This window comes from Blastococcus sp. KM273129 (assembly GCF_021698995.1).
In the GTDB taxonomy this organism is placed as follows: domain Bacteria; phylum Actinomycetota; class Actinomycetes; order Mycobacteriales; family Geodermatophilaceae; genus Blastococcus.
On sequence record NZ_SSXB01000026.1, the window covers coordinates 1 to 47037 of the forward strand.

A 47037-nucleotide genomic window follows, 5' to 3' on the forward strand; every position below is an offset into this window, starting at 1 on the left:
GCGGGGAGCGATCCGCGACGCCTGGGCCGGGCAGGGCTGGGAGAACGGCCGGCTGGGCTACCCCACCAGCGATCCCCAACCGGTGACCGGCGGCACCCGCCAGACCTTCCAGGGCGGGTACGTGCAGGTGCTCGACGGGGCGCGTGTGGCGACAGTGCACTACACGTGAGACCTGCGTGACCGCGGAGCCCCGCAACCCGGTTCGGGGTGCGGGGCTCCGTCCGCACGCAGGTAGCGTGGACGCCATGACCGCGACCGCCCCCGAGGTGAGGAGCTGGCGCCGGGCGGCCGAGGACCTGCGCGTCGGGTGGCAGCAACGCCAGCTGTGGGGCCACCTCGCCTGGCAGGACATCCGCCAGCGCTACCGCCGTTCGGTCCTGGGGCCGATCTGGATCAGCATCAGCATGGCGGTCACCGCCGTGGCCCTGGGCGTCCTCTACGCCGGGCTGTTCGGCAACGAGCTGTCGGTGCAGCTGCCCTACATCCTGGTGGGCTTCATCGTCTGGGCCTTCATCAGCGGCTGCATCACCGAGGGCGCCGACGTCTTCATCTCCAACGAGGGCCTCATCAAGCAGCTGCCCGCCCCGCTGTCGGTGCACGTCTACCGGCTGGTCTGGCGGCAGACGCTGTTCTTCTTCCACAACCTCGCGGTCTACGTGGTCATGCTGCTGGTGTTCCCGCAGCCGCTGACCTGGCGCAGCCTGACGGCCTTCGCCGCGTTCGCGCTGCTCGCCGTAAACGGGGCGTGGGTGGCCCTGCTCTTCGGCATCGTCACCACCCGGTTCCGCGACCTGACGCCGATCACCCAGAGCATCGTCCAGCTGATGTTCTTCCTCACCCCGATCGTCTGGATCTACGGCGACCTGGTGAACAGCCCCAACCCCGCCATCGCCGAGCGCGCCCGGCTGGTGGAGTTCAACCCCTTCCTCCACTACATCGAGATCATCCGGCAGCCCATGCTCGGCCAGGACCAGGTGCTCCGGCACTGGATCGTCGTCCTGGTCCTGACCGTCGTCGGCTGGGCGCTCACGCTCATCGCGCTGCGCCGGTACCGGGCACGGATCTCGTACTGGGTGTGAGCGTGTCGGAGGACAGACCCCTGGTCAGCATCACCACGAAGAACGCCTGCGTCGACTTCCCGATCTTCGACGCCAAGAGCCGGTCGCTGAAGAAGACCGTGATGGGCCTCGTCGGCGGCAACATCACCACCGAGACCAAGGTCCCGATCATCGAGGCGCTGCGCGACATCACGGTGTCGCTGGAGCACGGGGCCCGCGTCGGGCTGGTGGGCCACAACGGCGCCGGGAAGTCCACGCTCCTGCGCCTGTTCGCCGGCATCTACGAGCCGACCCGCGGCTCCGCCGAGGTCCGCGGCCGGGTGGCGCCCGTCTTCGACCTGGGCGTCGGCATGGACCCGGAGATCTCGGGCCTGGAGAACATCATCGTCCGCGGCCTCTTCCTCGGCGCCACGCGCAAGGAGATGGAGGACCGGATCGACGACATCGCCGACTTCACCGAGCTCGGCGACTTCCTCCGCATGCCGCTGCGCACCTACTCCACCGGCATGCGCATCCGGCTGGCCCTCGGCGTCGTCACCAGCATCGACCCGGAGATCCTCGTGCTCGACGAGGGCATCGGTGCGGTCGACGCGGCCTTCCTCGAGAAGTCCAAGAAGCGGCTGTCCGAGCTCGTCGACCGCGCCGGCCTGCTGGTCTTCGCCTCGCACTCCGACGAGTTCCTCCGCGAGCTGTGCGACACCGCCATCTGGATGGAGCACGGGCGCATCCGCCAGCACGGCGAGCTGGAAGAGGTCCTGCGCGCCTACAAGGGCAACCACTGATGGGCCCGGGGAGCGCCGCGCCCGCCGAGACGGTGGTCGCGGTGATCGTGACCCGCGACCGGGTGGAGCAGCTCGGCGAGAGCCTCGCGGCCGTCGCGGCGCAGCACCGCCGTCCCGACCACGTGGTCGTCGTCGACAACGGCCCCGATCCGCGCGTCGGCGAGGTGGTGGCCGGCTGCGGCCTGCCGGCCACCTACCTGCCCAGCCGCCGGAACCTCGGCGGCGCCGGCGGGTTCGCGCTGGGGATGCTGCACGCCCTCGCACTCGGCGCGGACTGGGTGTGGTGCGCCGACGACGACGGCCGCCCGGCCGACGGGACGGTGCTGGGCACCCTCCTGGAGACCGCCTGCAGGCACGGGCTGGCGCAGGTGTCGCCGATGGTCGCCGACCTCTCCGACCCCGACCGGCTGGCCTTCCCCCTCCGGCGCGGGCTGACCTGGCGGCGCCGGCGCAGCGACTTCGCGGGCCTCGAGGTGCTGCCCCGCTACGCCTCGCTGTTCAACGGCGCGCTGTTCCGCGCCGACGCCCTGGACGTGGTCGGGGTGCCCGACTACCGGCTGTTCTTCCGCGGCGACGAGACCGAGATCCACCGGCGGCTGCTCCGCGCCGGGCTGCCGTTCGGCACCGCCGTCGGAGCGGCCTACCTGCACCCCGAGGGGACCTCGGAGTTCGAGCCGATCCTCGGCGGCCGGCTGTCGGCGCAGTACCCGGGCAACGAGGTCAAGCGCTATTTCACCTACCGCAACCGCGGCTACCTGATGTCCCAGCCCGGGATGCGCTGGCTGTGGCCGCTGGAGCTGGTCCGGTTCAGCTGGTTCTTCCTGGTCTCGCGCCGCGACCCCGCCGGCTGGCGGGAGTGGCTCCGGCTGGTGCGCGCCGGCCGAGGGGAACGCTTCACCCGGCCCTGAGCGCTTCAGCACGGTGGCGCCCTGGTGACAGCGAGCACCACGCTGCAGACACTGCGGGGCCGGCTGCCGCGCGGGAAGGCGACCCGCACGGCAGCAGGGGCCGGCTCACGGAACGACCGTCGGCCGGCTTCCCGCCGGAAGGTCACCCGGCTGCCGAACGGATCCGGCCCAGAGCGCGGACGACGAGGGGCCCGGACGGTGATCGCACCGTCCGGGCCCCTCGGGGTCAGGCTTCAGACCCGCTCGTAACCCCAGGACTCGAAGGCCTCGGTCCAGCGGTCCACCGAGGTCAGCTCCCCGGCCGCCTCGCGGTAGCGCCGCTGGAGCTCGGGGAACTCCCGCGACATCTGCCGCAGCATGCGGGCGGACTGGGTGAACAGGCGGCGGAAGGTCTTCGGGTCCCGCTGGCGGAAGGTGACACCACGGCCGTCGGCGGTCCCGACGGTCGCGCTGTCGAGGCGGGAGAGCAGGAACCACTGCGCGTCCTGGAAGGACAGGTTCAGCTGCGGCACCTCGCGGTGGGCCGGGTCGACCGGCGTCGCGTTGTGCGCGATCGCCTTGAGCAGCGTGGTGCCGATCGACAGCGGGTTCACCGGGATCTTGCGGAACCGGTTGGCCTCGGCGGCGCTCATCGAGGGCAGCGGGAGGTCGCCGGAGGACTTCAGCACCTTGCCGTCCGAGTGCGTCGTCCGCTTCTCCCGCGCCCGCACGATCGACTGCGGCATGCCCTCGAAGAGGTGCTCGGGCCCGGCGAGGAAGTCGCGGTAGGCCATCTGGTGCAGCTCCACGGTGGAGTACTGCAGCGTCATGAGGAACCGCAGGTCGGCCTTGAGCATCTCGCGGAACATCGTCCCGCCGTGCTTGTGCGGGGAGTGCAGCGCCGCGGCGATCAGCCGGTTGCGGATGTGGAAGTACGCCTGCCAGTCGCTGGCGTCGTCCTTGTCGCCCCAGGACAGGTGCCAGATGGCGGCACCCGGCAGCGACACCGTGGGGAAGCCCGCCGCGAAGGCGCGCAGGCCGTACTCCGCGTCGTCCCACTTGATGAAGACCGGCAGGGGCATGCCCACGGCCTCGAAGACCCGGCGGGGGATCAGGCACATCCACCAGCCGTTGTAGTCACCGTCGATGCGCCGGTGCAGGTCGGGCGACTCGCGCAGCGGCCGCTCGCCGAAGTCGTGGAAGTACTCGGTGTTCGGTGCGTTGCGCCAGAAGAACGGCGCCCGGTCGACGATCTCGCCCATCGTGTGCAGGACCGAGCGGTCCTGCAGGGCCAGCATCTGGCCGCCGACCAGCACCGGGTCCTTGGCGTAGGCGGCGAACGCCCGGGCGCGCAGCAGGCTGTCGGGCTCGAGCTGGATGTCGTCGTCGAGCAGGACGATGTGCGTGGCGTCGCTGTTGGTGAACGACTCGTGAATGGTGCGCGCGAACCCACCGCTGCCGCCCAGGTTGGGCTGCTCGACGATCCGCAGGCGCTCGCCCAGCGCCTCGGCCACCACCGGGTACCGGTCGGCGTCCCGCACGTGCTGGTTGCCCTGGTCGGCGACGACGGCGAGGTGCACCTGCTCGCGGACGACCTCGTCCTCGACCAGGGCCTCGAGGGCGGCGACCGCGTCCACCGGCCGGTTGTAGGTGCAGATGCCGACGGCCAGGCGGGGCTGCTCGGCGGGCGCCTGCGGCGCGTACCAGCCGGCGTCGCGGACGGTGGTGCGCTCGTCGGTCGTGACGTCGAACCAGTACCACCCGCCGTCGATGAACGGGCCGAGGTCGAGCTCGAACTCCAGCGTCCGCTCGCCGCCCTCGTGGACGGCACCGGTCACGTGCATCGACTCGCCGTCTGCCTTGGACCGGTAGACGTCGATGCGGCACGTGCCCGACACCGTCACCCGGAGGACGATCGACTCCAGGACGCTCCACCGGCGCCAGTAGCTGGCCGGGAAGGCGTTGAAGTAGGTGGCGAAGGAGACCTCCCACCCGGGGTCGAGCTCCGCGGTGAAGCGGTCCTTGGCCCGCACCCGGCCCGAGTTGACCTCGTCGAGGTAGAGGCTGCGCACCTTGAGCTGGTCGGCCGGGCGCGGCATGAGCACCCGCTGGAGCAGCTGGACGGCTTTGCCCGGCGTCAGCTCCTCCTCCCTCGGCTCGGTCACGACTTCCTGGGAGACCGGCGCATCGGCGTCGAGCGTGCTGTCCGTCGTCATGAGGTGGTTCAGTCCTCCAGGCGGCCGTCGATGGGGCCGCCCTCGTCGAAGAAGGGGCGGATGCGGTTCTCGAACATGGTCAGCGCCGATCCGATGGCCATGTGCATGTCGAGGTACTTGTAGGTGCCCAGCCGCCCGCCGAAGAGAACGCGCCTCTCGGCGGCCTCCTTGGCCGCGAGCTCCCGGTACCGCTCCAGCTTGGCGCGGTCCTCAGGGGTGTTGATCGGGTAGTAGGGCTCGTCGCCGGTCTGCGCGAACCGGGAGAACTCCCGCACCACCACGGTCTTGTCCGTGGGGTAGTCCCGCTCCGGGTGGAAGTGCCGGAATTCGTGGATGCGGGTCCAGGGCACGTCCTCGTCGGCGTAGTTCATGACCGAGGTGCCCTGGAAGTCACCGATGGGCAGCACCTCGGTCTCGAAGTCCAGCGTCCGCCAGCCGAGCTCGCCGGCCTCGTAGCCGAAGTACTTGTCGATCGGGCCGGTGAAGACCGTCGGGACGTCGGCCGGCAGCTCGTCACGCACGTCGAAGTAGTCGGTGTCCAGCCGGACCTCGATGTTCGGGTGGTCGGCCATCCGCTGCAGCCAGGCGGTGTAGCCGTCCTTCGGCAGACCCTCGTAGGTGTCGTTGAAGTACCGGTTGTCGAACGTGTAGCGCACCGGGAGCCGGGCGATGACGGCGGCGGGCAGCTCGGTCGGGTCGGTCTGCCACTGCTTCTTCGTGTAGCCGCGGATGAACGCCTCGTAGAGCGGGCGGCCGATCAGCGAGATCGCCTTCTCCTCGAGGTTCGCCGCCTCCGCGGTGTCGATCTCGCCGGCCTGCTCGGCCACCAGCGCCCGCGCCTCCTCGGGGGAGAAGCTCTTGCCGAAGTACTGGCAGATGGTGGCCAGGTTCATCGGCAGGGAGTAGGTCTGCCCCTGGTAGATCGAGTAGACCTTGTGCTGGTAGCCCGTGAACTCGGTGAACTGGTTGACGTACTCCCAGACCCGCTCGTTCGACGTGTGGAACAGGTGCGCGCCGTAGACGTGCACCTCGATGCCGGTCTCGGGCTCGGGCGCCGAGTAGGCGTTGCCGCCGATGTGGTCGCGGCGGTCGATGACCAGCACCCGCTTGTCGAGCTGGCTGGCCACCCGCTCGGCGACGGTGAGCCCGAAGAATCCGGAGCCGACGACGACGAGGTCAGGTCCTGTGGTGGTCACGGGTCTCGACGGTACCTGTCGGCCAGGGGGCGCACGACCACGGAGCGGCGGCGCCGCGCGGCGTAGCGACCCGTTCCGTCACATCCATCCCACCCACCCCGCCGAGCCGTGCCGCCGGGCGCCGGGGCCGCCCGAGTGCCTAGGGTTGCCCTCCGTGTCGTCTCCCTCCGGTCCGCCGCCGCTGCGCGTCGTCGCCGTCACCTACTCGCCGGGCGCGGCGCTCGAGCAGTTCGTCGACTCGCTGGCCGGCGCCACCACCCGGCCGGTGGAGGTGGTCCTCGCCGACAACGGCTCGACCGACGGCGCGCCGGAGCGGGCCGCGGAGCGCCACGCGCACGTCCGGATCCTGCGCACCGGCGGGAACATCGGCTACGGCGCGGCCGCGAACGCCGGGCTCGCCGACGTCCGCACCGGCCGCGCCCTCATCGCCAACCCCGACCTGCGCTTCGCGCCCGGTTCCGTCGACGAGCTCCTGGCCGCCGCCGACCGGTGGCCGAGGGCGGCCACCCTCGGGCCGGCGATCATGACCCCCGACGGCGAGCTGTACCCGTCCGCGCGGGACCTGCCGCGGCTGTCCACCGGCGCAGGGCACGCGCTGCTCGGCTGGGCCTGGCCCGGCAACCCCTGGACCGCACGCTACCGCCGCGAGCGGGAGGCCCCGCGGGAGCGCCCCGCGGGCTGGCTGAGCGGCTCCTGCCTGCTGGTCGACCTGGAGGCCTACTGGTCGGTCGGCGGCTTCGACCCGGGCTACTTCATGTACTTCGAGGACGTCGACCTCGCCGAGCGGCTGACCCGGGCGGGCTGGCTGCACGTCTACGTGCCCAGCGCCGTCGTCGAGCACGAGGGCGGGCACGCCACCCAGCGGGAACCGCACCGCATGCAGCGCGTGCACCACACCAGCGCGCTGCGGTACCTCTCCGGGCAGTACCCCCGCCGGCGGCACGCGCCGCTGCGCACCGCGTTCCGCGCCGGGCTCGGGGGCCGGATGCTGATCTCCTACGTCAGCGGGCGGGTCGCCGCCGGCGCCCCGTTCCAGCGCCGCGCCCGGGAGCTGGCGGCCGTGCCGGAGCCGCGCCCCGGGTCGGGGGAGAGCTGACGTGCGGCACGCGGTGATCATGGCGGGCGGCTCGGGCACCCGGCTGTGGCCGCTCTCGCGCGGCGGCCGCCCCAAGCAGCTGCTCGACGTCGTCGCCGGCCCCGGCGGGGTGCCGCGCAGCCTGCTGGCCGAGGCGTGGGAGCGGCTGCGCACGGTGCTGCCCGCCGAGAACGTCTGGGTCTGCACGGCGGCCAGGTACGCCGACCAGGTGCGGGTGGCGCTGCCGGAGCTGCTCGCCGACCGGCTCGTGCTCGAGCCGGTCGCCCGCGACACCGCGAACGCCGTCGGGCTGGCCGCCGCCCTGGTCGCCGACGTGGACCCGGAGGCAGAGCTCGCCGTCGTCAGCGCCGACCACGTCATCCGGCCGGTGGAGCGGTTCGCCGACTCGCTGCGCACCGCGTTCGACGCGCTCGCGGACCGCCCCCGGGCGCTGGTCACGCTCGGCATCCGGCCGACCGCGCCGGCCACCGGCTTCGGTTACGTCCAGCGCGGCGCGCCCACCGGGCAGCCGGGCGTGGCCGAGGCGGCGTCGTTCCGGGAGAAGCCCGACCGCGCCACCGCCGAGCAGTACCTGGCGTCGGGCGGCTACCTGTGGAACTCGGGCATGTTCGTCTGGCGGGCCCGCACGGTGCTCGACGCCCTGGCCGACCACCTCCCGGCGTCGGCCGAGGGGCTGGCCCGGATCGTCGCCGCCCCCGCCGGCCCGGCGCGGGACGCGGTCCTGGCCGAGGTCTTCCCGAGGCTGCCGAGGATCAGCGTCGACTACGCCGTCCTCGAGCCGGCCGCGACCGAGCCCGGGCGGGTGCTGGTCGTCGACCTCGACGTCGACTGGCTGGACGTCGGCTCCTGGCCCGCGCTGGCGCACACCCTCGACGACGACGGCGCGGGCAACGCCGTGCAGGGGCTCGCCGTCGTCCTGGACGGTGCGGGGAACATCGTCCTCAGCGACGACCCGGGGCACCTGGTCGCGCTCGTCGGCGTCCGGGACAGCGTCGTCGTGCACACGGCCGACGTGACCATGGTCTGCCCGGTCGCCGACGCCGAGCGGGTGAAGCAGCTGCTCGGCGCCGTGCAGGAGCGGTACGGCGACCGCTTCTCCTGAAGGAGTCCCTGCCCCCACCGCTCGCGGGCTCGCGCCGGGACCCTGCAGGCAGGCCGTTCCCTCGGGTTACGTTCCGGGTCATGAAGAACTTCGACGTCGCAGCCGTGGTCAGCGGGGGAGCCTCCGGTCTCGGGGAGGCGACCGCCCGGGCGCTCGCCGCCCGGGGGGCCGCGGTCACGATCATGGACCTGAACGAGGAGCGCGGGCGGGCGCTCGCCGCCGAGCTGGGCGGGCACACCACCTTCGTCCGCACGGACGTCACCGACGATGCCTCGGTGGAGGCCGCCGTCGCCGAGGCGACCGGCAAGGACCGCCCCCTGCGCATCGCGGTCAGCTGCGCGGGCATCGGGCTGGCCCAGCGGACCGTCGGCCGCGACGGCGCGCCGCACGAGCTGGCGGGGTTCACCCGGGTGCTGGGCGTCAACCTGGTCGGCACGTTCAACGTCCTGCGGCTGGCCGCCGCCGCGATGGCGCGGACCGAGCCCGGTGAGGAGGGGGAGCGCGGCGTCGTCGTCAACACCGCCTCCATCGCCGCCTACGACGGCCAGATCGGCCAGCTGGCGTACTCGGCGTCCAAGGGCGGCGTCGTCGGCATGACCCTGCCCGCGGCCCGCGACCTCTCCAGCGTCGGTGTGCGCGTCTGCACCATCGCCCCCGGGCTGGTGGACACCCCGCTCCTGGGCTCGCTGCCGGAGGAGGCGCGGGCCGCGCTCTCGGCGGGCATACCCTTCCCCAAGCGGCTCGGCCGTCCGTCGGACTTCGCCGAGCTGGCGCTCGCGATCGTCGAGAACGGCTACCTCAACGGCGAGGTGGTCCGGATGGACGGCGCGCTGCGCATGGCCCCCCGCTGACCTCTTCCCGGAGCACCCGCTGAGCACGAGCACCACCCCGGGCACCCAGGCCGCCGAGCACTCCGCGGCCTGGGTGCCGGACCGGCCGCTGGACCTCCTCCGGACGCTGTCCCCGCACCGGCGCGGGGCGGCCGACCCGACGATGCAGGTCGCCGCGGGCGGCCTCTGGCGGACGACCAGCACCCCGGAGGGCCCGGCGACGGTGCGCCTCTCCCGCGTGGCCGCGGAGGTGCGGATCGAGGCGTGGGGGCCGGGGGCCCGCTGGGCCGCTGCAGCGGTGCCCGGGTGGCTCGGGGCCGACGACCGGCCCGAGGACTTCCGCCCGGGCGACGCCCACCCGCTCGTGACCGAGCTGCACCGCGCGCACCCGCACCTGCGGCTGGGGCGCACCGGCCGGACGTGGGACGCGCTGCTGCCCGCGGTGCTCGAGCAGAAGGTCACCACCGCCGAGGCCTACCGGGTGTTCCGCGAGCTCTGCCGGCTGGCCGGTGAGGCCGCGCCGGGGCCCGCGCCCGAGGGCATGCGCGTCGTCCCCTCGGCCCGCCGGCTGCTGGAGGTGACCGACTGGGAGTGGCACCGCTGCGGCCTGGACGGTGCCCGCCGCCGCGCCCTGCGGGCGGTCGCCGGGGTGGCGCACCGGATGGAGCCGGAGGCGGGCTGCGACGACTCCGCCGAGCTGCAGCGCCGGTTGCGGGCGGTGCCCGGCATCGGCGTCTGGACGGCGGCGGAGGTGGTGCAGCGCGCGCTCGGCTGCCCGGACACCGTCAGCGTCGGCGACTACCACCTGAAGAACCAGGTGGGCTTCGCGCTGACCGGGCGCCGGGACACCGACGACGCGGAGATGCTCGCCCTGCTGGAGCCGTGGCGCGGGCAGCGGCAGCGGGTGGTGCGGCTGCTGCTGGCGGGCGGGCCCCGGCGTCCCCGGCGCGGCCCCCGCTTCGCCCCCGTGGACAACCGGCGGCGCTAGCGCTCCTGGAGCAGGCCCAGCAGGTAGGCGCCGTAGCCGCTCTTGCCCAGCGGTTCGGCGATCCCGCGCAGCCCCTCGTCGTCCAGCCAGCCGTTGCGCCAGGCGACCTCCTCGATGCAGCCGATCTTCAGGCCCTGGCGCTCCTCGACGACGGAGACGAACTCGGTGGCCTGGCGCAACGAGGTGAAGGTGCCGGTGTCCAGCCAGGCCGTGCCCCGGTCGAGCGCGGTCACGGTGAGCCGGCCCTCGCGCAGGTAGTGCTCGTTGACCGCGGTGATCTCCAGCTCGCCGCGCGCGCTCGGGGTGATCCCGCGCGCGACATCGACGACGTCACCGGCGTAGAAGTACAGGCCGGGGACGGCGTAGGAGCTCTTGGGGCGGACCGGCTTCTCCTCGATCGACAGCACCCGGCCGGCGTCGTCGAACTCCACGACGCCGTAGTCGCGGGGGTTGGCCACGTGGTAGGCGAAGACGTGCCCGCCGGCCGGCTCGGGCAGGCGCGAGAGCGCCGTCCCCAGGCCCGCGCCGTAGAAGATGTTGTCCCCGAGCACCAGGGCCGCGGGCTCGCCGCCCAGGAACTCCGCCCCGATGAGGAACGCCTGCGCCAGACCCTCCGGCCGCGGCTGGGCGGCGTACTCGATGCGCATGCCCAGGCGGGTGCCGTCGCCCAGCAGCGCGCGGAAGGCGGCCTGGTCGTCCGGGGTGGTGATGACCAGCACCTCGCGGATCCCCGCCATCATCAGGGTGGAGAGCGGGTAGTAGATCATCGGCTTGTCGTAGACCGGCATGAGCTGCTTGCTCACCGCCTGCGTGATGGGGAACAGACGGCTCCCCGTGCCACCGGCCAGGATGATCCCGCGCATGATCGACGACCCTACTGAGGGGCGCGGCTCACGGCGCCGGACTGCCCAGCCACAGCCTCCCGACGAGTGAGGTGCCGCCGGCGGTGGCCGCGGGCTCCCAGCGGGTCGCCCACCCCTCCGCGTGCAGCTGCACGATCGCGGCGCCGACCAGCGCCCCGGCGTTGAGGGCGCTCGTCGTCGTCACGGCGTCGGGCAGGTGGACGTCGACGACGCCGTCGCCCTCGCCGCCGTGCCGCAGCACCACCGGGAACTCCGGCAGCGCGGCGCTGGCCACCCGGAAGGCGGCGGCCGCCGCCTCGCGGTCACCGGGGCGGGGCGCCAGGTCGGCCGCGGGCGACCGCGAGCCGACGAGGTCGCGCGAGCCGTAGGGGAACAGGTCGTCGGCGGGCAGCCGCACCAGCGGCCGGGTGCCCTCGTCGGCGTCGTCGGCGGGCTGGGCCACGGGCAGCCCCCGCACCACGGCGACCGGGACGCCGGCCAGCTTGCCCTTCACCAGGTCCGCGGCCGACGCCAGCTCGTCCACCACGGCGACCCGGGTGGTCTCCAGCCGGTTGCCGTGGGCGTCGACGGCGCCGCGGTGGTCGTCCAGGGCGGTGATCCCGGCCGAGCCGACCGCGACGTCGGTCAGCCCCTCCCGCCAGGTGCGGCCGAAGGTGTCGCTGACGACGACGGCGACGTCGACCCCGGCGAGCTCGCGCAACCGGGCCCGCAGCCGCCGCGCCGAGGCGTCCGCGTCCTCGGGCAGCAGCACCAGGGTGTCGGAGGCGACGTTGGACGCGTCGATGCCGGCCGCGGCGACGACCCAGCCCTGGCGGGTCTGCACGATCTTGAGGGGCCCGCGGCGGGCGAGCACCCGCACGGTCTCGGCGTCGATCGCCCGCTGCCGGACGGCCTCCCGGTCGGCCCCGGGCTCGACCCGGACGAGCCGTCCCTCCACCTTGGAGACCACCTTGGAGGTGACGACGACGACGTCGCCGTCGGCCAGCCAGGGCGCGGTGGCGGCCAGCGCCGCGGCGAGGTCGTCTCCCGGGCCGAACTCGGGCAGCCCCGCGACGGGCAGCACCGACACACCCGCTGGAACGGCGCCGTCCAGAGGCTCGCCGCGAGCCTGCGAGCCGTGAGGCGGGCGGGGTCCTTCCATCACCGCGCGCAGGCGTCGAGCGCGGCCCGGGCCAGCGCCGTCGTCGCCCCGGGGGAGGACATGAGCAGCGGCACCCGGCGGACGTCGACGCCCGGGACGTCCGCGGGGTCGTCCTCGGCGACCAGCCAGGCGTCGAGCAGGCCGCCGTCGGCGCGGGCCCCGTAGTGCCGGCCGACGCCCTCGGCGCTCACCTCGATGCCCAGCGCCGGCAGGCAGCGGTCGGCCATCCCGCGGACGACGGCGCCACCGACGATCGGGGAGACGCCCGCGATGCGCGCCGGGGAGGCCAGCAGGGCGTCGCGGAGGCCCGGGACGCCGAGGACGGTGCCGATGGACACGACCGGGTTCGACGGCGCGAGCAGGACGGCGTCGGCGGCGGCCAGCGCCTCGACGACGCCCGGGGCCGGCCGCGCCGCCTCCACCCCGATCTGCACGAAGGCGGCGGGGTCGAGGGCCGCACGGTGGCGCACCCACCACTCCTGGAAGTGGATCGCCCGCTGCCGGCCGTCCTCGGGATCGGTGACCACGACGTGGGTCTCGACCCGCTGGTCGCTCATGGGCAACACCGTGACGCCGGGCTGCCAGCGGTCGGCCAGCGCCGCGGTCACCGCCGAGAGCGGGTACCCCGCGTCGAGCATCCGGGTGCGGATCAGGTGGGTGGCCAGGTCGCGGTCGCCGAGGCCGAACCAGTCCGGGTCGGCGCCGTAGGCGGCCAGTTCCTCCTTGACCGTCCACGACTCGCCGGCCCGCCCCCAGCCGCGCTCCTCGTCGATGCCCCCGCCGAGCGTGTAGACGACGGTGTCGAGGTCCGGGCAGATCCTCAGGCCGTGCAACGTGACGTCGTCCCCGGTGTTGACCACGGCGGTGATCTCCGCCGTGGGGGCCGCCGCGCGCACCCCACGCAGGAAACGAGCCCCTCCGGTACCACCGGCCAGCACGACGATCTGCACGAAACGCATCGTGCCCGATGAGCACTTGTCGACTGTTCGCCGGGCGTGTCGGGGGGTGGCACGAGATGTGACGAACACCCTGGTGCTGGAGGGGCTGGTGTGGCGTGTCGCTTACACCGGGCGAAGTTGACGGCCGGGCAACGACACGCGTGTAATTCCGGCGGTGTCGACGAGTGCTGAACGGCCCGGGGACGTCCTGCCGGCCGCGCACCGTGACGAGAGCGAGAGGGGACGCACCGTCATGGCAGAGGTGTCGTGGTTGAGCGACTACGTGAACGGCTCGGAGCGGTCGACGGACCGGCTGGTGGGCGCCGGGCACGGCACGGGCCAGCACCCGGGCCAGGGGACGGGGCAGCCGTTCGTCGGCTTCCTCGGGTTCGGCCTGGAGCCCGACACCCAGTCGTGGCAGGAGCGCGCGCTGTGCGCGGAGACCGACCCGGAGGCGTTCTTCCCCGAGAAGGGCGGCTCGACGCGGGAGGCGAAGAAGATCTGCACCGGTTGCGAGGTCAAGGCCGAGTGCCTGGAGTACGCGCTCGCCAACGACGAGCGGTTCGGCATCTGGGGCGGCCTCTCCGAGCGGGAGCGGCGCCGGCTGCGCCGCCGCGCCGTGTAAATACCCCCTGCCCCCCGCAGCTCGCGAGCTCGCAGCGGGCCCCTGCAGGGGGCGGCCGTTCCAGACCGTCACCACAGCCGCCGGCGCCCCTCGCCGGCGGCTGTGGTTGTGTTCGGGACGTGGTCGCCCGGGTCGCCGTCGGTCGAGCCCCCGTCCTCCGCGAGGTCCGGGCCGCCGAACCGCTCGCCGCGGCGCTGTCGGCGCCGCTGACCGCCCGCGCGCCGTGGCTGACCGCCGTGCTGAACGACGGCGCCGCCCGCCCGCTGCAGGGCCGCCCCGCCGCCGTCGTCGTGGACGGGGCTCCCGGCGCGCCGCCGCGCGCGGCGGGCTTCCTCCACCTCCGGCGGCGCGGCCCGGTCACCGCGGTCACCCTGCTCGGGCAGGGTGGGGCGCCCCTGCCCGGTGGTCGCCCCCCGGCCCGGTTGCCGGCGCGGGACGCCGAGGCCGCGGGCCTGCTCGCCGACGGGGTGCTCCTCCTGCTCGACTCGCTGCACGGCCCGTGGTCCCTGCGGCTCTCCGGGCTCCCGCTGGGTGACCCCACCGCCCGGGCGCTGGCTGCCCGGCTGCCCACCGCCGTCCTGGCCAACGAGCGCAGCACCCGCCTGCTCGACGCGCTCGACCGGGTGGGGCCCGTCGAGCGGAGCCGGGGCGGCCACCTGCTGGAGCGCTGGCTCCCGGCGCTGCTCGCCGCCGCGCCGGACCGCCGGGCGCGGGGGCTGCTGCGCGCCACCGCCCGGCTGCACGCGGCCACCGGCCACCTGGAGGTCGCCGTGGCCGCCGACGGCGACCGGCTGCGGGCCGGGCTGCTCACCCTGCTGGACGGCGACGACCGCTGGCCCTGGTGGGGCATCGCCCACGACGGCGGGCTGGGCAGCGAGATGGGCGCGCCGGTGAGCACGTTGTCGGTGCCGTTGCGCCGCTGGCCGCGCTGACCCTCAGCCGGCGGTGCGGACCCGGCTGCGCTCGGCCAGCACCGGCGCGCTCCCCGTGCCGAGCCGCAGCTCACCGCGGGCGGCCCGGGTGCCGTCGGCGGTGGGCGGCCCCTCGGGCGTCACGGTGAGCTCCAGCGGGTACACGCGACCGGTCGCCTCGGGCGGCGAGCCGCCGGGGTGCAGCACCGTCGCGGCCGACCCGCGCAGGACCCAGCCCGCCCCGTCACGGGTGATGCGGACGTCGTCGCCCTCGAGGACGGCGTGCTCGACCGGCGTGGCGGTGCACCCCGCTGCGACCGGGTCGGCGGGGGCCTCGGCGGTCAGGCAGTTGTAGGTGGGCAGCCGCAGCTCCAGCCGCGGCGCGCCGTCGTCGGTGCCCAGCCGCAGCTCGGGGTAGGCCGCGGTGACGCCCACCGCCCGCGGTTCCAGCACCAGCCCGCCCACCACCAGGTCGGCGACGGTTCCGGCGGCCGGCGCGGGTGACGGCGCGGTGCTGCGCGCGGCCGGCGACGGGTCTGCCGTGGCGGCGGCGGCGACGGCGGCGGCCGTGCCGGCGAGCGCCAGGGCGGCGACGCAGAGCGCCGCCGGCACCGGCCAGGGGTGCTGCCGGTCGCCGGCCGGCGGGCCGGGCTCCGGCGGGGCCAGCGCCGCCCAGCCGGAGGGCCCCGGCGCCTGCGGCCGGGTGCCGGGCGGGTGCTCGAGGAAGTCGGCGAGGTCGTCGACCGGCTCGGGCGGGCGCCCGCGTGCCGGGTAGGTGCGGCGGCGGGAGAGGACGACGGCCGAGACCAGCGCCGCCGCCGCCAGGGCGCCCAGCACCACGCCCACGACGAGCCAGGCGGTGGTGGCAGCGGCGTCCATCGCTCCCAGCATGTCAGCCGCCCGCCCGCACGCGGGGCCGGCTCAGGTGGGGTCGATCTCCTCCGGGTCGCGGCCCAGGAGGGTGGCCACCTGGTCGACGACGACGTCGCGCACCAGGTCGGCGAGGTCCTCGCGGTCGTGCGCGCGCAGTTCCAGCGGGCGCCGGTAGACCACGATCCGCGGCGGCACCTCCTCGCCCTGCTCGCGGCGGGCCGGGAGCAGGCGGGACAGCGGGACGCCGGCGTCGTCGAGCACGTCGGAGTCCAGCAGCGCCTCGTCGGGATCGGTCTGCTCCACCCACGGGACGTCCTCGACGGCGAACTCGACGCCGGCCAGTTCCCGCTCCCAGCGGCGCTCGAGGTCCTCGACGGCGTCCAGCACCAGGTCGTCGAACTGCTCCGCCCGGCTGCGCGACAGGGGCACCTGGGCCGGCACCAGGCGTCCCCGGAGGCCACGACCGTGGCGGTCGCGGCGGGAGCGGTGGCGGCGGCGCGGGGGATGGCTCATGACTGCACGCAGGGTACGGCGGCCCCCGCCACGCCGGGGCCCGGGACGGTCCGCCGGGACCCCGTGCACGTCGGCGCCTGCGGAGCCGCGTCGCGCGCCCGACCGGTGCCGGTGCCCACGGGGTCATCGTGCAGGATGGTGCGCCCGGGCCGCTTTCCCGGTGCGCCTGCTGTCGCGCACCACCGTGCGGGTTTACTGTGCTGTGCGTGAGGAACCGGTGGTGAGGCAGTCACGGCGCTGCTCGCGCAGCGGCTGCGCGCAACCGGCAGCGGCGACCCTGACCTACGTCTACGCGGAGTCGACCGCTGTCGTGGGCCCGTTGGCGACGTACTCGGAGCCGCACAGCTACGACCTGTGCGAGTTCCACGCCGAGCGGCTGACCGTGCCGCGCGGCTGGGACGTCGTGCGGCACGAGATCGACCTCGAGGACGCCGGCATCACCGGGGACGACCTGCTGGCCCTCGCCGACGCCGTCCGCGAGGCCGCCCGCCCCGAGCCGCCGCGCAACCCCGCCGACGACGGCAGCGGCATCCGCCGCGGCCACCTGCGGGTCCTGCCCGACCTGCCCTGAACCAGGGCCGCCTCCCGTCGTCGAGCGCGGTGGCCCCGTTGCAGGAGCGCGCCCCGGGCTCGCGAGGGGTGGGGGGCGACGGGGTCCTTGTAGGGTCACCGCGTGCGTGATCTCTCGGCCCTCATCAAGGCCTACGACGTCCGCGGGGTCGTCCCCGACCAGTGGGACGAGGACGTCGCCCGCGCGATCGGTGGGGCCTTCGCCGAGTTCGTCCTCGCCGAGAGCGGCGCCACGGCCGTGGTCACCGCGTACGACATGCGGGATTCCTCCGTCCCGCTCTCCCGCGCCTTCGCCGAGGGCGTCATCGCCCGTGGGCTCGACGTCGTCGAGGCGGGGCTGGGCTCGACGGACCTGCTCTACTTCGCCGCCGGCTCGCTCGACCTGCCCGGGGCGATGTTCACCGCCAGCCACAACCCGGCGGAGTACAACGGCATCAAGCTGTGCCGCGCCGGTGCGGCGCCCATCGGGCAGGACTCCGGGCTGGTCACCATCCGGGAGTGGGCCGAGCGCGACACCTACGAGCGCGTCCCCGACCGGGTCGGCACGGTGTCGGCGCGCGACGTCCTCGGCGAGTACGCCGCGCACCTGCGCTCCCTGGTCGACCTGTCGGCCATCCGGCCGCTCAAGGTCGTCGTCGACGCGGGCAACGGCATGGGCGGGCACACCGTGCCGGTGGTCCTCGCCGACCTGCCGCTGGAGGTCGTCCCGCTCTACTTCGAGCTCGACGGCTCCTTCCCCAACCACGAGGCCAACCCGCTGGACCCGGCGAACCTGGTCGACCTGCAGCGCGCCGTCGTGGAGCACGGTGCCGACATCGGCCTGGCCTTCGACGGCGACGCCGACCGGGTGTTCGTCGTCGACGAGCAGGGAGAGCCGGTGAGCCCCTCGGCGATCACCGCGCTGGTCGCGGTGCGGGAGCTGGCCAAGGGCCGCGGGACGACGATCATCCACAACCTGATCACGTCCCGTGCCGTGCCCGAGATCGTGCGCGAGCACGGTGGGCAGCCGGTGCGCACCCGGGTGGGGCACTCCTTCATCAAGGCCGAGATGGCCCGCACCGACGCGGTCTTCGGGGGTGAGCACTCCGCGCACTACTACTTCCGCGACTTCTGGCGGGCCGACACGGGCATGCTGGCCGCCATGCACGTGCTGGCCGCGCTGGGCGAGCAGGCCCGGCCGCTGTCGGAGCTGACCGAGAGCTACGCCCGCTACGCCGCCTCGGGCGAGATCAACTCCACCGTGTCCGACGCCCCCGGGCGGGTCGCCGAGGTGCGCAAGGTGTTCGAGGACGAGGGAGCCACCTTCGACGAGCTCGACGGGCTGACCGTGGAGCTGCCCGACGGAGCCTGGTTCAACCTGCGGGCCAGCAACACCGAGCCGCTGCTGCGGCTGAACGTCGAGGCGCCGGACGTGGCGCGGATGACCGAGCTGCGCGACCGGGTGCTCCGCACCGTGCGCGCGGAGGAGGAGCAGAAGTGACCGGTCCCCGGAGCAGCCCCGCCGCCGGCCCGCTGGGCCTGGACCCCGAGCTGCTGGCGATCCTCGCCTGTCCCGACGTCCACCACACGCCGCTGACCGTCGACGAGGCGGCATCCGAGCTGGTCTGCGGCACCTGCGACCGCGGCTTCCCCGTCCGCGACGGCATCCCGGTGCTGCTGCTGGACGAGGCGCGGCAGCGCGGCTGAGGACGGGCGCACCGTGAGCTCGCCGGAGCTGGCCGAGGAGGTGCTCGACGACCTCGACCTGCTGCGGGCCCGCGACCCCCGCGGCCTGCTGCCGGCCGTCGCCGGCTCGGGCGCGCAGGTGCGGGAGACGACCCGGCTGACCGAGGAGGCCGGCCTGGACCGGGTCACGAGCGGTGGCCGGCCCCGCGGGCTGGTCGTCGTCGCCCGGCGGGAGGGTGCCGTCGCCGCCTCGGTCCTGCGGGCCCTCCTCGGGCCGTCGAGCCCGGTCACCGTCGACGTCGTGCCGGGCCCCGCGTTGCCGGTGTGGACCGGCCCGAGCGACATCGCGGTCGTGGCCACCCGCACCGGCGCGGGTGCCTACGCGGTCGGGCCGGCCTACGAGGCCGCCCGCCGGGGGGTCTCCCTGGTCGGCATCGGCGCCGACGACGCACCGCTGCGCGGCGTCTGCGCCTCCGCCCGGGCGCCCTACGTCGCACTGCCGCGCACCCGTGTCCGGCACACCACCCTGTGGTCGCTGCTCACCCCGATGCTCCGCCTGGCCACCGACCTGGGGCTGCTGGCGCCCGGCGTCGCCGACCCGGAGGCGGTCGCGGCCGCGCTCGACGAGGTGGCCGCGGAGTGCGGCCCGGCGCGGGAGACGTTCGTCAACCCGGCCAAGAGCCTGGCGCTGGAGCTGCTGGACGCACTCCCGGTGATCGCCTCGGAGGGGCCGCTGGCGGGCGCCGCGGCGACCCGCTTCGCCGACCAACTCGCCACGCTCGCGGGACTGCCCGCGACCGACTTCCGGCTGCCCGACCAGCGGGTGGCGGCGTGCGCCGTCCTCGGCGGGCCGCTGTCGCCGCAGGACGGCGCCGACGACTTCTTCCGGGACCGCGCCGACGACACCGGCCGGCGGCTGCGATTGCTGACCGTCCGCGATCCCGACGTCGGCGGGCACGACGGCGCGGAGGAGCGGGAGCCGCGGTCGGCGGCGGAGGCGATGCAGCAGGTCCTGGGCACCGCCGCCGCGCACAGCGTGCCGGTCAGCGGCCTGGCCGAGCACGGGGACCCCGACCGGTTCGGCCGGCTGCCCCGCGTGGCCCGGCAGCTCGCCGTCGCCGACTTCAGCGCCGTCTACCTGGCGCTGGCGCTCGACCTGGAGCGCGCGCCGCGCCCCTGAAGGCGCGCGCGGCCCGCGGACGGTCCACCATCATCTGCGACAGCACACCGGTGCTGACCGACCGGAAGGAACTCCCTTGGCGGGTGGACTGGTAGCCCTGCTCGACGACGTGGCGGTGCTGGCGCGCGCGGCCGCCGCCTCCATCGACGACATCGGCGCAGCCGCCGGACGGGCCAGCATGAAGGCCGCCGGCGTCGTGGTCGACGACACCGCCGTCACGCCCCAGTACGTGCACGGCCTGAACGCCGAGCGCGAGCTGCCGATCATCCGGAAGATCGCGCTGGGCTCGCTGCGCAACAAGCTGCTGATCATCCTCCCGGCGATCCTGCTGCTCAGCCAGTTCCTGCCGTGGCTGCTGACCCCGATCCTGATGATCGGCGGCGCCTACCTCTGCTACGAGGGGGCGGAGAAGATCTGGCACCGGGTCAGCGGGCACGCCGAGGCGCACGCCACGGTGGAGGACGCGCTCCCGGACGAGAAGACCATCGTGAGCGGTGCGGTGCGCACCGACTTCATCCTGTCGGCCGAGATCATGGTCATCTCGCTGAACGAGGTGGCCGGCGAGGCGTTCTGGTCGCGGGCGATCATCCTCGTCGTCGTCGCCGTGGGGATCACCGTCCTCGTCTACGGCGTCGTGGGCCTCATCGTGAAGATGGACGACGTCGGGCTGAGCCTGTCCCAGCGGGCCGGGAAGCGGGTGGCCGCGTTCGGTCGCGGGCTGGTGAAGGCGATGCCGAAGCTGCTCTCGGCGCTGACCGTCGTCGGGACCGCGGCCATGCTGTGGGTCGGGGGGCACATCATCCTGGTGGGCACCGAGGAGCTCGGCTGGCACGGTCTCTACGACGTCGTCCACCACCTGGAGGAGGCCGCGCACGACGCGACCGGCGCGCTCGGCGGGGTCGTGGGCTGGCTGGTCAACACGCTCGCCAGCGCGCTGCTCGGCCTGGTCGTCGGGGCGCTCGTCGTGCTGGTCATGAACCTGACGGTGCACCGCGACAAGTCGGGCGCCGGCGCCCACTGAACAAGTCCACCCCCTGCCCCCACCGCTCGCCCGCTCCCGGCGGGCCCCTGCAGGGGGCCGGGGTGGCTGCCGCTGCGCGAGCCCCGGGACGGGGCGGGGGGAGACTGACCGCATGCACGTGGTGGGGATCGATCGCACGCTGCTGTCGCCGGAGCGCCGCCGGGCCGACCGCGCCCGGCTGGCCGAGGAGGTGGTCGACGTCCTGGTGATCGGGGGCGGCGTCACCGGCGCCGGGGCCGCCCTGGACGCGGCCAGCCGGGGGCTGTCGGTCGGGCTGCTCGAGGCCCGGGACTGGGCCGCGGGCACCTCCAGCCGGTCGAGCAAGCTCATCCACGGCGGCCTGCGCTACCTGGAGCAGCTGGCCTTCCCGCTGGTCCGCGAGGCGCTCAAGGAGCGGGCCCGGCTGATCCGCACCATCGCCCCGCACCTGGTGCGCCCCCTGCCGTTCCTGCTGCCGCTGACCGCGCCGGTGTGGCAACGCGCCTACTACGGCGCCGGGGTGGCGCTGTACGACCTGCTCGGGGCGGCGTTCGTCCGCGACCGCGACATCCCGCGCCACCGGCACCTGTCGCGGCGGGCCGCGCTGGCGGCGTTCCCGGCGCTGCGCCGCGACGTCGTCCGCGGCGCGATCCGGTACTGGGACGCCCAGGTCGACGACGCCCGGCACACCCTGGCCGTCGTGCGCACCGCCGCCGGGTACGGCGCCGCCGCGCTGTCCAGCGCCCGGGTCGTCGGCCTGCTCCGGGACGGGGACGCGCCGGACGCCGCCGTCGTCGGGGTGCGGGTGGCCGACCTGGCCGACGGGTCGACCTTCACCGTCCGGGCCCGCAGCGTCATCGCGGCCACCGGGGTGTGGAGCGACGACGTCGGCCGGATGCTGGGCGCGTCGGCGCCGAGCCTGCGGGTGCGGGCGTCCAAGGGCGTGCACCTGGTGGTGCCGCGGGCGGCGATCGAGGGCGGGGACCTCGACCCCGACGGGCTGATCCTGCGCACGCCCACCAGCGTGCTGTTCGTGATCCCCTGGCGGGAGCACTGGATCGTCGGCACCACCGACACCCCGTGGCGGCTGGACCGCGACCACCCCGCCGCCAGCAGCGCCGACATCGACTACCTGCTCGACCAGGTCAACCGGGTGCTGGCCCGCCCGCTCACCACCGAGGACGTGGTCGGGGTGTACGCGGGGCTGCGGCCGCTGCTGGCGGGGGAGTCCGACGACACCAGCCGGCTCTCCCGGGAGCACGCCGTCGTCACCCCCGTGCCCGGGCTGGTGCTGGTCGCCGGCGGGAAGTACACGACCTACCGGGTGATGGCGGCCGACGCCGTCGACGCCGCCGCCCGGTGGCTGCCCGGCGCCCCGGGGTCGCGCACCGCCGAGCTGCCGCTGGTCGGCGCGCGCGGCTGGGCGGCGGTGCGGGGGCGCGCGGCCGAGCTGGCGGCCGTGCACGGGCTGGCCGAGGAGGTCGTCGCCCGGCTGCTCGAGCGCCACGGCGACCAGGTGGAGGCCGTCCTCGGCCTGGTGCGCGCGGACCCGGCGCTGGGCCGGCCGCTGGCCGGCGCGCCCCGGCACCTGGCGGCGGAGGTCGTGCACGCGGTCACCGCCGAGGGCGCCCTGCACCTCGACGACGTGCTCACCCGGCGCATGCGCGTCTCGATCGAGACGCCGCACCGCGGGGTGGATTCGGCCGCCGAGGTCGCCGCCCTCATGGCGCCGGTGCTCGGCTGGGACCAGGAGCAGACCGCCCGGGAGGTCGCCCACTACGCAGCGCGGGTGGAGGCCGAGCGCGAGTCCCAGCGGATGCCCGACGACCGGACCGCGGATGCTGCCCGGCTGGGCGCCCCGGACGTGCGTGCCGCCGTCTGAGGTCGGTCCCAAGGGGTGAGGTCCGTTCCGCGAGGCGGAGGCGGCCCGTAACCTGCGCAGACGATGTGGCAGCTGAGCAACGGTGTCCGGTACTACCCCTGGGGTAGCCGCACCGTCATCCCCGAGCTCCTGGGCGATCCCGTGCCCGCGGACCGCCCGCACGCGGAGCTGTGGGTGGGCGCGCACCCCGACGAGCCCAGCACCCTCTCCGACGGGCGCCCGCTCGACAAGGCGATCGCCGAGGACCCCGACCGGCTGCTCGGCCCCGCCGTGGTGGAGCGGTTCGGGGCGCGGCTGCCCTTCCTGCTCAAGGTGCTGGCGGCCGACACGCCGCTGTCGCTGCAGGCGCACCCGACGACGGCGCAGGCGGAGGTGGGCTACGCGGCCGAGGAGGCCGCCGGCATCCCGCACGACGACCCGACCCGCACCTTCAAGGACCCCTTCCACAAGCCCGAGCTGCTGCTGGCGCTCACCACGTTCGAGGCGCTGTGCGGCTTCCGGCCGGTGGAGGAGTCGCTGCACTGCCTGGCCAAGCTCCAGGTGCCCGAGCTCAAGCCCACCATCGCCGCCCTGGCGCGCGGTGGCCTGCGGGCGGCGATCCCGCAGCTGCTGGCGCTGACCGGCGAGCGGCGCACCGAGCTGGTGCACGCCGTCGCCACCGCGGCCGCCCGGTTCGTGGCCGCGGCCGACCCCGAGTTCATCAACACCTACCGGTGGGCCGCGACGCTGGCCGAGACCTACCCCGGCGACCCCGGGGTCGTCATCTCGCTGATGTGCAACCACCTCAAGCTCGCGCCGGGGGAGGCGGTGTTCCTGCCCGCCGGCAACCTGCACGCCTACCTCTCCGGCGCCGGCGTCGAGGTCATGGCCAGCTCGGACAACGTGCTGCGCGGCGGGCTGACGGCCAAGCACGTGGACCTGGCGGCGCTGATCGAGGTCCTGGACTTCACCGACGGCAGGGTGCCGGTGATCCACCCGGTGCTCGGGCCGGGCGGGCTGCGCTACCCGGTGCCGGTGCAGGACTTCGACCTCACCCGCGTGCACCTCGACGAGCAGTCCGGCACGCTCACCACGCGCGGGCCGCAGCTGCTGCTGTGCACGGAGGGCACCGCGGTGCTGGCCTCGGTCGACGGCGAGCTGACCCTGGAGAAGGGGCGCGCGGCGTTCCTCCCCGCGGGCGAGCCGGTGACCGCCCGCGGCCCCGCCGTCCTCTACCGGGCCACGACCAACCTCAGCTGAGACCCCGGCCACCTGCGGCGTTGCGCCGCCGGGCCCGTGGCGCACCGGCCTAGCGTCGGGACGACCGCCGTCCGGCTGCTGGGGGAGTTCCGTGCACGTCCGACCCGGGTCCCGCGCCCGCCGGCTCGCCGGGATGGCGCTCGCGCTCGGCCTGCTGACGGGCTGCGAGCCGCTCGCCGCCGCCGGGGCCGGCGACGGCGCCGGGGCGACGGCCGACGCCCCCGCGCCGGCCGCGGGCTCCGCCCGGGCGGCGCTGGACGGGCTCGAGGTCAAGGGCCGCGCCCCGAAGACGGGCTACGACCGCGACGAGTTCGGCCACGGGTGGGTCGACACCGACCGGAACGGTTGCGACACCCGCAACGACGTCCTCGCCCGCGACCTGACGGGGGAGACGTTCGTCCCGGGCACCCGGGAGTGCGTCGTCGCCACCGGTACCCTCGCCGACCCGTACTCGGGCGGCACGATCGAGTTCCTGCGCGGCCAGGACACCAGCGACGACGTGCAGGTCGACCACGTCGTCGCGCTGTCGGACGCCTGGCAGAAGGGCGCGCAGGGCTGGGACGAGGAGCGCCGCGTCCGGTTCGCCAACGACCCGCTCAACCTGCTGGCCGTCGACGGTTCGCTCAACATGCAGAAGGGCGACGGCGACGCGGCGACGTGGCTGCCGCCGGCGACCGGCTACCGGTGCGCCTACGTGGCGCGGCAGGTCGCGGTGAAGGCCGGCTACGGGCTGTGGGTGACGCAGGCCGAGCGGGACGCCATGGCCGGGGTGCTCGCCGGTTGCCCCGAGGAGCCCCTGCCGGCGGGCGCCGCACCGCCCGACGCCGGGCCCGTCCCGGACGCGGCGGCCGCGCCGGCGCCGGCCTACGCGGACTGCGCCGCGGTCCGCGCGGCCGGGGCGGCACCGATCCACCGGGGCGAGCCGGGCTTCTCGGAGCGGTTCGACGGCGACGGCGACGGCGTCGGCTGCGAGGGCTGACCCGCCCGGGTGGTCGTCGGGCGACGGGGTGGCGGCGGCCGCCTATCCTGGGGAACGGCACGAGCCCCGCCGAAGCCTCGGCATGCTCGCTCTCCCCGGTCACGGGGATCGAAGCGACCCTGCATCCGACTGCATCGCCCGGCCAGCTGCCGGGCACCACCTGGAGCCTCCATGACCGCCAGCACCGGCACCCGCACGCTGACCACCCCGACCGGCGAGGCCGACTTCAAGGTCGCCGACCTCTCCCTGCACGGCTTCGGCCGCAAGGAGATCCGGCTCGCCGAGCACGAGATGCCCGGCCTCATGGCGCTGCGCGCCGAGTACGGCGACGCCCAGCCGCTGGCCGGCGCCCGCATCGCCGGTTCGCTGCACATGACGGTGCAGACCGCCGTCCTCATCGAGACGCTGACCGCGCTGGGCGCCGACGTGCGCTGGGTCAGCTGCAACATCTTCTCCACCCAGGACCACGCCGCCGCCGCGATCGTCGTCGGCGAGGGCACCCCCGAGCAGCCGGCCGGCGTGCCGGTCTTCGCCTGGAAGGGCGAGACGCTCGAGGAGTACTGGTGGTGCACCCAGCGCCTGTTCGAGTTCCGCGACGAGAGCGGCGAGGTCGTCGGCCCGAACATGCTGCTCGACGACGGCGGCGACGCCACCCTGCTGGTGCACCTGGGCACCCGCTTCGAGGCCGACGGCGTCGTCCCCGACACCACCGACGCCGACTCCGAGGAGTACGGCGTCATCCTCGACGTCCTCCGCGGCAGCCTGGCCTCCGACGCCGGGTACTGGACCCGCATCGGCCAGGGGATCACGGGCGTCACCGAGGAGACCACCACCGGCGTCATGCGCCTGTACGAGCTGGCCCGCGACGGCCGGCTGCTCTTCCCGGCGATCAACGTCAACGACTCGGTCACCAAGAGCAAGTTCGACAACCTCTACGGCTGCCGGCACTCGCTCATCGACGGCATCAACCGCGCCACCGACGTGATGATCGGCGGGAAGGTGGCCGTGGTCTGCGGCTACGGCGACGTCGGCAAGGGCTGCGCGGAGTCGCTGCGCGGCCAGGGCGCCCGGGTCATCGTCACCGAGATCGACCCGATCAACGCCCTGCAGGCGGCGATGCACGGCTACGAGGTGACCACGCTCGACGAGGTCATCGGCAAGGCCGACATCATCATCACGGCCACCGGCAACAAGGACATCATCACCGCCGAGCAGCTCGGCCGGACCAAGCACCAGGCGATCATCGGCAACATCGGGCACTTCGACAACGAGATCGACGTCGCCGGCCTGGCGCGCACCCCCGGCATCGAGCGCACGACGATCAAGCCGCAGGTGGACGAGTGGCGGTTCGCCGACGGCCACACGATCATCCTGCTCTCCGAGGGCCGGCTGCTGAACCTGGGCAACGCCACCGGGCACCCCAGCTTCGTCATGAGCGCCTCGTTCTCCAACCAGGTGCTCGCGCAGATCGAGCTGTGGAACAACCGCGCCGCCTACGAGGGGCAGACCCCCGGCGTCACCGTGCTGCCGAAGAAGCTCGACGAGCACGTGGCCCGGCTGCACCTCGATGCGCTCGGCGTGAAGCTGACCGAGCTCACCAAGGTGCAGGCCGACTACATCGGCGTCCCGGTCGAGGGCCCCTACAAGAGCGACCACTACCGCTACTGAGAAAGGACCCCGCTGCCCCCCACGGCACGCTTCGCGCGCCGTGGGGCCCTGCAGCGGGGCCGTTCCAGCACGTCACCAGCAGGGGCACAGGAAGCTCTACCTGCGTCTCGGGGGCCTGAGGCGCAGGTAACGCCTCCTATGCCCGCGGGCGGTCCGGGGCGTCACACGCGTCCCGGCAGCCACCCGCGCGGGTGGGGCGGGACCCCTCGACGCCCTGAACAGCGCAGAATGGTCGCCGTGCCACCTTCCGCTCCCCAGAACGGGCCCAGCCGCGGCCGTGTCCTCGTCGTCGACGACGACGCCGCCCTCGCCGAGATGCTCGGCATCGTGCTGCGGCGCGAGGGGTACGAACCCGCCTTCGTCTCCGACGGCAACCGCGCGGTCGGCGTCTTCCAGCAGACCCGGCCCGACCTGGTGCTGCTGGACCTGATGCTGCCCGGGCGCAACGGGCTGCAGATCTGCCAGGACATCCGCACCCAGTCCACGGTGCCCATCGTCATGCTCACCGCGAAGGGCGACACCATCGACGTCGTCCAGGGGCTCGAGGCCGGCGCCGACGACTACGTCACCAAGCCGTTCAAGCCGGTCGAGCTGGTCGCGCGCGTGCGGGCGCAGCTGCGCCGGGGGGAGACCGGGCAGGCGGAGAACCTCAGCATCGGTGACGTGCAGATCGACGTCCCGGCCCACCAGGTCAGCCGGGACGGCGTCCCCATCGCGCTGACGCCGCTGGAGTTCGACCTGCTGGTGGCCCTGGCCCGCAAGCCGCGCCAGGTGTTCACCCGGGAGCTGCTGCTCGAGCAGGTGTGGGGCTACCGGCACGCCGCCGACACCCGCCTGGTCAACGTGCACGTGCAGCGCCTGCGGGCCAAGGTCGAGAAGGACCCCGAGAAGCCCGAGGTCGTGCTGACCGTGCGCGGCGTCGGCTACAAGGCCGGGCCCCCGTGAGCGGAGGCGAGGCGAGCCTCACCGTGCGCGGCCTACCCGCATCCGTCGCCGGCCGGGTGACACTGGAGCGGTGACCGCCACCCGGACCCCCGCGACGGGCACGGGGGCCGACCAGCCCACCCCGGGGGGCGGTGGCCGGCCGGGCACCCGGGACGAGTTCGTCCGGCTGGGACGCGGGCTGCGCCGCCGGGCCGGGCGGGCGCGCCGCCGCACCAGGCGGGCCCTGCGCGAGCTCGGTGCCCGGACGGCGCAGGCCTGGCGCTCGTCGCTGCAGGTGCGCATCGGCGCCATCGCCATGCTGCTCGCCGGCACCGTGGTCGTGATCGTGAGCCTGGTGCTGTTCAGCCAGATCAAGGACCAGCTGCTCGACGTCAAGCGGCAGGCCGCGATCGACCAGGTGCAGGCCGGCGTGGTCTACGCGCAGAGCGAGGTGGCCGGCATCGCGACCGGGGACGCCGCCAGCGTCCGCGCCACCCTCGCCCGCACGGTGAACCAGCTGCTCGACCGCGGTGGCGCGGCCGGGGACTTCGACGTCGTGATGGTCTACCGCCCCTCCGGCGGCACGGAGATCCCCGCCACCAACCAGCGGCCGCTCACCGCCGCGCTGCCCCAGGAGCTGCGGGCCGCGGTGGACGCCGGCAACCAGGCGTCGAAGTACGACATGGTCCCCGGTGACGCGGGGGATCCCCGGCCCAGCCTCGTGGTGGGCGCCCCGGTGACCGGGGACGCGCAGGGGCCCGACCGGATCGAGCTCTACTACGTGTTCCCGCTGCAGCAGGAGCAGGAGAGCCTCGGCCTGATCCGCACCACGGTGCTCATCAGCGGCGTCGCGCTCACCCTGCTCGTGGTGGGCATCGGCGTCCTGGTCACCCGGCTGGTGGTCGACCCGGTGCGCCAGGCGGCCGGTACCGCGCAGCGGCTCGCCGAGGGGCAGCTCGAGGAGCGGATGGCGGTGCGCGGCGAGGACGACCTGGCGCGGCTGGCCACCAGCTTCAACGCGATGGCCGACAGCCTGCAGCGGCAGATCACCCAGCTGGAGGGGCTGTCCCAGCTCCAGCAGCGCTTCACCTCCGACGTGTCGCACGAGCTGCGCACCCCGCTGACCACCGTGCAGATGGCCGCGGAGGTGCTGCACGAGGCCCGGGAGGACTTCCCGGCGCACGTCGCCCGCTCCGCCGAGCTGCTGCGTGCCGAGCTCGACCGGTTCGAGGCGCTGCTCACCGACCTGCTGGAGATCAGCCGGTACGACGCCGGCGCCGCCGTGCTGGACTCGGCCCCGGCCGACATGGGGGCGCTGGTGGGGCGGGTCGTCGACGGGATGAGCGCGCTCGCCCAGCGGCACGCCTGCGAGCTGGTGGTCACCCGGCCGGAGGAGAGCGTCCTGGCCGAGGTCGACGTCCGCCGGGTCGAGCGGATCCTGCGCAACCTGGTCGGCAATGCGATCGAGCACGGCGCCGGGCACCCCGTGGAGATCACCCTGGCGGCCAACCGGTCGGCGGCCGCGGTGACCGTGCGCGACCACGGCGTGGGGCTGAGCCCCGGGGAGGCCCAGCACGTGTTCGACCGGTTCTGGCGGGCCGACCCCTCGCGGGTGCGCACCGTCGGCGGCAGCGGGCTGGGCCTGTCGATCAGCCTGGAGGACGCCCGCCTGCACGGCGGCTGGCTGCAGGTGTGGGGCCAGCCCGGCGCGGGCGCCCAGTTCCGGCTCACCCTGCCGCTGGTGGCCGGCACCGACCTGACCAGCTCGCCGCTGCCGCTGCGGCCGGTGAAGCTGCGTCGCCCGGGGGCGCTGCGGTGACCCGGCGCGCGCCCGTGGTGCTGGCGCTGCTCACCGCGGTGCTGACCCTGGTCTCCTGCTCCACCGTGCCCACCGACTCGGCCACGGTGCTGATCACCCAGGCGCCGGCCCGGGTGCCCGAGGCCGTCGGCATCGAGCCGGTCGCCCCGGTGGCGGGCGCCAGCGCCGAGGAGATCGTGCGCCAGTTCATCGACGCCGCCGCGAGCACCGTCCGGCGCCACCCGGTGGCCCGGCAGTACCTCGCGCCGGGGCCGGCCGAGACGTGGGCGGACGACAGCGGGATCAGCGTCATCGGCACCGACTACGCGGTGGTGACGACGGACGAGGGCGCGGTCACCGTGACCGCCAACCTGATCGGCACCGTCGACCCCCGCGGCGTGTTCACCGTGGCCGACCGGGGGGTCTTCAGCCGCGACTTCACCCTGGAGCAGGTCGACGGCGAGTGGCGGATCACCAACCCGCCCGACGGCCTGATCATGCTCGAGCCCGACTTCCGGCGGCTCTACGACCCGGTGGACGCCTACTTCCTCGACCCGACCTACTCCCGCGTGGTCCCCGACCCGCGCTACCTCATCCGCGGCGAGTCCCAGCCCACCGTGCTGGTGGAGCGCCTGATCACCGGGCCGTCGGCGGCGCTGGCCGCCGGCGTCGTCAACCCGCTGAGCGGTGTGGAGCTGACCTCGTCGGTCACCGTCGAGGGGCAGACCGCGACGGTGGAGCTCACCGGCCTGCCGGCGGAGCCCGCCCCGCTGCTCGCCGAGGTCTCCGCGCAGCTGGTGTGGAGCCTGCAGCAGCTGGTCCGCCCGCGGATCGTCAACGTCGTCGTCCTGCTCGACGGGGAGCCGATCACCCCCGACGGCGTCCCGCAGCAGCAGACGATCGAGGACTGGGCCTCCTTCGACCCGGATGCGGTCCCGGTGGACGGGGTCGGCCACTACATCGACGCCGGGGCCGTGGAGACGGTCCCGCGCGGCGACCCGGTCCCCGGCCCGGCCGGGGAGGGGCGCTACGGGCTGGAGAGCGCCGCCGTCGCGGCGGCCGGCGGCCAGTTGTCCTTCCTCACCGGCGTCCGCACCGACGAGGCGGGGGCGACCCTGCTCGCCGGCCCCTACGGCGGCGAGCTGGCCCAGGTGCTCAGCGGGGGCTCGATCAGCGCCCCCACCGTCGCCGCCACGCGCACCGAGGCGTGGGTGGTGCGGGACGGCACGGAGCTCGTCCGGGTGCCCGCCGGTGGGCCGCCGCAGCCGGTCACCGCCCCCACCCTCCCCGGGCTCGGCCGCGCCGACGTGCTGCAGCTCTCGCCCGACGGCGTGCGCGCCGCCGTCGTGGTCGAGGGGGCCCAGGGCCGCCGGGTGCACGTCGGCACCGTGGTCCGGTCCGCGGACGACGGCGCGGTGGTGCTGCGCGACCTCCGGGACGTGGCGCCCACCCTGACCGGGGTCATCGACGTCGGCTGGCGCGACAGCGGCAGCCTCATGGTGCTCGCGGGGGACGCGGGGGAGGAGCGCATCGTCCCGTACACGGTCGGCGTCGACGGGTGGGGGCTGTCCCCGGTCTCCACCTCCGGACTGCCCAGCCAGCCGACCGCGCTCGCGGTCGCCCCGTCGCGGCAGGCGCTGGTGAGCGCCGGTGCCACGATCTGGCAGCTCTCCGGCGGCCGGTGGGTGACCCTCGTCCGCGGCGCCGAGCCGCTGCCCGGGACGGCGCCCTTCTACCCGTCCTGAGCCGGGCGCCGTCCACAGGCGGAGGACCCGTCTCCTCAGGCCCCTCACGCTCGGCCCGAGCCTCCGGACGGGGCCATAGGGTGCCGTGGTGCTCAGCGCGACGATCGGCAGGGTGGGGGCGGCGCTGGCCGATCTCGTGCTGCCCCGCTGCTGCGCCGGGTGCGGGGCGCCGGGGGTGGTGCTGTGCCCCCGCTGCGCCCGGCTGCTGTCGACGCCGCACCTGGCCTCGCCCCGGCGGTTCCCGGCGGGCTTCCCCCCGACGGTCGCCGCCGCTGCCTACGCCGGGCCGGTCCGCCCCGTGGTCAACGCCTTCAAGGAGCAGGGGCGGGCGGAGCTCGCCGCGCCGCTGGGCACCGCGCTGGCCCTCGCCGTCGCCGCCGTCCGGCTGGGCGTGGACGGGCAGCCGCCGCTGCTGCTCGTGCCCGTCCCCGCGTCCCGCGCCGCCCTCCGGTCCCGGGGCCGGGACCACGTGCGCGAGCTGACCCGGCAGGCCGTGGCCGAGCTGCGGGCGGCCGGGGTGGTGGCCGGCGAGAGGCGGGTGCTGCGCCGCCGGGGCCGCGTCAGGGACTCCTCCGGGCTGTCCGCCGCCGAGCGACGGGCCAACCTGGCCGGCACGTTCGAGGTCGCCGGCCCGGGGGGACCCGCCGGTGCCCTGGTCGTGCTGGTGGACGACGTGGTCACCACCGGGGCCACGCTGACCGAGGCGGCGCGGGTGCTGGGAGCCGCCCCCGGAGCGGCCGGCCCGGTGGTCGCGGCGGTCGTCGCGGCCACCCCGCGGGCGCCGGCGGGGCCACCCGGGACGGGCCGGCCCGGCGACCTCGATCGACTGTCGCGGTCCCGTGGGAGGGACTAGCGTCGAAGCGACCGAAGCCCGTCCCCAACCGGGAGGTCTCATGGAGATCGTGGTCCGTGGTCGCAACGTCGAAGTCCCCGAGCACTACCGCCAACACGTCGAGGACAAGGTCGGGCAGCTGGAGCGCTTCGACGCCAAGCTGTCCCGCATCGACGTCGAGCTGTTCCACGAGAAGAACCCCCGCCAGTCGGCCAGCTGCCAGCGCGTGGAGATCACGCTGCGCGGCAAGGGTCCGGTGGTCCGCGCCGAGGCCGCGGGCCCGGACTTCTACGCGGCGCTCGACCTGGCCAGCGGGAAGCTGGACAACCGGCTGCGCCGGGCGGCGGACCGCCGCCGGGTGCACCACGGCCGCCGGACCCCCGACAGCGTGCGCCTGACCGGTGCCGCACCGGACACCGGCCACCCCGAGATGACCATCGAGCAGCAGCTCGAGCTCGACCGCGAGCTGGCCTCGGGACCGCACGTCACCGACCTCGACGAGCACCTGCCCGGGCAGATCGTCCGGGAGAAGCACCACCCGGCGACGCCGATGACCGTCGACCAGGCGCTCCACGAGATGGAGCTGGTCGGCCACGACTTCTTCCTGTTCCAGTGCGCCGACACCGGCCAGCCGACGGTCGTCTACCGCCGGCACGCCTACGACTACGGCCTCATCCGCCTCGCGCCCGTGTCGCAGGACGGCGGCGCCCCGGCGTCCGCGCCGGCCGCGGTCGCGCAACCGGCGAACGCCTGACCGGAGCGGGGCACGGCCGCCGGTCGTGCCCCGCTCCACCCCCGGTGAGCCGCGCTCGGTCGCGGGCGAGCCGCCCGAACAGCACCGCGTCGGTGCGGCTGCCGTCGCGCTGGTCCGGGCAGGCCCGCACCTCCGGGTCCTGCGAGCCTGCGAGCGGGGAGAGGGACGGGGTGTTCCCTCAGGCGTTGCCGAGGATGCGGTCCACCGAGATCTCGATGACCACCCGGGCCGGGTTCTCCCGGGGCCGGCGGTACCGCCGCGCGTACCGCTCGACGGCGTCGGCCACCGATGCGGCGTCGTCGCGCACGACCGCCGCCCCCTCCAGCGTGGCCCAGCGCCGCCCGTCGACCTGGCAGACGGCGACCCGCGCCTGCCCCGCCCGGACGTGCCGGGCCTTGGCGGAGGTGCCCGAGGTGATCACCCGGGCGGTGGCCGTCGCCGCGTCGTAGGTGACGCCGACCGGCACGACGTGCGGCGTGCCGTCGGGACGCAGCGTGGTCAGCGTCGCGAGGTGCCGCTCGGTGAGGAACTCCAGCAGTCCGGCGCCCGGGTCGGACGGATCGCGAGCCATCGCTGCAGCGTACGGATGCGACGCGTGGTGCCCCGGGCGGTCGCCACGTCCGCAGCCGTGGCCGGGCCGCCTACGCTGGGGTCGTGCTGTTCTCGAAGATCCTCCGTGCCGGTGAGGGCAAGCTCGTCCGACGCCTCGGCAGAATCGCCGACGCGGTGGAGTCGCTCGCCGACGACTACACCGACCTCACCGACGCGGAGCTGCGGGCGAAGACCGACGAGTTCAAGGAGCGCCACGCCGACGGCGAGTCCCTCGACGCGCTGCTGCCCGAGGCCTTCGCGGTCGTCCGCGAGGCGGCGACCCGCACCCTGGGGCAGCGGCACTTCCGCGTGCAGCTCATGGGCGGCGCCGCGCTGCACCTGGGCAACATCGCCGAGATGCGCACCGGTGAGGGCAAGACGCTCACCGGCGTCCTCCCCGCCTACCTCAACGCGCTGACCGGCAAGGGCGTGCACGTCGTCACGGTCAACGACTACCTGGCCAAGCGCGACGCCGAGTGGATGGGGCGGGTGCACCGCTTCCTGGGGCTGTCGGTCGGCAGCATCCTGTCGGGCCAGACGCCCGCCCAGCGTCGCGAGCTGTACGCCTGCGACATCACCTACGGCACGAACAACGAGTTCGGCTTCGACTACCTGCGCGACAACATGGCCTGGAGCAAGGCCGACCTGGTGCAGCGCGGGCACCACTTCGCGATCGTCGACGAGGTCGACTCCATCCTCATCGACGAGGCCCGCACCCCGCTGATCATCAGCGGCCCCGCGGAGACCAGCGCCAAGTGGTACGGCGAGTTCGCCCGCCTGGTCCCGATGATGAAGCGCGACGTCCACTACGAGGTGGAGGAGGACAAGCGCACCGTCGCCGTCACCGAGGAGGGCGTCGAGTTCGTCGAGGACCAGCTCGGCATCGACAACCTCTACGAGGCGGCCAACACCCCGCTGATCAGCTACCTGAACAACGCGCTGAAGGCCAAGGAGCTGTTCAAGAAGGACCAGCAGTACATCGTCAGCAACGGCGAGGTGCTCATCGTCGACGAGTTCACCGGGCGCGTGCTGGCCGGCCGCCGCTACAACGAGGGCATGCACCAGGCCATCGAGGCCAAGGAGAAGGTGAAGATCAAGGACGAGAACCAGACGCTCGCCACGATCACCCTCCAGAACTACTTCCGCCTCTACGAGAAGCTGTCGGGGATGACCGGCACGGCGCAGACCGAGGCCGCCGAGCTGCACCAGACCTACAAGCTGGGCGTCGTCCCCATCCCGACGAACCGGCCGATGGTCCGGCAGGACCGCTCCGACGTCATCTACAAGACGGAGAAGGCCAAGTTCGAGGCCGTCGTCGACGACATCGCGGAGCGGCACGAGGCCGGGCAGCCGGTGCTGGTCGGCACCGCGAGCGTCGAGAAGTCCGAGGTCCTCTCGAAGTTCCTGCTCCGGCGCGGCATCCCGCACGAGGTCCTGAACGCCAAGAACCACGCGCGCGAGGCGGCGATCGTCGCCCAGGCCGGCCGCCCCGGGGCGGTCACCGTGGCCACCAACATGGCCGGCCGCGGCACCGACATCCAGCTCGGCGGCAACGCCGAGTTCATCGCGGACGAGGCGCTGCGTGCCCGCGGGCTCTCCCCGGCGGAGACCCCGGAGGAGTACGAGGCGGCCTGGGACGAGGCGCTCGACGCCGCCAGGGCGCAGGTCAAGGCCGAGCACGAGGAGGTCACCGAGGCCGGGGGCCTGTACGTCCTCGGCACGGAGCGGCACGAGAGCCGGCGCATCGACAACCAGCTGCGCGGGCGGTCGGGCCGCCAGGGCGACCCGGGGGAGTCGCGGTTCTACCTCTCCCTGGGCGACGACCTCATGCGCCGGTTCAACGGCCCGATGCTCGAGTCGATGATGAACACCCTGCGGGTGCCCGACGACCAGCCGATCGAGTCCAAGATGGTCAGCCGGGCGATCCTCTCGGCGCAGACCCAGGTGGAGCAGCAGAACTTCGAGGTCCGGAAGAACGTCCTCAAGTACGACGAGGTGCTCAACCGCCAGCGCACCGTCATCTACGACGAGCGGCGCAAGGTGCTCGAGGGCGCCGACCTGCACGAGCAGGTGCGCTCGATGGTCGACGACGTGGTCTCCGCCTACGTGGACGGCGCCACCGAGACCGGGTACGCGGAGGACTGGGACCTCGACCAGCTGTGGACCGGCCTCAAGGCGCTGTACCCCGTCGGCTTCACCGTCGACGAGCTGATCGAGGAGAAGGCCGGCGGCGAGCAGCCCGACCTCTCCGCCGACGACCTCAAGACCGCGATGCTCGACGACGTCCACCGCGCCTACGAGGAGCGGGAGGCGGCCCTCGGGTCGGAGGTCATGCGCGAGCTGGAGCGGCGGGTGCTGCTCAGCGTGCTCGACCGCAAGTGGCGCGAGCACCTCTACGAGATGGACTACCTGCGGGCCGGCATCCACCTGCGCGCCATGGCCAACCGCGACCCCGTCGTGGAGTACCAGCGCGAGGGCTACGACATGTTCGTGGCGATGCTCGACGGCATCAAGGAGGAGTCCGTCGGGTTCCTGTTCAACCTCGAGGTGAAGACCAAGGACGAGCAGGACGCCGAGGCGAAGGCCAAGCAGGCCGAGGCCGAGGCCAAGGCCCTGGCCGCCGCGCAGGAGGGGACGGCCAAGGTGCTCGCCCGCCAGGCCGCCGCGGCGCGGGCGGCGGCCGGGACGGCGGCGGCCGCCACGGCCCGCCGGTCCGCCCCCGTCCCCGAGGCGCCGGCGGCGCCCGTGACCGGGACGGCAACCGCCCCCGCGGCGCCCGCTCCCGAGGCGCCGGCGGCCGAGGCCCCCGCTCCCGCGGCGCCCGCTCCCGCGACGCCCGCGGAGCCGGTGGCGGAGAGGGCCGCGCCCGAGCTCACCGTCAAGGGGCTCGACGAGCCGCGGCGCGCGCCGGAGAACCTCACCTACTCCGCGCCCAGCCTCGACGCCTCCCCGGCGGAGAGCGGTCGCGCCAAGGCGGCCAAGACGGCGACGGTCACCGGCACCAAGGAGACCCCGCGGAACGCACCGTGCCCCTGCGGCTCGGGCCGGAAGTACAAGCAGTGCCACGGAGCAGCCGGCAGCTGAGCGGGCTCCCGCCCCGCCGACGACGCCCCGCTGACCGACCGGTCGGCGGGGCGTCGTCGTGCACCGGTCAGCCGGCCGGTACCTCGGACGTTCCGTCGGCGAGGAGCGCCGCCCGGTGCAGGCCGTCGTGGCCGCGCCGGGCCTTGGCGGACAGGTAGGTGACGTTCGCGGGGGACACGTGCACACCGGTCGGGACCTGCTCCGCCACGGTGAGCCCGAGCCGGGTCAGCTGGGCCGCCTTGTCCGGGTTGTTGCTCAGCAGGGACAGCGCGGGCACGCCCAGGGCGTGCAGCATCTGGGCGGCGGCCGTGTAGTCCCGCTCGTCGGGTTGGTGACCGAGCGCGATGTTCGCCTCGTACGTGTCCAGACCGGTGTCCTGCAGCGCGTAGGCGTCGAGCTTGTCGTAGAGGCCGATGCCCCGCCCCTCCTGGCGGAGGTACAGCAGGTGACCGCCGGCCACCGTGATCCTCTCCACCGCCTCGCGCAGCTGGGGCCCGCAGTCGCAGCGCTGGCTGCCGAAGACGTCGCCGGTCAGGCACTCGCTGTGCAGCCGGACCAGCGGGACGGCGGCCGGCTCGCCGAGCGCGAGGGCCAGGTGCTCGCGACCGTCGACGAGGCCGTGGAAGCTGCTCACCACGGCCGTGGTGGCGTAGCCGTCGGGGAAGCGGAGGGGGACGCGCACCCGGGTGCGCAGCTGCGCCGCGGGCAGCGGCGCCGTCATCGGTCCTCTCCCGTGACGTGCTCGGCGCAGAAGCGGTCGGAGAGGGCGTAACGGAGCAGCGCCACGTCGCCGATCTGCGCGACCCCGGCCAGGGCCGCCCGGTGGTGGTCGCGCCACGGGAAGCAGCCGTCACCGACCAGCCGCGGCGCGCGGGAGTCGCCGACGAACAGGGGCGCCACCACGAGGTGCAGCTCGTCGGCCAGGTCCGCGGTGAGGAACTGGGTGAGCACCGTGCCGCCGCCCTCGACCATCACCCGGTCGACGCCGCGGGCGGAGAGGTCCTCCAGCACGGCCGCCGGGTCGACGTCCGCCGCCGGGCCCGTGTCGACGACGGTCGCGAACCCGCCGAGCCGCTGCCGGACGTCGCCGGCTGCCCCGGTGGGGCAGTAGACGATCTTCTCCGCGTCCCCCGTGGTGAAGAAGGCGGCCGAGGGTGGGAGCTCTCCCCGGCGGGTGAGCGTCACCTTGGCCGGGGACGCGGGCAGCCCGCGCCCCACCCGCTCGGCCCGCCGGGCGGCCGACCGGACCAGGAGCCGGGGGTTGTCGTTCCGGACCGTGGCGGCGCCGACCAGGATCGCGTCGCAGCGGGCTCGCTCCGCGTCGACCCGGTCGAAGTCGGCGTCGTTGGACAGGAGCAGCCTGGCGGCGTCCGTGCCGTCCAGGTACCCGTCGATCGACATGCCGCAGCTGAGCAGGGTGTAGGGCCGGTCAGCCATGCAGTGCACCGTCCTCTCGAGCCTCGTCCTGCACGTGGTCGTCCCCCGGCCGGCGCACCGTGGTGGGGGCGGTGCGCGGCCGTGGCGGGTGCCTCCGGTCGGCGACGAGGACGAGGACGCCGGGCAGCACCGACACCAGGACCAGCACGCCGAAGGCGGTGGCCACGCTCGCGCCGGCGGCGGCGCCCCAGCCGGCGGTCGCGAAGACCCACGCGGCCACGCCCTCCCGTGGTCCCCAGCCACCGACGTTGACCGGGATGGCCGCGGCCAGCAGGACGACGAGCGCCAGCGGGAGCAGCTGCGGGGGAGGGCCGTGCACGCCGGCGGCGTGGGCGGCGAGCAGGAAGGTGCCGAGGTAGCCGAGCACCGCGAGGACGGACGCGACGAGCACCGGCGGCCACGTGGAGGGCTGCAGCAGCGCCGTCCGGGCCTCGACCCGCACCGCGCGGGCCAAGCGGGCCAGGCGTACCGGGCCGCGCAGCGCCAGACCCCGCCCGGTGGCCAGCAGGACCCCCGCGGCCACGGCGCCGACGCCGGCTACCGCGAGGGCCGGCCCCCGCAGCGGCGAGGGGAACGTCGTCAGCACCGCCAGCGCCATCGCCACCTGGACGACCTGGCCCGCGACCCGTTCCCAGACCACGGCGCGCAGCGCGCGGCCCAGGTCGCCGACGTCGGCCCCGTGCCGCACGCCGCGGTAGACGTCCCCGACCACGCCGCCGGGGAGCAGGCTGTTGAGCAGCTGCCCCCGGTAGTAGGCGGCGACCGCCGCGCGCATCGGCAGCCCGACCCCGAGCGCCGCGGCCACGGCGCGCCAGCGCCAGGCCGAGCAGACCGTCGTGCCGGCGCCGATGGCGGCCGCCGCGAGCAGCGCCCCCGGACCCAGCCCGCGGATGCCGTCCAGGAACGGGTCCGCCCCCAGCCGCCAGACCAGGACGGCGAGGACCAGGACGCCGCCGAGGACGCGTGCCCTCGCCCACGCGCGTCCGCTCACCCCTCGGCCTCCGTCCGTCTCACCGGTCGACACGGATCGCCGGCGCATCCGGTTCAGCGCCCACCGCGGCCAGCACCTCGCGGACGCGCGTCCCCGTGGCCGGCCAGCGCTCCAGGGTCTCGCGCCGGAGCAGGGCGGCGTCCCGGAGGCGGTCGCGGAGCGCGCGGTCGGTGAGCCAGCGGGCGAGGGCGGCGCCGAGGGCCGCCGGGTGCGCCGGGGGTACGAGGAGACCGGGTGGCCCCGCGGCCGTGCGCCCGACCGACTCCGGGAGGCCGCCGACCCGGGTCGCGAGCACGGGCAGCCCGGCGGCCAGCGCCTCGGTGACCGCCATGCCGTAGGTCTCGGCCCGGGAGGGGACGACGAGCAGGTCGGCCTCCTGGTACGCGCGGCGCAGCGCCTCCCCGGTGCGGACGCCGGTCATCCGGACGCGGTCGCCGATCCCGGTGGCCGCGGCCCGGCGCACCAGCGCGGCGGCGAAGCGCGGGTCCCGGTCCCGGGAGCCGACCAGCGTGCAGCGCCAGGGGAGACCGGCGAGGTCCCCGAGGGCGGCGAGCAGCAGGTCCTGGCCCTTGACCGGCGCCAGCGTCCCGACGCACAGCAGCCGTCCGCCGCCGGCCGACCGGGGGCTCACGGGGGCCGGTCCGGTCCCGGGGCGGGCGACGTGCAGGCCGGCGGCGGCGAGGTGGTAGCGGTCGAGCAGGCGGCGCCGCGTCCAGTGGCTGGTGGTGATCACGGCCCGGGCGGCGGCGAGCACCGCCGCCTCGTCGTCGGCCCCGACGGCGTCGCCGCCGAAGACCATGTGCACCAGCACCACGAGCCGGAGGCGGCGGGAGCAGGGTACGAGCACGGTCCGGGCGGCGCAGGCGACCAGCCCGTCGGCGAGGACCAGGGCGCCGTCCGGCAGCGCGTCCAGCGCGCGCGCCAGGGCGGCCAGCGCCGGCGGGTCCGGTCGCGGCCACGACCCCCCGGCGGCGATCTCGGTGACCTGCCACCCGGCCCTGCGCAGGTCGTCGCAGACCTCGCGGTCGTAGCGGTTGCCGCCGCTGACCCGGGCGGGGTCGTCGATGCCCGCCGGCACGACGACGTGGACCCGGTTCACGCTGCGATGCGCACGCCCCTGTCCGCTCACAGCGGCCGTTCGTAGGTCGCCCACGCGACGTGCGACTCGTGCAGGGTGACGGCCAGGTCCGCCAGCGCCTGACCGCCGGACCCGAGCGCGCCCTGGTGGATCCGGTCCGCCAGCCGGTCGGCGATCACGCGGGCCAGCGCCTCGGTCGTGGTGTTCGTGCCGGCCAGCGCGGGGTCGTCGTCCAGGTTCCGGTAGGTCAGCTCGCCGAGCACCTCGTGCAGCAGCCCGGCGGCCGCGCCGATGTCCACGACCACGCCGTCGGCGTCGAGCTCCGCCCGGCGCAGGGTGGCGTCGACGACGTACGTGGCGCCGTGCAGCCGCTGGGCCGGTCCGAACACCTCGCCGGTGAAGCTGTGGGCGATCATCATGTGGTCGCGGACCGTCACACCGAACACGGGCTCACTCCTCGTCGTAGGCGATCGTGTGGCAGAGGGCCGGCAGCCGTCCGGCGGCGAGCTGCGCCATCACCTCGGGCAGGTCGTCGAACCGCGACTGCCCGGTGAGCAGCGCGTCGAAGGCGTCGTCCCGCAGCAGGTCGAGGGCCAGCGCGAGCCGGTCCCGGGTCGTCCGCGGGCCGCGTCGCACCGCCGCCACGACCCCGACCTGGCTGGCGCGCAGCTGCAGCCGCCGGGAGTGGAACGCGCCGCCGAGCGACAGCGCCACCTCCCGGTCTCCGTACCAGCTCAGCTCCAGGACGGTGCCCTCGGCCCGGAGCAGGTCGATCGACAGCTGGAGCCCCGCGGCGGTCGCGCTCGCGTGCACCACGAGGTCGCGCCCGCCCGAGGCGCCGGCCGGCGCGGCGAAGCGGACCCCGAGCCGTCCGGCCACCGGTGCGCGGGCGTCGTCGACGTCGACCAGTTCGACGTCGGTGGCCGGGAATCGCGCCAGCAGCCGCGCGACGCAGCAGCCGATCATGCCGGCGCCCACGACGGTGACCCGGTCACCGAGCAGCGGTGGCGCGTCCCAGAGGGCGTTGAGCGCGGTCTCGACCGTGCCGGCCAGCACGGCCCGCCGGGGCGGGACGCCGTCGGGCACCGGGACGACGGCGTCGGCGGGGACCACGTAGACCGTCTGGTGCGGGTGCAGGCAGAAGACGGTGCGCCCGAGAAGCGGGGCGGGGCCGTGCTCCACGACGCCCACGCTCAGGTACCCGTACTGCAGCGGCCCGGGGAAGTCCCCGACCTGGAACGGCGCCCGCATGGCCTCGCGCTGGTGCTCGGGCACCTCCCCCCGGAAGACGAGGGTCTCCGTGCCCCGGCTGATCCCGGAGTGGAGCGCCCGGACGACGACCTCGTCCGGTCCCGGCTCGCGCAGCCGGGCGGCCCGGATCTCCCCGGCGCCCGGCCCGCGCAGCCAGAAGGCCCGCGCCGTCGGGGCGCTCACCGCACCGGCCCTTCGGCGCGGACGCCCGGGGCCGCGCCGAAGGCATCCAGGAAGCGGTCGCGGAAGGCGTCCATGGGCCACACGGGCGCGGTCGGGCCGGGTAGCAGCCCGGTCTGCCAGTCCCAGGCGGAGATGCCCTCCAGCACGGCCGGGTCCGAGGTCACCAGGGAGACGAGCACCTCGCGGCCGGCGTCGGGGGCGCTGATCGCCGTCGGGGGCTGGTGGTCGCCGACCACGACGAGGACGAGGTCGGGGTCGTCCAGGCGGGCCACCCAGGAGATCAGCGCCTCGAGGGAGTACTGGATCGACTGGGCGTAGAGCCGGCGGACGGTCTCGGGATCGCGCCAGGCCTCCTCCGGCGACAGGCCCTGCGCGACCATGCCCTCGAAGACGACCGAGCCGTCGCCGAGCTCGTCCCACGGCACCATCGCGGGCAGGGGCGTCCACGGCTGGTGGGAGGAGACGAGGTCGATCTGCGCCATCACCGGGGCGTGCCCCGGCCGCAGCTCGAGCCGCTCGAAGGCGGCCAGGGTGTACTGGTCGGGCACCCGGGCCCAGCTGAAGGCCGGACCCCGGTACCCCAGGCCGTTCCGGTCGTAGACGCGGTCGTAGCCGTAGAACGACGTGCCCTCGGGCCACGGCCCGTCGTGGGCGGGGTTGACACCGACGGTCCGCCAGCCGGCGGCGCCGAAGGCGCTGCTGAGCGTGCGCCGGTCGCTGGCCATGAGCCGGTCGTAGCGCGGCTGGCCGTCGATCCACAGCCCGGACTGCAGGGTCGCGTGGGCGAGCCAGCTGTAGCCGCCGTACGTCGGCGAGTCGAGGAAGGCGCTGCGCGCCTCGAACCCGGCGCGCTCCAGCCGGGTCGTGCCGGTGCGCAGCACGGACGTGACACCGGGAGCGACCACCGGGTCCTCGACGGCGACCCGGCCGTAGCTCTCGACGAAGGCGATGACGACGTCCTTCCCGCGCAGCGCGGCGAGCAGCCCCGGCCCGCTCGCCGCACCCGTGCGCGGGTCGGCGGAGCGGACCTCCGTGTCGAAGCGTTCCTGGTCCGCGAGCGCCCGCCCGACGTCCCTCCCGTGCGCGAGGGCCAGCCCGGCGGCGCTGGTCGAGGCCACGGGGCCGGCGGGGGTGAGCTGCAGCGACAGCGCGGCGCAGACCGCCCACACCAGGCCGAGGGCCGCGAGTCCCCGGGCCGATCGGCCCCGGTGCCGGGCGGCGCCGCCGGTGAGCCGGATCGTCGACGCGACGACGAGGGCGATCGCCAGGACGAGGGCGAGCGCGGCCAGGCCGAGGACGACCAGGGTCGCCGCCTCACCGACCGAGTCCTGCACCACCTCGACGGCCGGGACGAACGCGCCGTGGTCGAGCACCGGGTTGAACGGCCGGCCGATCTGGGCGGTGAAGCCGGTGTCGAGCAGCTTGACGACCGCGAGCACGGCGAGGGCGACGCCCGCGGCCGTTGCCACGACCCGCCGGGGACGCGGCGGCAGCACGAGCCCGAGGGCCACCAGGGCGAGCCCCTCCAGCGGGATGCGGGCGAAGGAGCCCGGGGTGAGCTGGTCCAGTCGAGGGGGTGCGACGAGGACCGCCCACACGACCCCGGCCGCGACGACGGCGGTGGTGGACCGCAGCGCCCGGCGGGTGCGCGGTCCGGCGCCGGTGCGGTACAGCCAGACGACGCTGCGGCCGAACGACTCGGCCAGGAGCAGCAGCACCACCCCGACCGCCACCGTGCCGACCGGGTGGGGCAGCACGCCGGAGACCGCGACGGTGAGGACGACGCCCGAAGCAGCGGCGACGACCTTGCCCCAGTACCGGGGCGGCAGCGGCGCGGCCAGCCACGGGAGGACCCACCCCGCTCCCAGGAAGACGTACCGGGCGGCGCCGATCGCCAGCACCCACGCGCCGTGGTCCCGGGCGACCGCGATGCTCAGGACGAGGATGAGGAAGGCGTCGACCTCGCCGTCCAGCCGGGCCCCGAACGGCGTGGCGGTGCCGGTGCGGCGGGCGACCCGGCCGTCCACGTTGTCGAGCACAAGCGCGACGGAGGAGAGGACGACGACCGCGGTGACCGGCAGCGGCCGGTCGGCGGAGCCCGCGACGAGCGCGGCGACCCCGGCGGTCAGCACCGCCCGCCCCAGCGTCACCCGGTCCGGCGGGAGGACGGGATCCCCGCGGCGGGCCCGGCCGACGACCAGCAGCGCGGTCGCGGCCCAGCCGGAGACCAGCCCGACCGACCAGCCCGCGGCGTCGAGCCCGACGGCCAGCGACAGGACCCCGAGCAGGGCAGCGGTGCCGAGCGCGCCGAGGGCCGTCTCGAGCCGGGCAACGCGCATCGCACCTCCGTCCCGGATCCGTGGCGGCCTCTGCGAGGGACCACGGATGCGGGCGCGCGCCGGTTCAGCCGGGGACGGCCGGCCGGGCGGGGGACCGCCCGGCGAGGTCGAGCTGGTGCGCCAGGTAGACGAGCTCGCCCCCGGCGAGCTGGGCCCGGCGGGTCGCCAGCCAGTCCGCGAGGCCGGCAGGTGCGGTGGGGCCGGTCAGGGCCTCCTCCACCGTCTGCAGGATGGCCTCGAGGAACCAGGCCTCGTCTCCCGGGTACGAGCCGTCCGGGCCCGGGTGCACGACCCAGTCGGAGGCGCCCACCGAGCAGGCCGGGGCGCCGGCGTCCCGGAGCTGGTGGAAGAGGTGCCGGCCGGTGCGGCTGTCGCCGGCCGGGCGGCCGAAGCGGACGCGCTGGTCCATGGTGCGGTGGTACGCCGTCAGGACGTCGTCGTCAGCCGGGTGGTCGGGCTGGAAGACCGTCTCGCCGTCGAAGTTCACGGTGAACCAGTAGGCGCCGCCCGGCACCACCAGCCGGAGGAGCCCGGGCAGGACGGCGGGCACGTCGACCAGGTCGAGGACGGCGTTGGCGATCAGCAGGTCGGCCGGCTCCCCGCCGCCGGAGGCCAGGTGGTCGCCGATCTCCGCCTCCACCAGGCGCACCCGCAGCTCGCCGAGCCGCACCCCGTCGGGCAGCAGCTCGGTGCCGACGCCCCGGTCGGCCGCCCAGGCGCAGAGCCAGCCGCGGGAGTCCCGCAGCAGCTGTGGGTCGACGTCCAGGAGGACGTACTCGCCCGAGCTGAGCACCTGCCGCTCGAGCAGCCGCGCCACCATCGTCCCGAGCCCGGCGCCGATCTCCACGACCCGGCAGGCGCCCGGCGGCACCAGGCGCCGGAGGTCGGCCAGCACCCGGGAGTTGAGGGCGCGGTCGTCCACGGTCTTCTTGGCCGCCAGGTAGCGGGTGTAGGGGTAGGTCACCGCTTCTCCGCCACCAGCGCGAACTTGCGCACCCGCCCGGACCCGAGCCAGTCGGCCCACGCCCGGTGGGCGCGGAGCAGGTCGGCCAGGGCGGCGCTGTCGAGGGCCGCCGAGATCCCGGCCGCATCCGCCTCGTACGACCGCAGCAGCGCCGTCGCCGTCTCGGCGTGGGCCGCCGTCCACTCCTCCTGCCAGGTGACGGCCAGGCCGGCCGCCCGCAGCAGGCCGGTCAGCTCGGCGAGGCCGATCGGCCAGACGGTGTCGGCCTGCGGCATCCGGGCCCGCTCGACCGGGGTGAGCGGCGGGCCCTCCTCGACGGTGCAGGCGAAACGGCCTCCCGCCGGCAGGACGCCGGCGACCGCCTCGACGAGGGGCGCCTTGTCGCGGAAGGCCAGCATCGTCTCCAGGAGCAGGACGACGTCGAAGCGGTCGTCGGGCAGCGGGGGGACGTGCGCCTGCTCGAACCGGCACGGCAACCCGCCGGCCAGGCCGCGGGCGATCCCCACGGCGCCCGCGGAGCTGTCCACGCCCAGGTAGCGGCACCCGGACTCCGCGGTGATCATCCGCCCCGGCCCGGCGACCCCGCAGCAGAGGTCGAGCACCGAGACGCCGGGGCCGATGCCTGCCCGGCGGGCCAGGGCACGGATCTCGCCGGCCCGCATGAAGCTCTCCTGGCCCACGAACTCCCCGCGGGCGTGCGCGACCTCGCCGGCCCGCCACAGCGCGGTCCGGGACGGAGCCGGCTCGTCCGGCCGCACGGGGCGCTCACCCACCCCGCGGGTCGGAGGAGGGTGCGCGGCCGCGGGTCGGCGGCGGGCACGGTGGGGCGGTCCGTGGTCTGCTCTGCACCTGGCCTCCGCTCCGGTCTACCGGGGGGCACGGGGCGGCGGCGGGGACGGTTCACCCGCTCGGGGCGCAGGCTGAACCGGGGGCCCCGGACGCACGTTCACGAGGACGTGACGACGATGCGGACGACGCCCCGGGGCACCCGCGGCGCCGGCCTGCCCGGGGGCCCCGGGCTCCGGGGCCCCGGCCGGGTCCGGCAGCCGCGAGCCGGAGTATCGACAGCGACGGCGGTGAGCCGGATGCTCCTCGGGGTGAGCCGATCCAGGGTGCCGGAGACGGCCGACGAGGCGCTGCTGCGCCGGCTCTGGGACGAGCACGCCGGCCCGCTGCTGGGTTTCGTCATCCGGCTCAACGGCGGTGACCGCGGTGCCGCGGAGGACGTGGTGCAGGAGACCCTGCTGCAGGCCTGGCGCCACCCGGAGGTGATGGACCCGGCGCGCGGGCCGCTGCGCCCGTGGCTGTTCACCGTCGCCCGTCGGCTGGTCGTCGACCGCCACCGGGCGCGCCTGGCCCGCCCCGCCGAGGTCGACGACACCGCCCTCCCGCACCTGGCCGCGGACGACGGCGTGGACGCCGCCCTGGACCGCTGGCTGGTCGCCGACGCGCTGTCGGCGCTGACCCCGGCCCACCGCGAGGTGCTGCTCCACACCTACTACGCCGGGCGTACCGTCGCCGAGGCGGCCGTCGTCCTCGGCGTGCCACCCGGAACGGTGAAGTCGCGGGTCTTCTACGCCCTCAGGGCGCTGAAGCTCGTCCTCGAGGAGCGGGGTGTCACGACGTGAGCTGCCCGCGGGAGGTCGACGTCGGCGCCTACCTCCTCGACGCCCTGGAGCCGGACGAGCGGATGGGCATGGCGGCCCACCTGCGCGGCTGCCCCGTGTGCAGCGGGGCGCTCGGCGAGCTGGGCGGCCTGCCGCCGCTGCTGGCCGCGGTCCGGCCCGGGGACGTGCACGCGGAGGCCCCGGTCCCGAGCGAGGTCTCCTTCCAGCGGTTGCGCCGCTCGGCGGTGCCCCTGCGCCCGGCCCGCCTGCGCCACCGCAGGCTCCTCGCCGGGGCGGTCGCGGCGGTGGTGGTGGTCGGCGGGGGCATCGGCGCCGGTGTGGTCCTGACCTCCGGGCCGGCCGAGCCGGCGACGATGCAGGGCAGCGCGGGCGAGCTGCACGCCTGGGCGACGGTCGCCGCCGAGGGGAACGGGTCGAGCATCTCGCTGACCACGGAGGGCCTCCCGCGCGGGACGACCTGCTGGCTGGTGGCGGTGGGCCGGGACGGCGAGCGGCACCGCACCCGGAGCTGGACCACCGGACGGGAGGGCGAGCTCTCCTGGACCGGCACGATCGCGCTCGCACCCGAGCAGCTGGCCCGGCTCGAGCTCGTGGGTGGCGACGGGCGCACGCTGGTCACCCTGCCCGGCTGACCGGCGCGGTCCGCCGGCCGGTCAGCCGATCTGCAGAGCGGTGCAGCGCCACCGGCCGTCCATGCCCTCCAGGCGCGCGGCGACGGCGTGCGCGCGCCCGCCGCGGTGGGCGACGGCGCTGATCTCCGCCACGCCGTCCACCGGCTCGCAGACGCGCACCGGACCGACCACCACCGGCGCGCTGCCCCCGGCGCACCACCGCGGCCGGCGCCCGGCCGCGAGCGCGGCGTAGACGCCCGTCGAGGTCAGCGGCTGCAGCTGGGCCAGCGGGCGGCGGCCGGCGAACGCCTCGAGCGCGGTGGTGACCAGCCGCCGCGCCGCCGCGCCCGCGGGCGGCAGGCCGGCCCGGCCGGTCAGCACCGGCCCGAACTCGTCGTGCGCGAGGGCAGGGGAGGCGGCCCCCGGCCGCGGCCCCGGGGGGAGCTGCGGCAGGGGGAGCGCCCGGTCGGGGTGCACCAGGCGCAGCGCGGGCCGCAGCCCGCCCGGCGGCCGCGGGGTGGGGACGACGGTCAGCTGCAGGGGCGCGAGGGTGGTGCGGGACGGTGCGGTCATCGATGACTCCCGGGTTCGGCGGTGGGGGACGGGCGGGTCACGGCAGGGCCGG

Annotated in this window: 45 protein-coding genes; 27 read left to right on the forward strand and 18 right to left on the reverse strand. The window is 75.2% G+C overall.

Annotated features, from left to right (window positions below):
• The first annotated feature begins 52 nt into the window (after positions 1-52).
• From E9565_RS23525 to E9565_RS09770, 4 genes are all read left to right on the forward strand, one after another.
• A complete protein-coding gene (locus E9565_RS23525; protein WP_374201731.1) occupies positions 53-169 on the forward strand; it encodes a hypothetical protein in 117 nt (38 codons plus the stop codon).
• A 76-nt stretch (positions 170-245) separates the two neighbouring features.
• On the forward strand, positions 246-1079 hold the full coding sequence (locus E9565_RS09760) for an ABC transporter permease (protein ID WP_236825875.1): 834 nt from the start codon (positions 246-248) through the stop codon (positions 1077-1079).
• Between the two features lie 20 nt (positions 1080-1099).
• A complete protein-coding gene (locus E9565_RS09765) occupies positions 1100-1840 on the forward strand; it encodes an ABC transporter ATP-binding protein (RefSeq protein ID WP_255716143.1) in 741 nt (246 codons plus the stop codon).
• Positions 1840-2748: a glycosyltransferase gene (locus tag E9565_RS09770; RefSeq protein ID WP_236825873.1), complete on the forward strand. Its 909-nt coding sequence runs from the start codon at positions 1840-1842 to the stop codon at positions 2746-2748. The genes E9565_RS09765 and E9565_RS09770 overlap by 1 nt, the downstream gene beginning before the upstream one ends.
• Positions 2749-2981: 233 nt before the next feature.
• On the opposite strand, the gene E9565_RS09775 is transcribed toward E9565_RS09770, so the two are convergent.
• Positions 2982-4943, reverse strand: coding sequence for a glycosyltransferase (locus E9565_RS09775; RefSeq protein WP_236825872.1), 1962 nt, complete (start codon positions 4941-4943; stop codon positions 2982-2984).
• 8 nt (positions 4944-4951) lie between these two features.
• Positions 4952-6139 carry a UDP-galactopyranose mutase gene (gene glf / locus E9565_RS09780; RefSeq protein WP_236825871.1) on the reverse strand — a complete coding sequence of 396 codons (1188 nt, stop codon included), beginning with the start codon at positions 6137-6139 and terminating at the stop codon, positions 4952-4954.
• A 154-nt stretch (positions 6140-6293) separates the two neighbouring features.
• Between glf and E9565_RS09785 the strand changes: the two genes are divergently transcribed.
• The 4 genes from E9565_RS09785 (at position 6294) to E9565_RS09800 (ending at position 10155) form a co-directional block, all read left to right on the forward strand.
• Positions 6294-7235: a glycosyltransferase family 2 protein gene (locus E9565_RS09785; RefSeq protein WP_236825870.1), complete on the forward strand. Its 942-nt coding sequence runs from the start codon at positions 6294-6296 to the stop codon at positions 7233-7235.
• A gap of 1 nt (position 7236) precedes the next feature.
• Positions 7237-8337 carry a mannose-1-phosphate guanylyltransferase gene (locus E9565_RS09790; RefSeq protein WP_236834829.1) on the forward strand — a complete coding sequence of 367 codons (1101 nt, stop codon included), beginning with the start codon at positions 7237-7239 and terminating at the stop codon, positions 8335-8337.
• An 80-nt stretch (positions 8338-8417) separates the two neighbouring features.
• Positions 8418-9188 (forward strand): SDR family NAD(P)-dependent oxidoreductase, encoded by a 771-nt coding sequence (locus E9565_RS09795; protein ID WP_236834831.1) that lies wholly within the window; start codon positions 8418-8420, stop codon positions 9186-9188.
• 73 nt (positions 9189-9261) lie between these two features.
• On the forward strand, positions 9262-10155 hold the full coding sequence (locus E9565_RS09800; protein WP_236834833.1) for a DNA-3-methyladenine glycosylase: 894 nt from the start codon (positions 9262-9264) through the stop codon (positions 10153-10155).
• On the opposite strand, the gene rfbA is transcribed toward E9565_RS09800, so the two are convergent.
• The 3 genes from rfbA to cofD all read right to left on the reverse strand — a co-directional run bounded on the left by rfbA (position 10152) and on the right by cofD (position 13109).
• Positions 10152-11018, reverse strand: coding sequence for a glucose-1-phosphate thymidylyltransferase RfbA (rfbA, locus tag E9565_RS09805; protein ID WP_236834835.1), 867 nt, complete (start codon positions 11016-11018; stop codon positions 10152-10154). The two genes, E9565_RS09800 and rfbA, sit on opposite strands and share 4 nt — an antisense overlap.
• Positions 11019-11046: 28 nt before the next feature.
• Positions 11047-12081, reverse strand: a complete 1035-nt coding sequence (locus tag E9565_RS09810; protein WP_236825865.1) for a coenzyme F420-0:L-glutamate ligase — start codon at positions 12079-12081, stop codon at positions 11047-11049.
• Between the two features lie 77 nt (positions 12082-12158).
• The gene (gene cofD / locus E9565_RS09815; protein ID WP_236825864.1) at positions 12159-13109 is read right to left on the reverse strand and encodes a 2-phospho-L-lactate transferase; all 951 of its coding nucleotides are present in this window, start codon (positions 13107-13109) and stop codon (positions 12159-12161) included.
• Between the two features lie 382 nt (positions 13110-13491).
• Here cofD and E9565_RS09820 point away from each other — a divergent pair, with 382 nt between their 5' ends.
• Both E9565_RS09820 and E9565_RS09825 read left to right on the forward strand, forming a co-directional pair.
• Positions 13492-13722 carry a WhiB family transcriptional regulator gene (locus E9565_RS09820; protein ID WP_170852167.1) on the forward strand — a complete coding sequence of 77 codons (231 nt, stop codon included), beginning with the start codon at positions 13492-13494 and terminating at the stop codon, positions 13720-13722.
• A 119-nt stretch (positions 13723-13841) separates the two neighbouring features.
• Entirely contained in the window at positions 13842-14654 is an 813-nt protein-coding gene (locus E9565_RS09825) for a hypothetical protein (protein WP_236825863.1), read from the forward strand.
• A gap of 3 nt (positions 14655-14657) precedes the next feature.
• On the opposite strand, the gene E9565_RS09830 is transcribed toward E9565_RS09825, so the two are convergent.
• Together E9565_RS09830 and E9565_RS09835 are read right to left on the reverse strand one after the other, a co-directional pair.
• Positions 14658-15512 (reverse strand): hypothetical protein, encoded by an 855-nt coding sequence (locus E9565_RS09830; protein ID WP_236834837.1) that lies wholly within the window; start codon positions 15510-15512, stop codon positions 14658-14660.
• Between the two features lie 42 nt (positions 15513-15554).
• Positions 15555-16019, reverse strand: coding sequence for a metallopeptidase family protein (locus E9565_RS09835; RefSeq protein ID WP_236834839.1), 465 nt, complete (start codon positions 16017-16019; stop codon positions 15555-15557).
• Between the two features lie 220 nt (positions 16020-16239).
• On the opposite strand from E9565_RS09835, the gene E9565_RS09840 reads away from it, so the two are divergent.
• The 14 genes from E9565_RS09840 (at position 16240) to hpf (ending at position 32255) form a co-directional block, all read left to right on the forward strand.
• Complete coding sequence (locus E9565_RS09840; protein ID WP_236834841.1) at positions 16240-16590, forward strand: DUF3499 domain-containing protein; 351 nt, start codon at positions 16240-16242, stop codon at positions 16588-16590.
• Positions 16591-16692: 102 nt separating this feature from the next.
• Positions 16693-18069: a phosphomannomutase/phosphoglucomutase gene (locus tag E9565_RS09845; RefSeq protein ID WP_236834843.1), complete on the forward strand. Its 1377-nt coding sequence runs from the start codon at positions 16693-16695 to the stop codon at positions 18067-18069.
• On the forward strand, positions 18066-18275 hold the full coding sequence (locus E9565_RS09850; RefSeq protein WP_374201729.1) for a Trm112 family protein: 210 nt from the start codon (positions 18066-18068) through the stop codon (positions 18273-18275). Before E9565_RS09845 ends, E9565_RS09850 begins: the two co-directional genes overlap by 4 nt.
• 13 nt (positions 18276-18288) lie before the next feature.
• Entirely contained in the window at positions 18289-19434 is a 1146-nt protein-coding gene (locus E9565_RS09855; protein ID WP_236834845.1) for an SIS domain-containing protein, read from the forward strand.
• A gap of 76 nt (positions 19435-19510) precedes the next feature.
• Entirely contained in the window at positions 19511-20455 is a 945-nt protein-coding gene (locus E9565_RS09860) for a DUF808 domain-containing protein (protein WP_236825856.1), read from the forward strand.
• Positions 20456-20567: 112 nt separating this feature from the next.
• On the forward strand, positions 20568-22316 hold the full coding sequence (locus E9565_RS09865) for a glycerol-3-phosphate dehydrogenase/oxidase (protein WP_236834847.1): 1749 nt from the start codon (positions 20568-20570) through the stop codon (positions 22314-22316).
• Positions 22317-22379: 63 nt separating this feature from the next.
• Positions 22380-23555, forward strand: coding sequence for a mannose-6-phosphate isomerase, class I (gene manA / locus E9565_RS09870; RefSeq protein WP_236825854.1), 1176 nt, complete (start codon positions 22380-22382; stop codon positions 23553-23555).
• Between the two features lie 91 nt (positions 23556-23646).
• The gene (locus E9565_RS09875; RefSeq protein WP_236834849.1) at positions 23647-24534 is read left to right on the forward strand and encodes a DUF1524 domain-containing protein; all 888 of its coding nucleotides are present in this window, start codon (positions 23647-23649) and stop codon (positions 24532-24534) included.
• A 171-nt stretch (positions 24535-24705) separates the two neighbouring features.
• Positions 24706-26202 (forward strand): adenosylhomocysteinase, encoded by a 1497-nt coding sequence (gene ahcY / locus E9565_RS09880; RefSeq protein ID WP_236825852.1) that lies wholly within the window; start codon positions 24706-24708, stop codon positions 26200-26202.
• Positions 26203-26430: 228 nt separating this feature from the next.
• A complete protein-coding gene (mtrA, locus tag E9565_RS09885) occupies positions 26431-27147 on the forward strand; it encodes an MtrAB system response regulator MtrA (protein WP_236825851.1) in 717 nt (238 codons plus the stop codon).
• 70 nt (positions 27148-27217) lie between these two features.
• The gene (mtrB, locus tag E9565_RS09890; RefSeq protein WP_236834851.1) at positions 27218-28945 is read left to right on the forward strand and encodes an MtrAB system histidine kinase MtrB; all 1728 of its coding nucleotides are present in this window, start codon (positions 27218-27220) and stop codon (positions 28943-28945) included.
• The gene (locus E9565_RS09895; RefSeq protein WP_236825849.1) at positions 28942-30669 is read left to right on the forward strand and encodes an LpqB family beta-propeller domain-containing protein; all 1728 of its coding nucleotides are present in this window, start codon (positions 28942-28944) and stop codon (positions 30667-30669) included. Before mtrB ends, E9565_RS09895 begins: the two co-directional genes overlap by 4 nt.
• 88 nt (positions 30670-30757) lie before the next feature.
• The gene (locus tag E9565_RS09900; protein ID WP_236834853.1) at positions 30758-31522 is read left to right on the forward strand and encodes a ComF family protein; all 765 of its coding nucleotides are present in this window, start codon (positions 30758-30760) and stop codon (positions 31520-31522) included.
• A gap of 40 nt (positions 31523-31562) precedes the next feature.
• A complete protein-coding gene (gene hpf / locus E9565_RS09905; RefSeq protein WP_236825847.1) occupies positions 31563-32255 on the forward strand; it encodes a ribosome hibernation-promoting factor, HPF/YfiA family in 693 nt (230 codons plus the stop codon).
• Positions 32256-32433: 178 nt separating this feature from the next.
• Here hpf and E9565_RS09910 read toward each other — a convergent pair whose 3' ends face one another.
• On the reverse strand, positions 32434-32826 hold the full coding sequence (locus tag E9565_RS09910) for a pyridoxamine 5'-phosphate oxidase family protein (RefSeq protein ID WP_236825846.1): 393 nt from the start codon (positions 32824-32826) through the stop codon (positions 32434-32436).
• Between the two features lie 83 nt (positions 32827-32909).
• On the opposite strand from E9565_RS09910, the gene secA reads away from it, so the two are divergent.
• Positions 32910-35930, forward strand: a complete 3021-nt coding sequence (gene secA / locus E9565_RS09915) for a preprotein translocase subunit SecA (protein WP_236834855.1) — start codon at positions 32910-32912, stop codon at positions 35928-35930.
• 67 nt (positions 35931-35997) lie between these two features.
• Here the strand turns inward: secA and ribA are convergent, their stop codons facing one another.
• The 9 genes from ribA to E9565_RS09960 all read right to left on the reverse strand — a co-directional run bounded on the left by ribA (position 35998) and on the right by E9565_RS09960 (position 44946).
• Positions 35998-36651, reverse strand: coding sequence for a GTP cyclohydrolase II (ribA, locus tag E9565_RS09920; protein WP_236825844.1), 654 nt, complete (start codon positions 36649-36651; stop codon positions 35998-36000).
• The gene (locus tag E9565_RS09925) at positions 36648-37367 is read right to left on the reverse strand and encodes a RibD family protein (RefSeq protein ID WP_236834856.1); all 720 of its coding nucleotides are present in this window, start codon (positions 37365-37367) and stop codon (positions 36648-36650) included. Before E9565_RS09925 ends, ribA begins: the two co-directional genes overlap by 4 nt.
• A complete protein-coding gene (locus tag E9565_RS09930) occupies positions 37360-38358 on the reverse strand; it encodes a lysylphosphatidylglycerol synthase transmembrane domain-containing protein (protein WP_236825842.1) in 999 nt (332 codons plus the stop codon). Before E9565_RS09930 ends, E9565_RS09925 begins: the two co-directional genes overlap by 8 nt.
• A gap of 19 nt (positions 38359-38377) precedes the next feature.
• Positions 38378-39457, reverse strand: a complete 1080-nt coding sequence (locus tag E9565_RS09935) for a glycosyltransferase family 4 protein (protein WP_236825841.1) — start codon at positions 39455-39457, stop codon at positions 38378-38380.
• Between the two features lie 26 nt (positions 39458-39483).
• Positions 39484-39882, reverse strand: a complete 399-nt coding sequence (locus E9565_RS09940) for a 6-carboxytetrahydropterin synthase (protein WP_236825840.1) — start codon at positions 39880-39882, stop codon at positions 39484-39486.
• Positions 39883-39886: 4 nt separating this feature from the next.
• On the reverse strand, positions 39887-40870 hold the full coding sequence (locus tag E9565_RS09945) for a zinc-binding alcohol dehydrogenase (RefSeq protein WP_236834858.1): 984 nt from the start codon (positions 40868-40870) through the stop codon (positions 39887-39889).
• Positions 40867-43209, reverse strand: a complete 2343-nt coding sequence (locus E9565_RS09950; RefSeq protein ID WP_236834860.1) for a CDP-alcohol phosphatidyltransferase family protein — start codon at positions 43207-43209, stop codon at positions 40867-40869. Before E9565_RS09950 ends, E9565_RS09945 begins: the two co-directional genes overlap by 4 nt.
• 64 nt (positions 43210-43273) lie before the next feature.
• Entirely contained in the window at positions 43274-44173 is a 900-nt protein-coding gene (locus tag E9565_RS09955) for a class I SAM-dependent methyltransferase (RefSeq protein ID WP_236834861.1), read from the reverse strand.
• Positions 44170-44946, reverse strand: coding sequence for a class I SAM-dependent methyltransferase (locus E9565_RS09960; RefSeq protein WP_236834863.1), 777 nt, complete (start codon positions 44944-44946; stop codon positions 44170-44172). The genes E9565_RS09955 and E9565_RS09960 overlap by 4 nt, the downstream gene beginning before the upstream one ends.
• 324 nt (positions 44947-45270) lie before the next feature.
• Between E9565_RS09960 and E9565_RS09965 the strand changes: the two genes are divergently transcribed.
• Entirely contained in the window at positions 45271-45801 is a 531-nt protein-coding gene (locus tag E9565_RS09965; RefSeq protein WP_236825835.1) for a sigma-70 family RNA polymerase sigma factor, read from the forward strand.
• Complete coding sequence (locus tag E9565_RS09970; protein ID WP_236834865.1) at positions 45798-46433, forward strand: zf-HC2 domain-containing protein; 636 nt, start codon at positions 45798-45800, stop codon at positions 46431-46433. The genes E9565_RS09965 and E9565_RS09970 overlap by 4 nt, the downstream gene beginning before the upstream one ends.
• Positions 46434-46454: 21 nt before the next feature.
• Here E9565_RS09970 and E9565_RS09975 read toward each other — a convergent pair whose 3' ends face one another.
• The gene (locus tag E9565_RS09975; protein WP_236834866.1) at positions 46455-46985 is read right to left on the reverse strand and encodes an Rv3235 family protein; all 531 of its coding nucleotides are present in this window, start codon (positions 46983-46985) and stop codon (positions 46455-46457) included.
• Positions 46986-47037 lie beyond the last annotated feature (52 nt).

What these genes read in the sequence shown, in the direction of transcription:
- E9565_RS09760 (WP_236825875.1), top strand. Translation starts at nt 246, where the DNA reads ATGACCGCGACCGCCCCCGAGGTGAGGAGCTGGCGCCGGGCGGCCGAG.
- E9565_RS09770 (WP_236825873.1), top strand. Translation starts at nt 1,840, where the DNA reads ATGGGCCCGGGGAGCGCCGCGCCCGCCGAGACGGTGGTCGCGGTGATC.
- E9565_RS09775 (WP_236825872.1), bottom strand. Translation starts at nt 4,943, where the DNA reads ATGACGACGGACAGCACGCTCGACGCCGATGCGCCGGTCTCCCAGGAA.
- E9565_RS09795 (WP_236834831.1), top strand. Translation starts at nt 8,418, where the DNA reads ATGAAGAACTTCGACGTCGCAGCCGTGGTCAGCGGGGGAGCCTCCGGT.
- rfbA (WP_236834835.1), bottom strand. Translation starts at nt 11,018, where the DNA reads ATGCGCGGGATCATCCTGGCCGGTGGCACGGGGAGCCGTCTGTTCCCC.
- E9565_RS09830 (WP_236834837.1), bottom strand. Translation starts at nt 15,512, where the DNA reads ATGGACGCCGCTGCCACCACCGCCTGGCTCGTCGTGGGCGTGGTGCTG.
- E9565_RS09835 (WP_236834839.1), bottom strand. Translation starts at nt 16,019, where the DNA reads ATGAGCCATCCCCCGCGCCGCCGCCACCGCTCCCGCCGCGACCGCCAC.
- E9565_RS09865 (WP_236834847.1), top strand. Translation starts at nt 20,568, where the DNA reads ATGCACGTGGTGGGGATCGATCGCACGCTGCTGTCGCCGGAGCGCCGC.
- manA (WP_236825854.1), top strand. Translation starts at nt 22,380, where the DNA reads ATGTGGCAGCTGAGCAACGGTGTCCGGTACTACCCCTGGGGTAGCCGC.
- ahcY (WP_236825852.1), top strand. Translation starts at nt 24,706, where the DNA reads ATGACCGCCAGCACCGGCACCCGCACGCTGACCACCCCGACCGGCGAG.
- mtrA (WP_236825851.1), top strand. Translation starts at nt 26,431, where the DNA reads ATGGTCGCCGTGCCACCTTCCGCTCCCCAGAACGGGCCCAGCCGCGGC.
- hpf (WP_236825847.1), top strand. Translation starts at nt 31,563, where the DNA reads ATGGAGATCGTGGTCCGTGGTCGCAACGTCGAAGTCCCCGAGCACTAC.
- E9565_RS09910 (WP_236825846.1), bottom strand. Translation starts at nt 32,826, where the DNA reads ATGGCTCGCGATCCGTCCGACCCGGGCGCCGGACTGCTGGAGTTCCTC.
- ribA (WP_236825844.1), bottom strand. Translation starts at nt 36,651, where the DNA reads ATGACGGCGCCGCTGCCCGCGGCGCAGCTGCGCACCCGGGTGCGCGTC.
- E9565_RS09925 (WP_236834856.1), bottom strand. Translation starts at nt 37,367, where the DNA reads ATGGCTGACCGGCCCTACACCCTGCTCAGCTGCGGCATGTCGATCGAC.
- E9565_RS09950 (WP_236834860.1), bottom strand. Translation starts at nt 43,209, where the DNA reads ATGCGCGTTGCCCGGCTCGAGACGGCCCTCGGCGCGCTCGGCACCGCT.
- E9565_RS09975 (WP_236834866.1), bottom strand. Translation starts at nt 46,985, where the DNA reads ATGACCGCACCGTCCCGCACCACCCTCGCGCCCCTGCAGCTGACCGTC.